The 57671-nt window shown below is 64.2% G+C and carries 51 protein-coding genes (1 of these 51 running past the window's edge); 15 read left to right on the forward strand and 36 right to left on the reverse strand.

The annotated features are described in order from the left end of the window. Nucleotides 1–176: 176 nt before the first annotated feature. The 3 genes from AWB82_RS09005 to AWB82_RS09015 all read right to left on the reverse strand — a co-directional run bounded on the left by AWB82_RS09005 (nt 177) and on the right by AWB82_RS09015 (nt 2323). Nucleotides 177–1481, reverse strand: a complete 1305-nt coding sequence (locus AWB82_RS09005; protein WP_086966791.1) for an RNA polymerase sigma factor — start codon at nt 1479–1481, stop codon at nt 177–179. Further along, nucleotides 1478–1876 (reverse strand): VOC family protein, encoded by a 399-nt coding sequence (locus AWB82_RS09010; RefSeq protein WP_086966792.1) that lies wholly within the window; start codon nt 1874–1876, stop codon nt 1478–1480. Before AWB82_RS09010 ends, AWB82_RS09005 begins: the two co-directional genes overlap by 4 nt. Before the next feature lie 93 nt (nt 1877–1969). Then, nucleotides 1970–2323, reverse strand: coding sequence for a YciI family protein (locus AWB82_RS09015; protein ID WP_086966793.1), 354 nt, complete (start codon nt 2321–2323; stop codon nt 1970–1972). Nucleotides 2324–2662: 339 nt separating this feature from the next. Between AWB82_RS09015 and AWB82_RS09020 the strand changes: the two genes are divergently transcribed. Continuing rightward, a complete protein-coding gene (locus AWB82_RS09020; protein WP_086966794.1) occupies nt 2663–3061 on the forward strand; it encodes a DUF2917 domain-containing protein in 399 nt (132 codons plus the stop codon). 12 nt (nt 3062–3073) lie between these two features. On the opposite strand, the gene AWB82_RS09025 is transcribed toward AWB82_RS09020, so the two are convergent. Together AWB82_RS09025 and AWB82_RS09030 are read right to left on the reverse strand one after the other, a co-directional pair. Further along, nucleotides 3074–4732 (reverse strand): tannase/feruloyl esterase family alpha/beta hydrolase, encoded by a 1659-nt coding sequence (locus AWB82_RS09025; RefSeq protein ID WP_086966795.1) that lies wholly within the window; start codon nt 4730–4732, stop codon nt 3074–3076. 113 nt (nt 4733–4845) lie between these two features. Next, entirely contained in the window at nt 4846–5706 is an 861-nt protein-coding gene (locus AWB82_RS09030; RefSeq protein WP_086966796.1) for a LysR family transcriptional regulator, read from the reverse strand. Nucleotides 5707–5790: 84 nt separating this feature from the next. On the opposite strand from AWB82_RS09030, the gene AWB82_RS09035 reads away from it, so the two are divergent. Together AWB82_RS09035 and AWB82_RS09040 are read left to right on the forward strand one after the other, a co-directional pair. Beyond that, nucleotides 5791–7254 carry a DHA2 family efflux MFS transporter permease subunit gene (locus tag AWB82_RS09035; RefSeq protein ID WP_268811021.1) on the forward strand — a complete coding sequence of 488 codons (1464 nt, stop codon included), beginning with the start codon at nt 5791–5793 and terminating at the stop codon, nt 7252–7254. A 54-nt stretch (nt 7255–7308) separates the two neighbouring features. After that, nucleotides 7309–8304 carry an aldo/keto reductase gene (locus AWB82_RS09040; RefSeq protein WP_086966798.1) on the forward strand — a complete coding sequence of 332 codons (996 nt, stop codon included), beginning with the start codon at nt 7309–7311 and terminating at the stop codon, nt 8302–8304. On the opposite strand, the gene rarD is transcribed toward AWB82_RS09040, so the two are convergent. Further along, nucleotides 8301–9182: an EamA family transporter RarD gene (gene rarD, locus AWB82_RS09045; RefSeq protein WP_086966799.1), complete on the reverse strand. Its 882-nt coding sequence runs from the start codon at nt 9180–9182 to the stop codon at nt 8301–8303. The two genes, AWB82_RS09040 and rarD, sit on opposite strands and share 4 nt — an antisense overlap. A 296-nt stretch (nt 9183–9478) precedes the next feature. Here rarD and AWB82_RS09050 point away from each other — a divergent pair, with 296 nt between their 5' ends. Next, entirely contained in the window at nt 9479–10534 is a 1056-nt protein-coding gene (locus AWB82_RS09050; RefSeq protein WP_086966800.1) for an AI-2E family transporter, read from the forward strand. 65 nt (nt 10535–10599) lie between these two features. Here AWB82_RS09050 and AWB82_RS09055 read toward each other — a convergent pair whose 3' ends face one another. From AWB82_RS09055 to AWB82_RS09105, 11 genes are all read right to left on the reverse strand, one after another. Beyond that, nucleotides 10600–12267 carry a SpoVR family protein gene (locus tag AWB82_RS09055; protein WP_086966801.1) on the reverse strand — a complete coding sequence of 556 codons (1668 nt, stop codon included), beginning with the start codon at nt 12265–12267 and terminating at the stop codon, nt 10600–10602. Further along, the gene (locus tag AWB82_RS09060) at nt 12264–13529 is read right to left on the reverse strand and encodes a YeaH/YhbH family protein (RefSeq protein WP_086966802.1); all 1266 of its coding nucleotides are present in this window, start codon (nt 13527–13529) and stop codon (nt 12264–12266) included. Before AWB82_RS09060 ends, AWB82_RS09055 begins: the two co-directional genes overlap by 4 nt. A gap of 199 nt (nt 13530–13728) precedes the next feature. After that, the gene (locus tag AWB82_RS09065) at nt 13729–15651 is read right to left on the reverse strand and encodes a PrkA family serine protein kinase (RefSeq protein ID WP_086966803.1); all 1923 of its coding nucleotides are present in this window, start codon (nt 15649–15651) and stop codon (nt 13729–13731) included. A gap of 408 nt (nt 15652–16059) precedes the next feature. Continuing rightward, on the reverse strand, nt 16060–16821 hold the full coding sequence (locus AWB82_RS09070) for a hydratase (protein WP_086966804.1): 762 nt from the start codon (nt 16819–16821) through the stop codon (nt 16060–16062). Nucleotides 16822–16947: 126 nt separating this feature from the next. After that, nucleotides 16948–18696, reverse strand: coding sequence for a methyl-accepting chemotaxis protein (locus AWB82_RS09075; protein ID WP_086966919.1), 1749 nt, complete (start codon nt 18694–18696; stop codon nt 16948–16950). Nucleotides 18697–18874: 178 nt separating this feature from the next. Further along, nucleotides 18875–19807: a ribokinase gene (gene rbsK, locus AWB82_RS09080; RefSeq protein ID WP_086966805.1), complete on the reverse strand. Its 933-nt coding sequence runs from the start codon at nt 19805–19807 to the stop codon at nt 18875–18877. A gap of 27 nt (nt 19808–19834) precedes the next feature. Next, the gene (locus AWB82_RS09085) at nt 19835–20857 is read right to left on the reverse strand and encodes a LacI family DNA-binding transcriptional regulator (RefSeq protein ID WP_086966806.1); all 1023 of its coding nucleotides are present in this window, start codon (nt 20855–20857) and stop codon (nt 19835–19837) included. A 230-nt stretch (nt 20858–21087) separates the two neighbouring features. Further along, a complete protein-coding gene (locus AWB82_RS09090) occupies nt 21088–22077 on the reverse strand; it encodes an ABC transporter permease (RefSeq protein ID WP_086966807.1) in 990 nt (329 codons plus the stop codon). Further along, nucleotides 22078–23667, reverse strand: a complete 1590-nt coding sequence (locus AWB82_RS09095; RefSeq protein ID WP_086966808.1) for a sugar ABC transporter ATP-binding protein — start codon at nt 23665–23667, stop codon at nt 22078–22080. Between the two features lie 233 nt (nt 23668–23900). Further along, entirely contained in the window at nt 23901–24863 is a 963-nt protein-coding gene (locus AWB82_RS09100) for a sugar ABC transporter substrate-binding protein (protein ID WP_086966920.1), read from the reverse strand. A gap of 279 nt (nt 24864–25142) precedes the next feature. Beyond that, nucleotides 25143–25424 (reverse strand): hypothetical protein, encoded by a 282-nt coding sequence (locus AWB82_RS09105; protein WP_086966809.1) that lies wholly within the window; start codon nt 25422–25424, stop codon nt 25143–25145. Between the two features lie 239 nt (nt 25425–25663). Between AWB82_RS09105 and AWB82_RS09110 the strand changes: the two genes are divergently transcribed. The 3 genes from AWB82_RS09110 to AWB82_RS09120 all read left to right on the forward strand — a co-directional run bounded on the left by AWB82_RS09110 (nt 25664) and on the right by AWB82_RS09120 (nt 27643). Continuing rightward, nucleotides 25664–25960 (forward strand): PsiF family protein, encoded by a 297-nt coding sequence (locus AWB82_RS09110; RefSeq protein WP_086966810.1) that lies wholly within the window; start codon nt 25664–25666, stop codon nt 25958–25960. Nucleotides 25961–26182: 222 nt separating this feature from the next. After that, entirely contained in the window at nt 26183–26653 is a 471-nt protein-coding gene (locus tag AWB82_RS09115) for a hypothetical protein (RefSeq protein ID WP_086966811.1), read from the forward strand. 399 nt (nt 26654–27052) lie between these two features. Then, nucleotides 27053–27643 (forward strand): BPSL1445 family SYLF domain-containing lipoprotein, encoded by a 591-nt coding sequence (locus AWB82_RS09120; RefSeq protein WP_086966921.1) that lies wholly within the window; start codon nt 27053–27055, stop codon nt 27641–27643. Nucleotides 27644–27742: 99 nt separating this feature from the next. Here the strand turns inward: AWB82_RS09120 and AWB82_RS09125 are convergent, their stop codons facing one another. From AWB82_RS09125 to mltG, 9 genes are all read right to left on the reverse strand, one after another. Further along, on the reverse strand, nt 27743–28813 hold the full coding sequence (locus tag AWB82_RS09125; RefSeq protein ID WP_086966812.1) for a glycosyltransferase family 4 protein: 1071 nt from the start codon (nt 28811–28813) through the stop codon (nt 27743–27745). Between the two features lie 280 nt (nt 28814–29093). Then, nucleotides 29094–30479 carry an alpha,alpha-trehalose-phosphate synthase (UDP-forming) gene (gene otsA / locus AWB82_RS09130; protein ID WP_086966813.1) on the reverse strand — a complete coding sequence of 462 codons (1386 nt, stop codon included), beginning with the start codon at nt 30477–30479 and terminating at the stop codon, nt 29094–29096. A gap of 83 nt (nt 30480–30562) precedes the next feature. Further along, complete coding sequence (locus tag AWB82_RS09135; protein WP_086966814.1) at nt 30563–31801, reverse strand: mechanosensitive ion channel family protein; 1239 nt, start codon at nt 31799–31801, stop codon at nt 30563–30565. Between the two features lie 201 nt (nt 31802–32002). Further along, nucleotides 32003–32359 carry a Rap1a/Tai family immunity protein gene (locus tag AWB82_RS09140; protein WP_008349679.1) on the reverse strand — a complete coding sequence of 119 codons (357 nt, stop codon included), beginning with the start codon at nt 32357–32359 and terminating at the stop codon, nt 32003–32005. A gap of 104 nt (nt 32360–32463) precedes the next feature. Next, the gene (locus tag AWB82_RS09145) at nt 32464–33252 is read right to left on the reverse strand and encodes an ankyrin repeat domain-containing protein (RefSeq protein WP_086966815.1); all 789 of its coding nucleotides are present in this window, start codon (nt 33250–33252) and stop codon (nt 32464–32466) included. A 68-nt stretch (nt 33253–33320) separates the two neighbouring features. Continuing rightward, the gene (locus tag AWB82_RS09150; protein WP_086966816.1) at nt 33321–34106 is read right to left on the reverse strand and encodes a TatD family hydrolase; all 786 of its coding nucleotides are present in this window, start codon (nt 34104–34106) and stop codon (nt 33321–33323) included. 42 nt (nt 34107–34148) lie between these two features. Next, on the reverse strand, nt 34149–35189 hold the full coding sequence (locus AWB82_RS09155; protein WP_086966817.1) for a DNA polymerase III subunit delta': 1041 nt from the start codon (nt 35187–35189) through the stop codon (nt 34149–34151). A gap of 20 nt (nt 35190–35209) precedes the next feature. Further along, complete coding sequence (gene tmk, locus AWB82_RS09160) at nt 35210–35830, reverse strand: dTMP kinase (RefSeq protein WP_086966818.1); 621 nt, start codon at nt 35828–35830, stop codon at nt 35210–35212. Further along, a complete protein-coding gene (gene mltG, locus AWB82_RS09165; RefSeq protein WP_086966819.1) occupies nt 35830–36840 on the reverse strand; it encodes an endolytic transglycosylase MltG in 1011 nt (336 codons plus the stop codon). Before mltG ends, tmk begins: the two co-directional genes overlap by 1 nt. A 104-nt stretch (nt 36841–36944) precedes the next feature. Here mltG and ygfZ point away from each other — a divergent pair, with 104 nt between their 5' ends. Continuing rightward, complete coding sequence (gene ygfZ / locus AWB82_RS09170; RefSeq protein WP_086966820.1) at nt 36945–37931, forward strand: CAF17-like 4Fe-4S cluster assembly/insertion protein YgfZ; 987 nt, start codon at nt 36945–36947, stop codon at nt 37929–37931. Nucleotides 37932–37941: 10 nt separating this feature from the next. Continuing rightward, nucleotides 37942–38763 carry an NRDE family protein gene (locus AWB82_RS09175; RefSeq protein WP_086966821.1) on the forward strand — a complete coding sequence of 274 codons (822 nt, stop codon included), beginning with the start codon at nt 37942–37944 and terminating at the stop codon, nt 38761–38763. Between the two features lie 7 nt (nt 38764–38770). On the opposite strand, the gene AWB82_RS09180 is transcribed toward AWB82_RS09175, so the two are convergent. The 9 genes from AWB82_RS09180 to AWB82_RS09220 all read right to left on the reverse strand — a co-directional run bounded on the left by AWB82_RS09180 (nt 38771) and on the right by AWB82_RS09220 (nt 48312). Further along, nucleotides 38771–39724, reverse strand: a complete 954-nt coding sequence (locus AWB82_RS09180; RefSeq protein WP_086966922.1) for an alpha/beta hydrolase — start codon at nt 39722–39724, stop codon at nt 38771–38773. Nucleotides 39725–39772: 48 nt separating this feature from the next. Further along, the gene (locus tag AWB82_RS09185; RefSeq protein WP_086966822.1) at nt 39773–40633 is read right to left on the reverse strand and encodes an SDR family oxidoreductase; all 861 of its coding nucleotides are present in this window, start codon (nt 40631–40633) and stop codon (nt 39773–39775) included. A 16-nt stretch (nt 40634–40649) separates the two neighbouring features. Beyond that, nucleotides 40650–41654 carry an NADP-dependent oxidoreductase gene (locus AWB82_RS09190; RefSeq protein WP_086966823.1) on the reverse strand — a complete coding sequence of 335 codons (1005 nt, stop codon included), beginning with the start codon at nt 41652–41654 and terminating at the stop codon, nt 40650–40652. 28 nt (nt 41655–41682) lie between these two features. Further along, nucleotides 41683–42165 (reverse strand): PaaI family thioesterase, encoded by a 483-nt coding sequence (locus AWB82_RS09195; RefSeq protein ID WP_086966824.1) that lies wholly within the window; start codon nt 42163–42165, stop codon nt 41683–41685. Nucleotides 42166–42170: 5 nt separating this feature from the next. Then, on the reverse strand, nt 42171–42473 hold the full coding sequence (locus tag AWB82_RS09200; protein WP_086966825.1) for a Dabb family protein: 303 nt from the start codon (nt 42471–42473) through the stop codon (nt 42171–42173). A gap of 92 nt (nt 42474–42565) precedes the next feature. Further along, nucleotides 42566–43744 carry an acetyl-CoA C-acyltransferase gene (locus tag AWB82_RS09205; RefSeq protein ID WP_086966826.1) on the reverse strand — a complete coding sequence of 393 codons (1179 nt, stop codon included), beginning with the start codon at nt 43742–43744 and terminating at the stop codon, nt 42566–42568. Further along, complete coding sequence (gene pncA / locus AWB82_RS09210; protein WP_086966923.1) at nt 43741–44382, reverse strand: bifunctional nicotinamidase/pyrazinamidase; 642 nt, start codon at nt 44380–44382, stop codon at nt 43741–43743. Before pncA ends, AWB82_RS09205 begins: the two co-directional genes overlap by 4 nt. Nucleotides 44383–44398: 16 nt before the next feature. After that, nucleotides 44399–46483 carry a 3-hydroxyacyl-CoA dehydrogenase NAD-binding domain-containing protein gene (locus AWB82_RS09215; RefSeq protein WP_086966827.1) on the reverse strand — a complete coding sequence of 695 codons (2085 nt, stop codon included), beginning with the start codon at nt 46481–46483 and terminating at the stop codon, nt 44399–44401. Nucleotides 46484–46653: 170 nt separating this feature from the next. Next, nucleotides 46654–48312: a 3-(methylthio)propionyl-CoA ligase gene (locus AWB82_RS09220; protein WP_086966828.1), complete on the reverse strand. Its 1659-nt coding sequence runs from the start codon at nt 48310–48312 to the stop codon at nt 46654–46656. A 105-nt stretch (nt 48313–48417) separates the two neighbouring features. On the opposite strand from AWB82_RS09220, the gene AWB82_RS09225 reads away from it, so the two are divergent. The 5 genes from AWB82_RS09225 to AWB82_RS09245 all read left to right on the forward strand — a co-directional run bounded on the left by AWB82_RS09225 (nt 48418) and on the right by AWB82_RS09245 (nt 52319). Further along, complete coding sequence (locus tag AWB82_RS09225) at nt 48418–50010, forward strand: protein adenylyltransferase SelO (RefSeq protein ID WP_086966829.1); 1593 nt, start codon at nt 48418–48420, stop codon at nt 50008–50010. 49 nt (nt 50011–50059) lie between these two features. Further along, on the forward strand, nt 50060–50476 hold the full coding sequence (gene msrB, locus AWB82_RS09230; protein WP_086966830.1) for a peptide-methionine (R)-S-oxide reductase MsrB: 417 nt from the start codon (nt 50060–50062) through the stop codon (nt 50474–50476). Nucleotides 50477–50608: 132 nt separating this feature from the next. Then, nucleotides 50609–51145, forward strand: a complete 537-nt coding sequence (locus AWB82_RS09235) for a septation protein A (RefSeq protein ID WP_086966831.1) — start codon at nt 50609–50611, stop codon at nt 51143–51145. Next, on the forward strand, nt 51142–51456 hold the full coding sequence (locus tag AWB82_RS09240; RefSeq protein WP_086966832.1) for a BolA family protein: 315 nt from the start codon (nt 51142–51144) through the stop codon (nt 51454–51456). The genes AWB82_RS09235 and AWB82_RS09240 overlap by 4 nt, the downstream gene beginning before the upstream one ends. Before the next feature lie 80 nt (nt 51457–51536). After that, nucleotides 51537–52319, forward strand: a complete 783-nt coding sequence (locus AWB82_RS09245; protein WP_086966833.1) for a peptidylprolyl isomerase — start codon at nt 51537–51539, stop codon at nt 52317–52319. Between the two features lie 169 nt (nt 52320–52488). Here AWB82_RS09245 and purL read toward each other — a convergent pair whose 3' ends face one another. Continuing rightward, entirely contained in the window at nt 52489–56526 is a 4038-nt protein-coding gene (purL, locus tag AWB82_RS09250; RefSeq protein WP_086966834.1) for a phosphoribosylformylglycinamidine synthase, read from the reverse strand. A gap of 480 nt (nt 56527–57006) precedes the next feature. Here purL and AWB82_RS09255 point away from each other — a divergent pair, with 480 nt between their 5' ends. Continuing rightward, on the forward strand, nt 57007–57671 hold the 5' portion of the coding sequence (locus tag AWB82_RS09255) for an FAD-dependent oxidoreductase (protein WP_086966924.1). The gene runs 628 nt beyond the window's last position; 665 of the gene's 1293 nt are visible here — the first part of the coding sequence; its start codon is at nt 57007–57009; its stop codon lies off the right edge, out of view.

Genomic DNA, 57671 nt, shown 5'->3' on the forward strand with positions numbered 1-57671 from the left:
CGCACTCAGTCCGATTGAATACCGGGAGAGTCTGGGGCTGACGACATAAACCAGTCCAAGAATTCCGCCGCACCCCCAAACCGGACATTACTAAAAAGCTCTGACACAGGAGATGTTGATAATTTATCTTATGTAAAATCGCAAACGCACCCCACGAAACGACAACCATCACCGCTTCAATCCATCTCACTCGCTCGCTCCAGCAAAAACGCCCGTTCCCGCCCATTCTTCGTCAGCGACGCCGCGCGCTCGAACTCCGCGCGCGCCTCGTCCTTTCGCCCGAGCCTCGCCAGCAGATCGGCCCGCACGCTTGGCAGCCAGTGATAGCTTCTAAGCGCGGGCATGTCCGCGAGCGTGTCGACGATCGGCAGCGCCGTTTCGGGCCCATACGCCATGCTCACCGCGACCGCGCGATTCAGTTCGACCACCGGCGTCGGCGCGGTCTGCATCAACGCGTCGTAGAGCGCGACAATCATTGGCCAGTCGGTGTCGGCGGCGCTCGGCGCGCGCGCATGGCACGCCGCGAGCGCCGCCTGCAACGCGTACACGCCGCGCGCACCGCCCAGCGCTTCGGATCGTTTCAGCGCCGCGAGCCCGCGCCGGATCAGCAGCGGGTCCCAGCGGCTGCGGTCCTGATCCGGCAAGAGGACCGGCCGGCCTTCCCGGTCGACGCGCGCCTTCGTTCTCGACGCCTGAATCTCCATCAGCGCGACGAGGCCGTGAACCTCGCTCTCATCCGGCGTCAGTTCCGCCAGGATGCGCCCGAGCCTCAGCGCGTCTTCGCATAACGCGGGACGCATCCAGTCGTCCCCCGCGGTCGCCGCGTAGCCTTCGTTGAAAATCAGATAGATCACTTCGAGCACCGAGCCGAGCCGCGCGGCGCGCGCGTCGGCTTTCGGCACTTCGAACGGCACGCGGGCCGCCGACAAGGTGCGCTTCGCCCGCACGATGCGCTGCGCGATCGTCGGCTCCGGCACGAGAAACGCGCGCGCGATCTCATCGGTCGTGAGGCCGCCGATCAGGCGCAACGTGAGCGCGGCGCGCGCATCGAGGGACAGCACCGGATGGCATGCCGTGAAAACGAGCCGCAGCAGATCGTCGCCGATGTCGTCCTCGCGCGCAGCATCGAGCGCATCGACGAAATCGGGTGTGATGTGCGCTTCCCGCGCGTCGAGATCGCGTCCGTATTCTTCGTGCTTGCGCGCGTGCAGCGCGTGCTGCCGCAGACGGTCGAGCGCCTTGTTCTTCGCTGTCGTCATGAGCCACGCTCCCGGCTTCTCGGGCACGCCCACGCCCGGTCGGCTCCAGTGTTCCAGCGCGGCGACGAACGCGTCCTGCGCCAGTTCCTCGGCGAGCGCGACATCGCGCACCACGCGCGCCACGCTCGCGATCACCTTCGCGGACTCGATGCGCCACACCGCGTCGATGGCGCGCCTGGCGGCATCGTCCGCTGTGCTTCGCCCGTTCGCGCGGCCGCTCACGCCGCTTCCGGATTCATGTGCACGAGCTCCCAGATATGGCCGTCGAGATCCTCGAAACCGTGGCCGTACATAAAGCCGTGATCCTGCGGTTCACGCGGCGCGCGTCCGCCCGCGGCGACGGCCTTCGCGACCAGCTCGTCGACTTCCGCCCTGCTCTCGCACGACAGGCACACGAGCGTTTCGGTGCTCGCGTGTGCATCGGCGATCGGTTTTTCGGTGAAGGTCTGAAAGAATTTTTCGACGAGCAGCATCGCGTAAATGTTTTCGCCGATGACGAGACACGCGGCGTCGTCGTTCGTGAACGCCGGATCGAAACTCAGGTCCAGCGCCTTGAAAAAGGTCATCGAGCGCTTGAGGTCGCGAACCGGAAGGTTCACGAAAATTTGTTTGTGCATGGCGGAAGTCTCCAGTCTGGATCGTGACGCGGGACGCGCGATCGCGGCCGTTACATGCACGACGATCCGAGCGCGCGAAAATCGACACGAATCTCACGAATAGCAGGGTCCGACTTTGCGGACTTCGATGGTGCACCACCGCGCCGCCGGACATTCGGCGGCGATCGCAACGGCTTCCCCGCGCGTTTCGCAGTCGATCAGAAAGAATCCGCCGATCATTTCCTTCGCTTCGGCGAACGGTCCGTCGATGACGCGGGCATCGCCGTTCGTTGCGTCGACGCGCGCCGCGTCCCTGAGCGACGTCAGCGATTCGACCGCGCGCAGCACGCCGCGCGCCTTGAGCTCTTCCGCGAATTCCCCCATCTGCCGATACGCCTCGCGCCCCTCCTCCTCCGTGCGCTGGCCGCGCTGTTCGACCGGTTCCACGACGAGTAGCAAATAAGCCACGACGAACCTCCGAAAGTTTTTTCGATGGCGTTCAAGTTAAACCGTCGCGCGGGCGTCGGCAAGGCCCGCTCCGTTCGGACCTTTTTGCATCGCATGTTTATCTCGATATTGACAAGCGTCGTCGCGCCACACGATACTGCGACACATGCACGCAGCCCTCACACTCTCCATCGCCGCGATTAAAAACCGTATGAACGCCATCCGTGGCGGGTCATCGGGACAGCGTGTGCGCTAGCGAGACAGGCAAGCAAACAGATTCCGAAGGCCCCGCCGCAAGACGGGGCCTTCTTGTTTTTGCGTGCAAGGTTCCGTCTTCGGCTCACATCATGGAGAGCAAAGATGGAAGAGGTATCGCAAGTTTTCGCGCGTCATGGCGTCGGTCACGGCGTGGCGTCGGGCCGCCTGAGCGCATCGGGCGCGCGCGTCGTGGTCTATGTCGAAGTGCATCCGCATCAGATGGTCTCGTGGCGGCTCGCGCGCGACGCCGAACTGCGTATCGGCGATGCGTCGGCGTCGTCAATCTGGCTGACGCGTCATCGCGATCCGTACGATTACTGGATGAAGCCCGGCGACGTCGTGCGCCTGTCGCGCGGCGAGCGCGTGTGGCTCACGTCCGAAAGCGATCAGCCGGTCGAAGTGTCGCTCACCTCGTATCGCGTTGCGAAGCGCGGGTTCGTGTCGCGCTGGCTCGCGAGGCACTGGCCGCGCATGGCCGGGCAACGCGCGAACGCGCTCTGAAAATGCGAATGCTCACGGCTCGACGCAGCGAAAGCTCGCCGCGACGTTGACGCTGCCCTTGCCCAGATAGCGCGGGTAGTTCGGATAACGGCATATCGGCCGCGTGCGTCCGTTGGTGGCGGGCGCGATGTCGCTGCCGACGAGCGTTTCCGGCGCGACGCCGTTGCTCACCCATTCGTCGAGCGCGCCGAGTTCGTCCCACGCGGGAATGAACACGCCGTTGCCGTGCTGAAATCCCGGCACCATGTAGAGCCGCATGAACGAATCGACGCGATCCCGGCCATAACGATCGATGAGTCCGCGATAGAACGCGATCGTCTGATTCGGGCTGATGACTTCGTCGGCGAGGCCGTGCATCGCGATGATCTTGCCGCCATGCGCGATGAACGCGGAGAAATCCGGGTTCATCGCGCCGACGGTGTACGCGAGCGTGATGAGGCGCTGCCTGAAGCGGCCGGGATCGTCGAGGTCGAACGTGAGCGAGCTGAACGCGAGATCGCGCGTGACGAAGTGGCGGATATACGCATCGCCTTGCGCGAACAGATAGCCGTTCGCGGCGAACGTCGGCGGGCTCAGAAGCGTCGGTGAATCGCCGAGACCGAGCATGCTGGAGAAGTCCACGCCCTGAAACACGTTGTAGCCCGGATAAGTATCGACGTCGTAGGCGAGCGGATACGGCAAGCTGACGCCGTCGCGCAGCGTCTCCAGCGTGTCGATCTGCGCGTCCGACAGGCAACTGTCGCGCAAGGAAGGCCGCTGTCCGCTCGTGCAACGCAGCGACGCGATGATCTGCGGCTCAAGCTTGCGGCACGCCTCGACATTGCTCACGATGCCGTCCGCCGCGCCGTCGAGCCGGTCGCAATCGTGAACGACGGTCTCGAACACGCGCCGCTGCTGCGCGAGGCCGACGAAGCCGCCCGGCTTCGCATACGACGCCTGCCCGAGCATCACGCCCATCAATCGCACGCCGGAAAAGTTGATGGCGGGCGCGTTGGCGATAACGCCGTCGTAGTCGTTCGGAAAGCGCTCAATCACCGTGAACCCCTCGCGGCCGCCGGTCGAGCCGCCCGCGAAGTAGGTTTTTTCGGGGGCGCGTCCGTAGCCCATCTGGATCAGCGTGAGCGCGACGTCGCGGGTTTTCTTCAGATGCCCGAAGCCGAAGTTGACGATCGCCTCGTCGTTGCCGGCGAAGTCCGCGCGCCCCGAATTGCCCACGTGCCCCGAATCGGAGCCGAAGGTCGCGTAGCCGCGCGCGAGCGGCGTCGAATCGGGTGCGAAGGACATCGGCTCCGTGCCGGACACGATGGTGCCGTTGTAGCCGCCGCCGCCCATCTGCAGCGCGCGGCCGTTCCAGCGGCTCGGCAGATTCACTTCGAAGCGGATGTCGGGCGTCGAGTCCTGCAGCGCCCTGATGAAGCCGGTGATGCGGCAGTATTCGCCGTTGCGGTTGTTGAGCGCGGCCGCCTTGACGACCGACGCCGAGACGATCGTCGCGCCGCGCGTCGGCAAGCCGATGATCGACGCGGGCACGGTTTTGCCTTCGAGATCGGCGCAGTGCTTCGTCAGGTAAGTCGCCGCGTGGGCGTTCGAGCATGCCGCGAGCGCGACCGCCACGAGCAGCGCGCGGATACGAGACAGATCGGAGGTAAGAAGGAGGAAGAACCGCAACACGTCTTTAAAGTGGCCGCTTCAAACGCCGCACAATATATAAGAACCGTTTTGAGATAGCCATTCGGGTCTGCCGGCCGTTGCAGCGGCACAACCGGCTTTCTGTCTTGCGCACGTCATTCGCCGTCCCATTCGCCGCGCAGGTCGCTGTGCTCCAGAAGCTGTAGCAAGGTTTCGGCCGGGCGGCTCAGATGTTTCGCGCCGAACGCAATGAACTCCACCTCGGGCAGCACGGGCAACTCCGCGCGATTCACCGGCGGCGCCAGTCCGCGCGCCGCCAGAAAATGCGAACGCACGGTCAGTCCGAGTCCGCCGCGCGCCGCCGCGATGCAGCCCGCGTGGCTGCTGCTCGTGCAGACCATCTGCCAGCTTGCGCCCGACATCGCGAGTGAATCGAGCACGACGCCGCGCGTGACGCTCGGTTCCGCAACGAGGATGAGCGGCAGCGGCTCGTTCGTCTCGACGACGGTTCCCGGCTTCGCGAGCCATTCGAGCCGGCCCGAGAAAAGCCGCGTGCCGCGCGCATCGCCGAGACGGCGCTTGCCGACCGCGAGATCCAGTTCGCCCGCATCGACCATCTGATAGAGCCGTCCCGTCATGCCGATGGTGATTTCCAGTTCGACATCGGGATGCGTGTCGCGAAACGCCGCGAGCACGCTCGGCAGTGGTCCGAGCGCGATATCGTCCGACGAGCCCAGCCGCACGCGTCCGCGCAGCCGCGGCGAACTGAATTGCGACTGCGCGTGAGTCATCGCTTCGAGAATCACGCGAGCGTGTACGAGCATGGCTTCGCCGTCGGCGGTGAGCGCGAGCGAATGCGTGTCGCGCACGAAAAGGCGTCGCCCAACGCTCTCCTCCAGCCGACGGATATGCTCGGAAACGCTCGATTGCCGGAGGCCGAGTTGCCGTCCTGCATCGGTGAAACTGTGCGACGCGGCCACCGTCGCGAACGTGGTCAGCCAGACTGGATTGAGCATGCGATATTGTCATCGCGAATACCGATGACAGTCAATGTGGTTAGCGGTCTTCCCGATGACCCGACAAGTCATTAAGATTTCACAATGCGCCGGCAAACCGGTTTCAAACCGCTTGCGGATGACTTTCGAACACGCGCGCGGCTCAAGGAAACACCCCTTCACATGACAAGACAGTCCTCGCACACGGCACTCCTCTGGATCGTCGCCGTGGGCTTTTTCATGCAGGCGCTCGACACGACGATCGTCAACACGGCGCTGCCTTCGATCGCGCGCAGCCTCGACGCCGCGCCACTCGCGATGCAGTCGATCGTGGTCGCCTACACGCTGACCATGGCGTTGTTCACGCCCGCCTCCGGCTGGCTCGCCGACCGCTTCGGCACGCGCCGCGTCTATCAGGTGTCGATTTCACTGTTCGTGATTGGCTCGCTCGCCTGCGCGAGCGCGCATTCGCTGAACCAGCTCGTACTCGCGCGCGTGCTGCAGGGCATCGGCGGCTCGATGCTGCTGCCGATCGGCCGGCTCGCCGTGCTGCGCGCCGTGTCGGGCGAAGCCTACGTTTCCGCGCTCGCGATGATTTCCGTCGCCGGCCAGGTCGGTCCGATTCTCGGCCCGACGCTCGGCGGCTGGTTCGTCGAGTCGTTCTCGTGGCACTGGATCTTCCTCATCAACGTGCCGATCGGCGCGGTCGGCCTCTACGCGGTGCAGCGCTTTCTGCCGAACGACACGAGGCACGACGCCCCGCCCTTCGACTTCGTCGGTTGCGGCTTGCTGTCGATGTGCATGGTGTCGTTCTCGCTCGCGCTCGATTCTCCGGTCGAGACGCATCGCGGCGCGGTGTCGGCGGCGCTCTTCGCGCTCGCGGCCGTGTCGGCGTTCGCCTATGTTCCGTACGCCCGCCACAAGCGCAATCCGCTCTTTCATCTCGCGCTCCTTCGCGAACCGAACTTCAGCGTCGGGCTGATCGGCAATCTGCTTTGCCGGATCGGATCGAGCGCCGTGCCGTTTCTGCTGCCACTTCTGATGCAGCTCGAACTCGGCTACAGCCCGCTTCACTCGGGCCTGATGATGCTGCCGATCGCCATCGCCGGCACGATCAGCAAGCGCTGGATCGCGCAACTCGTGAAGCGTTACGGCTACGACATGTTCCTGCTCGTGAACACGGCACTCGTCGGTGCGTCGATCGTCGCGTTCGCGCTGTTCTCGCCGACGCTGCCGCTCGCCATCGAAATCGCGATTCTCGCCGTGTTCGGCGCGTGCAACTCGATGCAGTTCGCCGCGATGAACAGCGTCACGCTCAAAGGCCTGTCGAGCAAGGACGCGGGTAGCGGCAACAGCCTCTTCTCGATGGTGCAGATGCTCGCGATCGGCCTGGGCGTGTCGATCGGCGGCTCGCTCGTGCAGTTGTTCCAGGGGCCGTTCTCCACCTCGACCGGTTTCAAGCTGAGCTTCGTGTGCATGGGCGTTGTTACCTTGTTGTCGGGCGTCGTATTCCGCTATCTCGATTCCGCCCCGCAAGGCGCCGCGCCCGTGCGCGCCGGCACTTCCTGAACGTTGGGGCTATCCTGTCAGCCCGATCGAATCGTTTTCTTCTGGAGCGCAATCGTGCAATACCGCAAATTCGGCAACACCGGTCTCACCGTTTCGCGTCTCACGCTCGGCACGATGACCTTCGGCCTGCAAACCGAGGAAGACGTGTCGCGCAGCATCATGGACCGGGCGGCGGACGCGGGCGTCAATTTCATCGACACGGCGAACGTCTACCCGCTCGGCAGCGGGCACGATCTCGCGGGCCGCACCGAGGAAATCGTCGGCCGCTGGCTCAAGGGCCGGCGCGACAACTACATTCTCGCGACCAAGGCCGTGCATGAAATGGGGCCGCTCGCGTGGCACAAGGGCGCATCGCGCAAACATCTGCTCGACGCGATCGACGCGTCGCTCAAACGGCTGAATACCGATTACGTCGATCTCTATCAGCTTCACAACGACGATCACGACACGCCGCTCGACGAGATGCTCGAAGCGCTCGACACCATCGTGCGGCAAGGCAAGGTGCGCTATATCGGCGTGTCGAATTTTCTGGCGTACCGGCTCGCGCGCGCACTCGGCCGCGCGGATGTGTTGCACGCCGCGCGCTTCGTGTCGGTGCAGCCGCGCTATAACCTGCTCTTTCGTCAGATCGAGCGCGAATTGCTGCCGCTCGCGACCGAAGAAGGACTCGCCGTCATTCCATACAATCCGCTCGCGGGCGGACTGTTGACGGGCAAGCACAGTTACGATGCCGGCCCGAGCGAGGGACGCTTCACCGGCGCGGTCGGCAAGGCGGGCGCGATGTACACGCAGCGCTACTGGCACGAGCGCGAGTTTCACACCATCGAGCAGATCAACGAGATCGTTGCGCCGACCGGACGCTCGCTCGCGAGCACCGCGCTCGCGTGGGTGCTGGCGAATCCCGCGGTGACTTCGGCGATCATCGGCGCGAGCCGGCCCGATCAGTTGAACGAGACGCTCGCGGCCGTCAACCAGCCGATCGATCCCGAAATCAAGGCGAAGCTCGACGAGGCGACGGCCGAGTACCGCTTCGGCGACGCGTTGCGCTAATTCTTAAGGCGCGAGCCGCGCGCGCGATACACGCCTTCGAGCGAGTAGATCGCGAGCGCGGCCCAGATCGCGCCGTAGCCGATCAACTGATCGTGCCCAAAGAATTCGTGATAGATCACGACGCCGATCAGCAATTGCAGCGACGGCGTGATGTACTGAATGAGCCCGAGCATCGATAGCGGAATGCGCCGCGCGCCCGCCGCGAAAAGCAGCAGCGGCACCGCGGTCACGGGCCCCGCGGCCGCGAGCAGCAGTTTCACGCCGAGCGAGCCATGCTCGAAACCGCTGCCGCCGTGCGAATTCAGGAAGAAGAGATACAAGAGCGCGACGGGACACAGCAGCATGGTTTCGAGCGTGAGCCCTTCGAGCGCGCCGAGCGACGCGGTCTTGCGCAAAAGCCCGTAGCCGCCGAAGGTCAGCGCGAGCGCGAGGCTGATCCACGGCGGCGCGCCGTTCACCCACGTCAGCCACGCGACGCCCGCCGCGGCGATCGTCACCGCGAGCCACTGCACGGGCCGCAGCCGCTCGTGCAGAAACGCCATGCCGAACAGCACGTTGACAAGCGGATTGATGAAGTAGCCGAGACTCGCCTCGACGATGCGCCCGTCGTTCACCGCCCAGATATAGATGCCCCAGTTCGCCGAGAGCAGCACGGCGCTCGCGGCGAAGCGCGCGAGCAGACGCTTGTCGCGCAGAACCGGGCCAAGCCATTTCCACTGACGACGCACGGTCATGACGATCAGCAAAAACGCCATCGACCACGCCATGCGATGCGCGAGCATTTCGACCGCGCCGATCGAATGCAAGGCCTTGAAGTAGATCGGAAAAAGGCCCCAGATGGCAAAGGCCGCGAATGCGTAGACGACGCCTGGATTCATTGTTCGATGCGTAGAGCGGATACGGCCCCGCACGAACGATCGGCTCGTTCGCTCGCGCCTGCTCGCCGTGTCGACGGAAAGCGATCCGCAAGGATTGGAAGCCGGATTTTAGTCGACGCGCGGGGTTCGGCTCCAGCGGCGCGCGCACGATTGCCCGATTGCTGCAATTTCGCAGCGAACCCTTGGACGAATTCTTGCTCGAACCCTGACCGCGACAGCCGTCCGAAGCACCGTGCCAGCAGCATGGCCCGCTTCGCGACGGCAATTCGTCCTTTCGCTTGTCTCACTGGTCGCTAATGAATAACCACACTGACCATCAGAGTTTTTTCCATATCCTGCTGTGCGCCGTGACGCTCGCGCTCGGGTGGGTGCTGCTGCCGTTTTTCGGCGCGATCTTCTGGGGCGCGATTCTCGCCATCCTGTTCCAGCCGATGCAGCGTTACCTCGCCGCGCGCTTCGGCAAGCGCCGCAATCTCGCCGCGCTGACGACGCTCGCCGCCGCGATCCTCATTGTCATCATTCCGGTGGCGATCGTCGCGGTGACGCTCGTGCAGGAAATCGCCCTCGTCTATGCGCGGATCAAGAGCGGCGAGCTGAATTTCGGGCTTTATTTTCAGCACGTCTTGCATGCGCTGCCGGCGTCGGCGCAGCAACTGCTCGGTCGTTACGGGCTCGACGACATCGGCGGCGTGCAGCGCAGGCTGATGGAAGGCGCGTCGCAGATCAGCCAGTTCGCCGCGACGCAGGCGCTGTCGATCGGGCAGAACACGTTTCAGTTCGTCGTCAGCTTCGGCGTGATGCTCTATCTCGTATTCTTTTTGCTGCGCGATGGCGGAGAGATCGGCCGGCGCATCCGCCGCGCGATTCCGCTCGATCCCGAACCGAAGCAGCATCTGATCGCGAAATTCACCACGGTGGTGCGCGCGACGGTCAAGGGGAACATCGCGGTTGCGGCCGTGCAGGGATTGCTGGGCGGGCTGATTTTCTGGATTCTCGGGATCGGCGGCTCGTTGCTGTGGGGCGTGCTGATGGCGTTTCTTTCGCTCTTGCCCGCAGTCGGCGCGGCGATCGTGTGGGTGCCCGCCGCGCTCTACTTCTTCATGACGGGGGAGATCGTCAAGGGCCTGATTCTCGTCGTGTTCTGCGTCGTGGTGATCGGGCTCGTCGATAACGTGCTGCGGCCGATTCTCGTCGGCAAGGATACGAAAATGCCCGACTGGGTCGTGCTCATTTCGACGCTCGGCGGAATGGCGCTCTTCGGCATCAACGGGTTCGTGATCGGGCCGCTGGTCGCGGCGCTGTTCATGGCGAGCTGGGATTTGTTCTCGCAGGACGAGGCGAGCAAGCGGTAGCCGTCAACGCGCACAAAAAACCGGCTCTGATTCAGAGCCGGTTTTCGTTTGAAGCATGAGCTTGGTCAGCGCGTATTCGGTGCCACATATCGGCATTCGAAGCGCTTCCTCACCGTCCCGTTCTCATCGACGCTTTCGACATAAACGTCGAATTGCCACAAGCGCGCCATGTGCTTGAGCACTTCGTCGCTGTCGTTCGCGAGATGGCGGTTGTCGGTCATGAAATGCCGCAGCGTAAGACTGCGGTCGCCGCGCGTGTTCACCGAATACACCTGAATATTCGGCTCGCGATGATGGATGTCGTACTGCCGCGACAGCGCCTGGCGCACATAGCGATATCCGCTGCCGTCGTGAATGGCCGACACTTCGAGCGCGTCACGCATGTCGTCGTCGAGAATCGAGAACAGACGCATCTCCCGAATCAGGTGCGGCGACAAATACTGCGCGATGAAGCTCTCGTCCTTGAAGTTGCGCATCGCGTAGTGCAAGGACTCCAGCCAGTCGCTGCCGGCGAGTTCCGGGAACCACTCGCGGTCCTCGTCCGTCGGGTTTTCGCAGATGCGGCGAATGTCGCTCATCATCGAAAAGCCGAGCGCGTACGGATTGATGCCGCTGTAATACGGCTTTGTCACCGGCGGCTGATACACGACGTTCGAATGCGAGTGCAGGAACTCCATCATGAAGCTGTCTTCGAGACGGCCTTCGTTGTAGAGCGTGTTCAGGAGCGTGTAGTGCCAGAACGTGGCCCAGCCTTCGTTCATGACCTGCGTTTGCCGCTGCGGATAAAAATACTGCCCGATCTTGCGCACGATACGGATAACTTCCCGCTCCCACGGTTCGAGCAACGGCGCATTTTTCTCCGCGAAGTACAGCAGATTCTCCTGCGGTTCCGGCGGATACCGGCTTTCGGTTTCCTCCGGCGAAGGATCTTTGCCCTTGGGCAGCGTGCGCCACAGTTCGTTGACCTGCGATTGCAGATACGCTTCGCGCTCGCGACGCATCGCCGCTTCCTTCGCGAGCGAGAGTTTTTGCGGCCGCTTGTACCGGTCGACGCCGTAATTCATCAGCGCGTGGCACGAATCGAGCAGTTCCTCGACGCGATCGAGGCCAAAGCGCTCCTCGCACTCCGCGATGTAATTCTTCGCGTAGACGAGGTAATCGATGATCGCGTGCGCGTCCGTCCAGAGCCGGAAGAGATAATTGCCCTTGAAAAACGAGTTGTGCCCGTAGGCCGCGTGAGCGATCACGAGCGCCTGCATCGTCATGGTGTTTTCTTCCATGAGATACGCGATGCAAGGATTCGAATTGATGACGATTTCGTACGCGAGGCCCATCTGCCCACGCCGATAGCCTTTCTCGGTCGCGAGAAAGTGCTTGCCGAACGACCAGTGCCGATAATTCACCGGCATGCCGACGGACGCGTAAGCGTCCATCATCTGCTCGGAACTGATGATTTCCAGTTGAATCGGATAGGTGTCGAGGCCGTAACGGTTCGCGACGCGTGAAATCTCGGCGTCGTATTCTTCGATGAGCTCGACGGTCCAGTCCGACGGGCACGGCAGCGGTCGCCGTTTCTCCGAAACATTCATTCTGCCTTCCTCGTGCGCCTCGTCTGCCTTCGCGGACGCCTTGCGTTGCTGGGCTTCTGGTTCGAGCTGGGAATCGGCACTACTATCGTCCGCGCCTTCCAGCGGGTACCCGCGCGTCTCTTCATGCGAATGCCGCTTCGTCATGCGGCCGCCTGCTGTTTCTCGAACAGCTCACGGAATACCGGATAGATGTCCGCGGCCGAATCGACTTTCTTCATCGCGAGTTCGGGCGCGCCCATCGCAAGCTGAGCATACTCCAGCCAGAGATTTTGCTCCTCCGGCGCAACTTGAATATAGGCAAAATACCGGACCTTCGGCAGGATGTCTTCCGCGAGCAGCTTGCGGCACTTCGGGGAATCGTCCGTCCAGTTGTCGCCGTCCGACGCCTGCGCGCCGTAAATGTTCCATTCACTCGGCGAATAGCGCTCGTCCATGATCTTCTTCATGAGTTCGAGCGCGCTCGACACCACCGTGCCGCCGCTTTCCGTCGAATGGAAGAACGTGTCTTCGTCGACTTCCTCGGCGCGCGTATGGTGCCGGATGAACACCACTTCGATCTTCTCGTAGTTCCGCTGCAGGAACAGGTACAAGAGAATGAAGAAGCGCTTGGACAGATCCTTGCGTTGCTCGTCCATCGAGCCGGAGACGTCCATCAGACAGAACATCACGGCCTTGCTCGAAGGCGTAGGCTGCTTCACGCGATTGATGTAGCGCAAATCGAACGGATCGATGAACGGAATGCGCGTGATCCGGCCCTGCATGATGACGATATCGGCTTCGAGCCGCGCGATGTCTTCCGGATCGGCGTTCTCGTCCTTCAACTGTTCGAGCTGACGCTCCATCTCGCGCAACTGCGAGGCGAGCGGCCAGCCGAGCGCGATGCGTCGTCCGAGCGCGCTGCGCAGCGATCTCACCACGTCGATGTTGTTCGGCGTGCCTTCGGCCGCCCAGCCCGCGCGCACGTTCTTCCAAGTTGGCACGGCGAGCAGTTGCGTTTTGACGAGGCGCGGCAGTTCGAGGTCGTCGAAGAAGTACTGCATGAATTCTTCGCGCGACAGTTCGAAAACGAAATCGTCCTGCCCTTCTCCCTCGTTGCTCGCGCTCTTGCCACCGCCGCCCGCGCCGCCGGGCGGACGCGGAATCTTGTCGCCGCGTATGTAGTCGGCGTTGCCCGGATGGACGAACTCGCGTTTGCCGCCCGGTCCGTGACGGAACGAGGGCTCGGAGATGTCCTTCTTGGGAATGGTGATGCTCTGGGTGCTTTGAATGTCTTTGATACTGCGATCGCGCACCGCGTCGGAAACCGCGCGGCGAATGAAACCCTTGACGCGTCGCAGGAAGCGCTCGCGATTGGCGATGCTCTTGTTCTTGCCGGCTAACCTGCGGTCGATGATTTGGTGCAGCACATCCAGTCTCCCGCGTTATTGGCGAGGGGCGAGGCGCTGCGCGAAGCTTCGACTGGCCGCAGCGTCTCTGTCTCGCAAACTGTCCACTGTGCGGTCCGGTTGCAATTCACGCGCCCGGGCCGCCCGGACATTCCTGACTATCGCTTTGCGCGGGACCGGAGCCGGACGCTTCGTGCGCCGGTTCCCGTCTTGCCTCACATCACGACGACTTGCGCACGCGCAGATACCAGTCGCACAGGAGCCGGACCTGCTTCGGCGTGTAGCCCTTCGCGACCATCCGATTAACGAAGTCCTCGTGCTTGCGTTGCTCTTCGGCCGATCCTTTCGCGTTGAACGAAATGACCGGGAGAAGTTCTTCGGTGTTGGAGAACATCTTCTTCTCGATCACCACGCGCAGCTTCTCGTAGCTGATCCACGCGGGATTCTTGCCGCCATTGGCCGCACGCGCGCGCAACACGAAGTTCACGATCTCGTTGCGGAAGTCCTTCGGGTTGCTGATGCCCGCGGGCTTCTCAATCTTCTCCAGTTCGGCGTTCAGCGCCGAGCGATCGAAGCTCTCGCCGGTGTCGTGATCGCGGAATTCCTGATCCTGAATCCAGAAGTCCGCATACGTCACATAGCGGTCGAAGATGTTCTGTCCATACTCCGAATACGACTCCAGATAAGCCGTCTGGATCTCCTTGCCGATGAACTCGGCGTAGCGCGAAGCCAGCACGTCCTTGATGAACGACAGATACTTCTGCTCCGTTTCCGGCGGGAACTGCTCGCGCTCGATCTGTTGTTCGAGCACGTACATGAGATGCACCGGGTTCGCCGCGACTTCGCTCGAATCGAAGTTGAACACGCGCGACAGGATCTTGAACGCGAAGCGCGTGGACACGCCCGTCATGCCTTCGTCGACACCCGCGTAATCGCGATACTCCTGGTACGACTTCGCCTTCGGGTCCGTGTCCTTCAGGTTCTCACCGTCGTAGACCTGCATCTTCGAAAAGAGGCTGGAGTTCTCCGGTTCGTGCAGACGCGTGAGCACGGCCATCTGCGCCATCATCTTGAGCGTGCCCGGTGCGCAAACCGCCTCGGCGAGGGACGAATTGCGCAGGAGCTTCTCGTAGATCTTGATCTCTTCGCCGTAGCGCAGGCAGTACGGCACCTTCACGACGAAGATACGGTCGAGCAGCGCTTCGTTGTTCTTGTTGTTGCGAAACGCCTTCCACTCCGACTCGTTCGAGTGCGCGAGGATCACGCCGTCGAAGGGAATCGCACCGAAGCCTTCCGTGCCCTTGAAGTTGCCTTCCTGGGTCGCGGTGAGCAGCGGGTGCAGCACCTTGATCGGTGCCTTGAACATTTCGACGAATTCCAGCAAGCCCTGATTGGCGAGGCACAGGCCGCCGGAATAGCTGTACGCGTCGGCGTCGTCCTGCGAATAGGTTTCGAGCTTGCGGATATCCACCTTGCCGACGAGCGACGAGATGTCCTGATTGTTCTCATCGCCCGGCTCGGTTTTCGCAATGCCGATCTGACGAAGAATGGAGGGATAACGGCGCACCACGCGGAACTTGCGAATGTCGCCGTTGTACTCGTGCAGGCGCTTCACGGCCCACGGCGAGAGGATGCTCTTGAGATAGCGGCGCGGAATGCCGTACTGCTCTTCGAGCACCGGACCGTCTTCGTCGTAATCGAAGACGCCGAGCGGTGATTCGTTGACGGGCGAGCCCTTGATCGAATAGAAGGGCACGCGTTCCATGAGTTGTTTCAGTCGTTCGGCGATCGACGACTTGCCGCCGCCCACGGGACCCAGCAGATACAGGATCTGCTTCTTTTCTTCCAGACCTTGTGCCGCGTGCCGGAAGTACGACACGACGTTCTCGATCACTTCCTCCATTCCGTAGAACTCGCGGAATGCCGGATACACCTTGATGACCTTGTTCGCAAACACACGCGATAAACGCGGATCGAGACGAGTGTCGACCATCTCCGGTTCCCCGATGGCCGTCAACATGCGTTCGCCCGCTGTTGCATATGTGGCAGGATCTTCTTTGCAGAGCGCGAGATACTCTTCGAGCGAGAATTCCTCCTCGCGAGTTTTTTCGAAGCGGGTCGCGAAACTGCTGTAGATATCCATGCTACCTCCTCGCCGAAGTCAGAAAGCTATGTCGTGCGCAACGCGCGTAATCGAAACGACATCGCTTGAAATCATCCTAAACCCTTTCGAATTTTTTTTCACGCACTTGCGTTGTTCATTTGCTTCGAAGAATTCCTAGGTTGGTGAGTTATTTTCGTTCACCTACAATCCTCATCCCAATGTCGCTATCCTCATGCTCGACATGGTCTTTGCCTGTTCGGTTCCCCGCGCTCTTTGCTACTTATCTACTGCTTCTGTCCGCCAATGCGACGTGCGCCTCACATGCGCGCGTTGATCATCGCCTGCTGCATGAATACGTGCGCGCGCGCTCATAAGATGCATAAGCCGATAACCTCGATGCGCGTGCGACATCATCAATAATCGTTCCCGATGAATCGCGTTCGCGCATCATGCGAGCACCAGTTCCAGTTCGCCGATGCGATCGATCGCGCCATGCAGCATCCCCGGTCCGTCGACGCGATATGCGCCCGTGTAGGAACCCGTGGTGATGGTCCAGAACGGCTCGACGGTCAAACCCATGCGCGAACAATGGTTGACGAGCCACGGCAGCAATTCGCGCGGATCGCCCGCGGGATTGCCGAGCGCGGCCGGCTCAATCGATACGCCGTCGAGCGTGAATTCCAGTCGCGGTGTGAGAAAGTCGAAGCCGGGCGCGACGACGTCGTAAGGTTCCATGCCCGACACGACGAGCGCGCCGTTATTCTGCGAATCGGCGAGTTGAGCCAGCGGATCGAGATTGGGCCATTGAGCGAAACGGCTGTCGACCACTTCGAGCGCGACCGCGACGCCGCCTATCGCATCGAGTACTTCCTCGCGTGTGTAAGGGTCGGGTCGCGCGGGCAGCGCATAGGCGAAGCGGAACGCGACTTCGAGTTCCACCAGCACGCGGAAAAACGATTGAAAAGTAAGGCGCGCGGGCGAAACGTGGACAAGCGAGACGTCGATGGGCGCGCCCGTGGCGAGCGCGTCGGGTGCGCGCGCCCCGATCTTCCAGGCGCCGATGCGCGCATCCGACTCTCTCAGCATCTCGTGCTGGATCGCGTAGGCGGTGGGCGCGTCGGCGGGAATGTCGGCGGACTCCAGCGTTTCGATCAGCTGATGCCGGCGGCGGGCGTCCGCGAGCTTCGCGGCGAGTGTCGATCCGGTCATGTCGATATCCTCGTGTGAGCGGTGATGCACCCCTCAGTGTACGGGTTAGCGGATCGACGTTGGTCGCGCGCGTGTGCATTCGCGCGCATTCGCGGACCGCGCGCGGCTACGCGCCGCGCGTCATGCTCAGAACGTCTCCCAGTCGCCGCCCGCGACCGCGGTCGCCGGCGCTTTCGGTGCGGGCGACGGCGCGGCTGCGGCGCGTTTGGCAGGCGCCGACGTCGTCGTGGCGGGCTTCGCGCTCACGCGCGTCGTTATCGTTGCACGCGATGCAATTTTCACCGGCTGCGTCGATGTAGCCGCACTGGCAGCGAGAGCAGCAAGCGGCGCGCCGCCGTCCGCCACCTGGAACACAGCCACCGCCTGCCGCAGTCGCGCGGCCTGGTCTTCGAGCGACTGCGCGGCCGCCGCCGCTTCCTCGACGAGCGCGGCGTTCTGTTGCGTCACTTCGTCCATCTGCGTGACGGCGCGCGACACCTGTTCGATGCCGCTCGACTGCTCCTCCGACGCCGCCGCGATCTCGCCCATGATGTCCGTCACGCGCTGCACCGCGCCGATGATCTCGTTCATCGTGCGGCCGGCTTCGTCGACGAGCGTGGTGCCCGTGCGCACGCGCGCCACCGACGTATCGATCAGCTCCTTGATTTCCTTCGCCGCCGCCGACGAGCGCTGCGCAAGGCTGCGCACCTCGCCCGCGACGACCGCGAAGCCGCGCCCTTCCTCGCCCGCGCGCGCCGCTTCGACGGCCGCGTTGAGCGCCAGAATGTTGGTCTGGAACGCAATGCCCTCGATGATCGAAATGATGTCCGCGATCTTCGACGAACTGCCGTCGATCTCGCGCATCGTGTCGACGACCTGCGTCACGACCGCGCTTCCCTTGCCGGCGATGGCCGACGCGTTCGCCGCGAGCGCGCTCGCCTGCCGCGCGTTGTCGGCGTTCTGGCGGACGGTGCCCGTCAGCTCTTCCATGCTCGACGCGGTTTCCTGCAGCGCCGATGCCTGTTCCTCGGTGCGCGACGAGAGATCCGTATTGCCCGCCGCGATCTGCTGCGTGGCGGACGCGATCGATTCGCTGCCCGAGCGCACCGTGCGCACGGTCGTCAGCAGGCTTGCGCGCATTTTGGCGAGACCTTCGAGCAACTGGCCCATTTCGTCGCGCGACGTGACGGCGACCTCGCGGCGCAGATCGCCCGCTGCGATGGCTTCGAAATGACCGAGCGCGGCTTCGAGGGGCCGCGCAATCGCGCGCCTGAGCGAAACCCACGCGAACACGGCCGCCGCCAGGCCGAGCGCGATCGCGCCGAGGCTCAGCGCGCGGAACCACTGGAAGCGGTTCTGGGTCTCTTCGTAGCTCTTATGGGACGCTTCGGTCAGATGCTTGCGCAGCGCGTCGTTCGCGTTGGCGAGTTCGTTGTACGTGACCTGCATCGCCTTGGCGTTCGCGATGATGCCGTCGTGATCGTTCGCCATGACCGCCGCGACGCCCTTGTCCACGATGCCCTGCAGCGCGAGGCGCTTGTCCTGCGCGGCGTCGGCGAGACGCCTTTCGCCCGGCGCTTGCGGCAGCGCCATGTATTCCTTCCAGTAGCCGTCCGCGCGCTCGCGCATCATGCGCGCGCGCTCGACCGTCGACGCCACTTCCGGCGTGCCGGCGAGCAGCGCCGCGCGATCGAACACGAGCCGTTCGCGTGCGGCATACATTTCCGCGTTGCCGACGGCGATCGCCGCAGGCATCTGCACCGAATAAGTGTCTTGAAATGCGCCGTTGGAGTGACTCATGCCGGTGAGCCCCAGCGCGCCGATCGCGATGAGCAGCGCACCCAGAAACGCCATCGAGATACCGAGGCGCGCCTTGATCGTCAAAGCATGTTTCATTGAGTTTTCCCTGATGCCGCTCGCAAGCGGGGTCGTCGTTTCGTGACTGTGCGCGCGCGCCATCGCGCGGCCGCTATCGATGTAAACGGCGCGAAAGAGTCGGCACTTGAGGAAATTATTTCGTATGAAAAGAAAACGGCGCGTCAGACGCGCCGTGTTTTCAACGATCGTTGAAAAGTTATGCTGAAATTTCGCTGCGGTGCGGAATCGATGGCTGCGCGCCCTCGCGCGTCACCGCGATGGCCGCCGCGCGCTGGCCGAACGCGATCGCGTCCATTGCCGCCGCGCCGCGCGCGAGTTCCGCCGCGAAGCCGCCGATGAACGTGTCGCCAGCGGCGGTCGTATCGACCGCTTCGACGCGCGGCGACGCCAGATGAACGCCGTCGTCGTGTGCGCCGTCGAGCAGCGCGAGCACGCCTTGCGCGCCGAGCGTGACGATCACGTTGCGCGCGCCCTTCGCCTTGAGCGCCTGCGCGGCACGGCGCGCGTCGTCCGGCGTGTCGATGGCGACGCCCGAGAGCGTCGCGGCTTCGAGTTCGTTCGGAATCAGATAGTCGACGAGCGGGAACCAGTCCGGCGGCAGCTTGCGCGCGGCGGGCGCGGGATTGAGGATCGTCGTGCGTTTCAGGCGCCGGCCAGCGGCGAGCGCGGCGCGCACGGCGTCGGCCGGCGTTTCGAGCTGGCACACGATGACATCCGCTTGCGCGATCAGCGCGTCCTGCGCCTCGATGCGCGCGGGCGTCACTTCGGCGTTGCTGCCCGCGACGATCACGATCGCGTTCTGGCTCGCGTCGTCGACGACGATGAGCGCGACGCCCGTCGGCGCGCTCGCACTGGTCGCGAGCGCCGTGCAGTCGATGCCTTCCGCTTCGAGGCTGCCTTTGAGCGTCGCGCCGTTCGAATCGTCGCCGACGCAGCCGATCATCGCGACGTGCGCGCCCAGGCGCGCCGCGGCGACTGCCTGATTGCCGCCCTTGCCGCCCGGCACCTGCGCGAACGCGTGGCCGGCGAGCGTTTCGCCCGGTCTCGGCAGGCGCGGCGCGCGCGTCACCAGATCCATGTTGAGGCTGCCGACCACGGTCACGCGGCCGGTTTTGGCACTTTCGCCCATCTCGTTTCCTTTACTGAACCGCCGTTGTTACGCCTTCGCACCGCGCGACTCGGGCACCACCGCGGTCGATTCGCGGAGCACGAGGCGCGGCGCCACCACGCGCCGGCGCGTCGTGCCGGCCAGCTTGCCGGTGATGCGGTCGATCAGCGTCTGCGCGGCCATTTCGCCCAGCGCGCGCACCGATTGTCCCACCGTCGACAAGGCCGGATAGGTGTAGCGCGACAACTCCACATCGTCGAAACCGATGATCGAACAATCCGTCGGCACGTTGATATGACGTTCCGCCGCCGCACGCAGCGCGCCGATGCCCATCATGTCGTTGCACGCGAAAATCGCCGTCGGCTTCATGTTGTCGAGCAATAGCGAGGCCGCGGCGTAACCGCCCGTCGCGGAGAAATCGCTCTGCTGGATCGCATTCGGCTCGATCTCGATGCCGCGCTCGGCCATCGCGCGGATGAAACCGTGCAGACGCATCGCGGAAACCGCCGTCGCAACCGGCCCGGTAATGCAGCCGATCTTCGAGTGCCCGAGTTGCAGCAGATGCCGCGTCGCGAGATACGCGCCCTTTTCGTGGTCGATCTGCACGAGGTCCGATTGCAGCCCCTCGATATTGCGATCGACGATCACGAGCGGCTCGCGTGCGCCCGCAAGACATTGCGCGAGCACCGAATCCTCGCCCGCCGATGCGATCACCAGCCCGTCGATGCGCTTTTCCTGCAGCACGCGCAAATAGCTGCGCTGCTTCGCCGGGTCGTCGTCGGAGTTGCAGAAGAACACGCAATAGCCGTTCTTCGCGCAGCCGTCCTCGACGCCGCGCGCAAGCTCGGCGAAATACGGGTTCGTCGCGTTCGGCACGAGCAGGCCGATGGTCGCCGTCGAGCGCGCCTTCAGCGAGCGCGCGACCGCCGACGGCACGTAGTCGAGCTCAAGGATCGCCCGCTCGACTTTCGCCCGCACGTCGGCCGATACCGGCCGCGAGTTGTTCACTACGTGGGATACCGTCGTAAACGACACCCCGGCAATGGCTGCCACGTCTTTGATCGTCGCCATACATCGTCCTTCGCTTCTCTTAGGTCTTGCTGCTTTTATTGGTCGTAAGGCGTCCGGCGCGACCAACTTTCATGCGCCGCTCACTTCCCCGCGCCCTGCCTGCTTCATTGTGTGCCGCCGTGGCGAATCCCCGTCCGCCGCTGCCTGCCTGATATCGCCTGCTATCGCCTGCTACCGCCGCCGGCCGCTTCTCCGCCCTGTGCGGAGCCACTGCCTGCGCCGTCCCTCGATCAAACCCGCTTTCTTCTGCTGCGGTATGTATCCAGCACCACCGCCACCACGATCACCGCGCCGGTAATGATGCGCTTGGTCGGCTCGTTCGCGCCGATCTGCGCCAGTCCCGCCGCCAGCACGGAGATGATCAACACGCCGAAAAACGTGCTGATGACCGAGCCGCGCCCGCCCATCAGACTCGTCCCGCCGATCACGACCGCCGCGATCACCTGCAGCTCCAGCCCCGCGCCGGCGTTCGGATCGGCCGCCTCCAGCCGCGAGATCTGAAACAGCGCCGCGAGCCCGGAGAGCGCGCCCATCAGCGCGAAAACGATGACCTTGTAAGGCCGCGGATTCACGCCCGCGAGACGCACGGCTTCCTCGTTCGTGCCGATTCCTACCAGATATCGGCCAAAAACCGTCCGGGTCAAGACCAGATGGGCAATTATCATGACCGCGACCGCCATCAGGAACGCGGGCGAGATGCCGAACGCGATCGGATTCGACAGAAAATCGAACGCATCGCCGATGTACGCCGTGCGCGAGTTCGTCATCTGATACGCGAGTCCGCGCGCGCCTTCGAGCACGCCGAGCGACACGATGAACGACGGAATCCGCCACGCCACGGTCACGAGGCCGGTCACGGCGCCCGTGAGCGCGGCGGCCGCGAGTCCGATCAGCGCGGCCGGAAACGCCGGCCAGTGCCATTTGAGCGCGGCCACGCTCACCACCGATGCCCCCAGCGCCAGCACCGAGCCGACCGAGAGATCAATGCTCGCGATGATGAGCACGAACGTCATGCCGACCGACATCACGACGAGATCCGGAATCTGGTTCGCGATCGTGCTGAACGTGTCGTACGTCAGAAAGTGCGGGCTCAGCACCGAAAAGAGCGCGATCATCGCGGCGAGCGCGCCCGCGAGACCGAGGTAATTCGAAAGCCCCAGGCGCGTGCCGACGCCTTTCGTGCTCTTCGGTGCGTCGGCGGGCAGGTTCGCTTCGCTCATTCAATGCTCCACGTTGTCTTCGGGCGCTTTCGCGTCCGGGACGATGGGTTCGTGCATGATCGCCTCGCGCTTCGCGTAACCCGAGAATGCCGCTGCGAGCAGCGCGTCCTGCGACCAGTTCGCGCGCTCGAACACGCCCGTCATGCGGCCCGCCGACATCACGCCGATGCGGTCGCAGATCAGCATCAGCTCGCGCAGATCGCTCGACACGACGACGAGCGCGCGTCCTTCGCGGGCGAGCGCGCCCATCAGCCCGTAGATGTCGAACTTGGCGCCGACGTCGATGCCGCGCGTCGGCTCGTCGAACAGCAGCACCGAGCAGTCGCGCGCGAGCCAGCGGCCGATCACGACCTTCTGCTGGTTGCCGCCCGACAACTCCGACACCGCCTGCGCCGGCCCCGACGTGCGGATGCGCATCGCGTCGATCTGCCGCTGCGCGAGCGCCGCTTCGCGGCGCGTGTCGACCACGCCGTGACGCGCGACCGCGTTCAAATTGCCCAGTGAAACGTTCGCGGCGATCGGCAAGGTAAGCAACAGGCCCTCGCCCTTGCGATCCTCCGTGATCAGCGCAATGCCTTCGGCGACCGCATCCGACGGCGATTGCACCGACACGCGCCGCAGCGCCTGCCCGTTGCGCGCGACCGACAGCGTGCCCGCGTCCGCGCGATCCGCGCCGTAGATGAGCCGCATGAGCTCGGTGCGGCCCGCGCCGATCAGCCCGCTCACGCCGAAAATCTCGCCCGCGCGCACTTCGAACGACACGTCGCGGACCGCGGGCAGCCGCGTCATGCCTTCCACTTTCAGCGCGACATCGCCGATCCGGCGCTCGCCCAGATCGATGCGCTCGCCGAGTTCGCGCCCGACCATCAGCGTGACTAGCCGGTCGCTCGTGAGTTCGTCCATCGGACCGACGTGTACGAGGCGTCCGTCGCGCAGCACGGCCGCGCGCTCGGCGATGCGCCGCAATTCTTCCAGCCGGTGCGAGATGTACACGAGCGCGACGCCGCGCGCCTTCAGCCGCTCGACCTGCTCGAACAGCAGATCGACTTCGCGCGCGGTGAGCATCGCGGTCGGCTCGTCGAGAATCAGCACGCGGCAATCGCCGATCAGATTGCGCGCGATCTCCACCATTTGCTGATGCCCGATGCCGAGACCGCCGACGAGCGTGTCCGGATCGATCGCGTCGAGCCCGACCTGCGCCATCGCGTGACGCGCATCTTCTGCGAGCCGCTTGCGATCGATCCAGCCGATGCTCTTGCGCGGCAAACGGTTCAGAAACAGATTCTCCGCCACCGACAAGGTCGGCAGCAGATTCAGCTCCTGCATGACCATGCGCACGCCGAGCGACTCGGCCTCCGAGCGGCTTTTCGGCGCGTAGGGCTGACCCGCGAGCGTCATCGTGCCGGCGGTCGGATCGGCGAGACCGCCGATGATCTTCGACAGCGTGCTCTTGCCCGCGCCGTTCTCGCCGGTCAGCGCGAGCACTTCGCCCGCGACGAGATCCAGCGACACGTCCGCCAGCACCGGCTCGACATAAGTCTTGCCGATGCCCGTCACCGTCAGCACGTTCGCATCGTTCGGTCCGGTCATGGGGCGCTTCAAGGCTCGCTGTGCATCCACGTGGTTGTCCCGCATGGCTTCGGAAAACGGCCCGCGCCTTTGTGGGCGCGGCTCGGAGCGAATTCCCAAGCCTCGCGCGGAAAGCGTGGCCGAAGTGCGCGGACCGTGCCCGCGCCGTCTGCCTTCCGCGCTCGTCAGTGTGTTATCGGCACGCCGGCCGCGAACTTGAGATTTCGGTTTCGCGCCGGCTTACTTCGTCACGATTACTTCGTCACGAGATCGACGGGCGTTTCCACGACCTGCGAAAGCTCCGACTGCTTCTTGTGGCCGGAAATCGCCTTCAGCGCCACGTCGATGCCGAACACCGCCTGCTTCGCCGCGTACTGATCGGCGGTCGCGAGCACGCGGCCGTCCTTGAGCATCGGCTTGATTGCGCCGATGTTGTCGAAGCCGACCACTTGCACCTTGCCCGCCTTGCCCGCCGCGCGAATCGCCGACACGGCGCCGATCGCCATGTTGTCGTTGTCGCACAGGAGCGCCTTCACGTTCGGATTGGCGTTCAGGATCTGCGAGGCGACCGCGTTGCCCTTGTCGATTTCCCATTCGCCCGATTGCAGCGCAACGACCTTCATGCCGGCCGCGTCCATCGCTTCCTTGAAGCCCGCACTGCGCGCCTGGGAGTTCGTGGTGGTCGTCACGCCTTCGATGATCGCGACTTCGTCGCCCTTCTTGAGACGCGGGGCGAGATAGTCCCCGACCTTTTTCGCGCCCTTCTTGTTGTCCGGTCCGACGAACGGCACATTCAGATTCTTCGACTTGAGCACGTCCGGATCGAGCCGGTTGTCGATGTTCACGACGATGATGCCCGCGTCCGCCGCCTTCTTGAGCACCGGCACGAGCGCCTTCGAATCCGCCGGCGCGATGATGAGCGCGTCGACCTTCGAGACGATCATCTGCTCGACGATGCGAATTTGCGCCGCCGTGTCGGTCTCGTCCTTGATGCCGTTGGTGATCAGGTCGAACTGGCCGGAGTTGTGCGCCTGATAATCCTTCGCGCCGTTTTCCATCGTCAGGAAGAACTCGTTGGCGAGCGACTTCATGACGAGCGCGACCTTGGGCTTGCCCGCGGCTTGCGCGAATGCGGACGACGAGGCGAACGGCAATGCGGAGCAAAAGGCGAGCGCGACGGCCGCTGTCAGGACGCGTCGGCGGATGTTTCGGTTCATGCGAATCTCCATGCTTTTTCTGATTTGTTGGTCTCGCGAGATGCTGCGAACACGAGCAACGCGTTGCGATCCGCGCCGGGCTTGTCGCGCGCCGAAGCCTTCGATCGCCCTTTCGCGCGCGGTTGAACGTTTGCTCGCCGTCGATTCTCGTTAAACAGACGCCGAAGGTCAATCGGGCTAACGTGTAGTGCTGCACATACGACAACGCCGTCGAACCCTTGCTCGGCGGCGTTTCTGGCTGCTCGTGGGCAACGTGTTGTTGCGTTCTTGTTGCGCGAGTCAGAGATCTTCGACCGACTGCCCTTCCACCTTGTTGTCGATGATGTCGCGCGCGTAATCGATACCGGCGCGCGTCGCGTCGATCGGACTGTCGAACGGTTCCTGCTCGGGCACGCCGAACATCTCCGAGCGGCCGCTCTCGCCGTGCGCGCTCTTCGCGATCGTCACGACGATGTCGAAGTGGCGCGGGCCGTCGTCCGGCTCGTCGCGTTCCTTCGCGCGCCGCAACGCCTGCACCTTTATTTCGAAGCCTTTGTAATGGTCGGACAGCGGCGTGGACATGAACCCTCTCCTTTTTCGTTGGACCTGCATCGCACGATCATACGTCGGCGTCACCGGTCGTGCGGATCGCCGGCGATGAAAGGTACTTGCAAGCATCATTCCCGCGGCCCGGGCGCTTCGCCTCCCGATTTCACCCTATCCCGCACACCGCTCATATTGTGTTTGCCATAATGCGCGGGCGACATGCGGATAAAGACACGCGCCGTCGAACAATAACCGTCACTCAAAGGGAGCGTCACATGACTATTCGAGCCACCGCCCTCATCGCCGTGCTGAGCCTGACGCTCGGCGCGAATGCAGCCTTCGCCGCCAATAGCCAGCAAAGCAAGATGACCGATTGCAATAAACAGGCGGGCGACAAGAAAGGCGACGACCGCAAGGCCTTCATGAAGAGCTGTCTGTCCGCCGCACCGGCCGCCGCATCCGCGCCGATGACGCAGCAGCAGAAGATGACGACATGCAATCAGCAGGCGGCCGACAAGAAGGGCGACGACCGCAAGACCTTCATGAAGAGCTGCCTCAGCAACAAGGGCTGATCGCACCGCGCCCACGTTCGTTCACGCCGCGCCGTTCGCGCGCGGCGACCCTTGCGAATTTACGCTGTCTACCGGCCGATATTGCACTGCACCCAAGCTTCTGATTCGCACCGTCGTCTTTTTCTCATAAGATGGCGCGAAGGCGGCCCCTCACGAATACAAGATAAACGCCATCGGCCGCCGCCGTTTCGAGCGAGGCGAAAGCCCGCATGGAGGCATTGGATGGCATGGAGACACAAGAACCGCTGGTTCCGGCGGTGGCTCGTGACGATCACGTTCTGGTTCGTGCCGGTGCTGATTATTGCGGTGAATGAAGCGCGCGAGGAGATGGCGTACAACAACGTCGATCTTCAGAAGGCGCTCGCCGCCTGGGAACTGACCGACGCGCAACGCGCGGCCGGCGCCACGGCGCGCTGCCACGGCGCGCCCGACGAAGCGCGCGCCGCCGGTTGCCCCGCCGATGTCCTCGCGACCAACGCGGCGAAGCATCAGGAAGCACTCGACGAATACGCGCATCGCAAGGCGACGCTTGCGGATTATCTCTGGCACGCGTTCGTCGGCTACTGGATCGTGCCCGCCGTGTCCCTGCTGGTATTCGGCATGTTGATCGGCGGTGTAAGGCGCGCACTGCGTCGCCCGGAGCGCGCGCCGTCATCGCATCCGGCCGAAGTAAAAACGACGACCCATCCGTGAGCGACGCGCGGGTACGGTCGTTGCTACTTCCTTCAGCGGTTTTCTCGTACGACCTTAAGGCGGCATCACGAAAATTCTGCTCGCCTTGGGCTACACTTCGGGCGAAAACTCCGTTTCCATTTCGGTTTGGTTCGAGCTTCGTCTAACCTTGTATGAGGCGGAGCGCGTCATCGAAAGTTTTATGTAATTCGACGTGTTGCTCGACAGTTATGGGGGACGGATTCGGAGTAAGCTAGGTGCGCATTGCTTACCCGAATGTTGCGAAGCCTGAAGACCCAGGCCTGACAAGGCTTTCGGCGCACGGGGCGGGGTTCGCATTTCAAGTTGCTGTGCTATAACTTTGCGTGCCTTACCCTCCCGCTCTATGGGGTTTCCTAAATTCCACGATGGAGAACAATGATGCAAAGACGAAACTTCATGCTCAAGTCGACCGCAGTTCTGGCGCTGGGAGGCCTCGCGCTTGCCGGCTGCACGGCCAACCGGAACGCCGGCACCGAAGCGGCCGCGGGCGCCCCCGATGAACGTCGTTCCATCGACGCAGATGTCGACAGCACGATTCAGCGTCTCTATTCCACCGTCGGCGGCTCGCGCGAGCTGGTCTCGAAAGCGCGCGGCGTTCTGGTGTTCCCGTCGGTGCTTCAGGCCGGCTTCATCGTCGGCGCGCAGTACGGCAAGGGCGCGCTGCGCGTAGGCGGCAGCAGTGTCGGTTACTACAGCACGACCTCCGGCTCGTTCGGCCTTCAGGCAGGCGCGCAATCGAAGGCGCTGATCTTCCTGTTCATGACGCAAGATGCGCTCGACAAATTCCGCAATTCCGACGGCTGGTCGGCGGGCGCGGACGCATCGGTGGCGCTGGTGAAGATGGGCGCGAACGGTGTGATCGACACGACCACCGCCACGAAACCTGTCGAAGCCATTGTGCTGACCAACGCCGGCCTGATGGCCGACGTGTCGCTGCAAGGCACGAAGGTGTCGCGCCTCAAGAACTGAGCGCATCGCGACTTCTCTCGCGGCACATGCAAAACCGCCGTGTGGTGCGACCTTCGGGGTCGCGCCGCACGGCGGTTTTTTGCTTGCCGGAGGATCGGATCAGCGCGTCGTCGCGCGATCGATCACCTTGAAGCGCGCGCGCTTTTGTGCGCGCACGACTGACTGATAGGCTTCGAGATATTGCCGCGCCATGCGGTGCGACGTGAAGCGCTCCTCGAAGCGCTGGCGCACGCGCTCGCGCGACAAGGTATGCAGGCGATTCACCGCGGCCACCGCCCCGATTTCGTCCTCGACGATGAAGCCCGAGACGCCCTCGTCCACCACTTCCGGCACCGAGCCCCGATTGAATGCGATGACCGGCGTGCCGCATGCCATCGCTTCGATCATCACGAGGCCGAACGGCTCCGGCCAGTCGATCGGGAACATGAGCGCATGTGCGCCCGACAGGAATTCCGCCTTCTGATTGTCGTTGATCTCGCCGACGTATTCGACATACGGCAACTTCAGCAGCGGCGCGATTTCGCGCTCGAAATACTCGTGATCGGCGAAGTCGACCTTGGCGGCGATCTTGATCGGCAGACCGCAACGGCCCGCGATGCGAATCGCCGTATCGACGCGTTTTTCCGGCGAGATGCGTCCGATGAACGCGAGATACTTCTGCTCCACCGGCTGCGGCACGTAAAGCGCTTCGGGCAGCCCGTGATAAACCGTGCTGACCCACTTCGCCTGCGGCAGCGGATGACGCTGCGCATCGGAGATCGAGATTACGGGCGCGGTGTTGAACGTGTCGAACACGGGCTGCTGCTCGGGAAGATCGAGGCGGCCGTGCATCGTCGTCACGAACGGCGTGTCCTGGCGCTTGAAGAGCGAGAACGAGTAATAGTCCATGTGAAAATGCAGGACGTCGAACTCTTCGGCGCGGCGGCGCACGAGTTCCATCAGCAACATGTGCGGCGCGATGCGATCGCGGATCGCCGGATCGAGCCGCAGCGCGCGCGGCCACACGGGTTCCAGGCTGGCGCTGGTTTGCGAATCGCCGGTTGCGAAGAGTGTCACGTCATGACCGAGTTCCACAAGCGCCTCGGTAAGGTACGACACGACGCGCTCGGTTCCACCGTAGAGCTTCGGCGGCACGGATTCGGTCAGCGGAGCAATCTGGGCAATTCTCATCGTTCTCGTCTCCATGCGGATATCGACTTGCGGCGGACTTCGCATGCCAGCGGCGGCGCGTCGAGTATGACAGCGAAGCGTAAGGGCGGCCAAGGAGGTTTGCCCTTACGCGTCAGCTCTCTCTTGCGCCCTCCGTCGATGCCTGTCGCGCGCCGGATATCGCCGGCACGATGAACGCATTATCGAGTGCGAACGCGCCCGTCGCGGCCGTCGCTTGCACTTTCATCGCTCTGTTACAGGGCCGAAACAATCGTTTCGCGAGACGGTTACAGCGAGACGGTTACGGCTTGGCGTCGCCGCGCAGATCCCTGAGGAAATCGTCGCGCCATACGCCGAGATTGTTCTTGCGCAGCGCGGTCATGTTGGTTTCGTGGCGCTCCTGGCGCTCGGCGAGCGGCATCGCGAGCGCCCGCCCGATCGCCTCGCTCGTGCCGACGATATCGTGCGGATTGACCATCACCGCGCCGGTCATTTCATCGGCCGCGCCGGCGAATTGCGAGAGCACGAGCACGCCCGGATCGCCGGGATTTTGCGCCGCGACGTATTCCTTCGCGACCAGGTTCATGCCGTCGCGCAGCGGCGTGACGAGACCGATCTGCGATTCGCGAAAGAGCGACATCAACTTCCAGCGGTCGTAGCGCTGGTTGAGATAGCGGATCGGCGTGTAATCGAGCCCGGAATAACGCCCGTTGATGCGCCCCGCTTCGTACTCCAGGTTCTGACGGATCTGCTGATAGGTTTCGACATCCGCGCGCGTGGGCGGCGCGATTTGCACGAGTGTGACGTTGCCGCGCCACTCGGGCGACTTCTCCAGAAAATGTTCGAACGCGCGAAAGCGCTCGACGAGTCCCTTCGAGTAATCGAGCCGGTCCACGCTCATGATGAGCTTGCGGCCTTCGAGGCTCTGCTTCAGATCCATCACGTCCTGACGCGCCTCGCCGCGCTCGGCCTGTTCGGCGATTTCATCGGGAAACACGCCGATCCGATAAACATTCGTCCGCAGCTTTCTGCCGAACGCTTCGACGTGGCCGTCGGGCGTCGCGGTGCCGTGCGCGTGCCGGATGATGTAATCGTGAAACGCGACGCGATCGCTTTCGGTCTGAAACCCGACGACGTCATAGCAGCACAGCGATTTCACCAGTTCCTCGTGCGGCGGAATGTTCAACAGAATCTGCGGCGACGGAAACGGAATATGCAAAAAGAAGCCGATGCGGTTCGTGATGCCCGCCGAGCGCAGCGCTTCGGCGAACGGGATCATGTGATAGTCGTGGACCCAGATGATGTCGTCGGGTTCGAGCAGCTTGATGAGCTTGTGCGCGAGCCACGCGTTCACGCGCCGGTAGCCCGCGTATTCTTCGCGCTCGTAGACGGCGAGATCGTTGCGATAGTGGAAGACGGGCCACAGCATCGCGTTCGAGAAGCCGCGGTAGTACTGGTCGTAGTCCTTCTTCGGCAGGCCGACGGTGGCGAAGGTCACTGCGCCGTCCTGTTCGAGCTTCGGCCCCTGATTCGCGACGGTTTCGCTCACGACGTCGCCGCTCCAGCCGAACCAGACGCCGCCGCTGTCCTTCAGCGCGCCGAAGACGCCGACGGCAAGGCCGCCCGCTGAGCCCTTGGTTTCGGTCGGCGTGGCGACCCGGTTCGATACGACGACGAGACGGCTCATAGAATTTCCCTTTCCTCTTCAGACGTTACTGTTTTCAGCATAAACCTGTAATTTTCGACCGGAAAACGCCGCGCGGGTTTCCGTCATGTCTTTTCGGCCGCACCCGGCGCCGTGGACGCCGCCGCGTGCGCCCTCGGATCGGGCCCGGTTTGCTCGCCGCGGCTCGCGACCGGATCGGCGGGCGTGTTCGCCGTGCTCGCCGCGTGCGCCGCGTCCGCTCTTTCGAGCGGCGGCGCGAAATCGACATGAGTGTCCTTGTCGGTCGACAAATCCGCCCGCGCGCGCGGCAGATAATGCGGATACGCCGCCTGCACGAAGTTCACGAGCCCTTCGCGCACGCGGCAACGCAAATCCCAGTTCAACGCCGAATCGAACGAACTGACGAGCACGCGGAGTTGCATGGCGCGATCGGTGGCGTCGGTGACTTGCAGCACCTGCACGCGGCCATCCCATTCCGGCGCGTGCGCGAGTATGCGCTCCAGCTCCTCGCGCAGCGGCGCGATCGGCATCCGGTAATCGACGTACAGAAACACCGTGCCGATGATCTGCGAACTGTTGCGCGTCCAGTTCGTGAACGGATTTTCGATGAACCACTGCAACGGCACGATGAGCCGCCGCTGATCCCAGATGCGGATCGACACATACGTGCCCGTGATTTCCTCGACGCGTCCCCACTCGCCCTGAATCACGACGACATCGTCGAGACGAATCGGCTGCGACAGCGCGATCTGCAAGCCCGCGATCAGATTGCCGAGCACCGGCCGCGCGGCGATACCGGCGACCAGTCCCGCGACGCCCGCCGAAGCCAGCAGGCTCGCGCCGATCTGCCGCACGCTCGGAAACGCCATCAGCGCCCCGCCGAAACCGATGATCACGATCACCACCATCACCGAGCGCGCGAGCACGCGCGCCTGCGTGTGGATGCGGCGGGCGTTCAGGTTGTCGTCGGTGTCGAGCGGATGCGCCTGCACGATCGCCTCGCCCACCGCGCCCGCCGAGCGCGCCGCGAGAAACGTGAGCGCGACGATGAGCGCGACGGTTTCGACATCGCGCAGCACGCCGATTAACGGCAGCGTATCGGGCGCCTCGAAAATCACGAAACCGATCCCGAGAATGATGAGCAGGATGAGCGCGGGCGTGTCGACGTAGCGCAGCACAACGCTCATCAGCGGATAAGGCCGCGCGAGGCGCACGAGGATGCGCGCGCCGACACGATGCGCGCCCACGGCGGCCGTCACCGCGATGACGAGCACGACGAGCGCGCCAGGCCAGGTGCCGAGCGGGCGTTCCGCGAGATCGAGGAAGTGGTCGAATGAGAGCATGAGCGTCGCGGGATCGGCCTCGATAAAGTGAAAGCGGCGAGGTGGATACGGCGGTCGCATCGCGCCGATGCGGGATGCTGCCGATTGCAGCGGATGCAGCGGATTGCAGCCGCGACGGTCGTCCGGGCGCGGCCGTCGCGTTCATCGCGTGAGCCGAGCAAGACGCCAGGACGCGCGGTGGCGTCGCGGGTCACGATGCGCTTAGCGTTCCGCCTTGCAGGGAAACGCCTTGCCGAGGCCGAGCGAGACCATCGTGGTCGCGTTGAAGTCGGCTTTATCGGGATTATTGGCGATGTACTTGCGCACCGCGTCCGTGAGTTGCTGCGGCTTCACGTCCGCCGGCAGGCAAAAGTACTGGCCGACCTGCGGCCCGGAGGTTCCGCCGATCGCCTCGATCGTGTTGTAGATGCCGTCCGCCGCGCCTTCGATATAGGCCGCGCAGGCAGTCCGCGAGTTGGGATCCGTTTTGGTGCAGAGCTTGTTCAGATCGTTGCCCGTAAACGCGAACGCACAGACGGGCGTCGCGAGAGCACAGGCGAGGACGAATTCCCGCAGCATGGTCTTCCTTTTATGTTGAGCGGCGGCTCGATTGGAGCAACGGGTTGAGGGCAACGCGCGGCCGCGCCTGACCGCGTTTGCCCCTGGACTCGAATGTCGCGCCGTTATTTTGCACCGTTTGAGCCGCTTTGCGCAGCGCCGCCGCCACCGCCCGCGCCACCGGCGGCACCTTGAGGCATCGAATCGAGGCGCGCCTGCAGACCTTCGGCGACGTCCTTTTCGTTGTACTTGCGGGCAAAATCCACTGCCGTCATGCCAAGCTGGTTCTTCACGCGCAGATCGGCGCCTTCGTCGAGCAGCAGCTTGCAGGTCGAAAGATGCCCGCCGCGCGCGGCCATCATGAGCGGCGTCGTGCCGTTGGGCGATCCCGCGTCGATATAGGCCGAATGATCGACCAGAATCTTCACGATATCGTCATGGCCGTTGGTCGCCGCGTAGTGCAGCGGCGTCCAGCCTTTCTTGGTCACTTCGGCGTCCTTGGCGATCAGCAGATTCACGAAGGTGGCGTCGCCGTTGAGCGCGGCGAGCATCATCGCGTTTTCGCCGGCGGGGTCGAGCTTTTCGAGATCGGTCTTCGGATTGTCGGCGAGCAACTGCCCGACCTTGTCGGACTTCTCGCGCGCGGCGATCACGATGATCGGCGTGCCGGTGTTGTCGACCGTGTTCGGGTCCGCGCCCTGCGCGAGCTGTTTCTTGACGGCCGATACGTCGTCGAACTTGACCGCCTTGATGAGCGAGTCCACGGAGGCGGCCCAGACCGGCTGAGCGATCGTGCAGGCCGCGAGCAGCGCGCCCGCGACGAGACCGCGCACGGCCGCGCCTTTACGTGTTTCGCGTGCATCGAGGGCGCGGGAAACGTTTGGCGCGCTCGCTGCGCACGGAGTGGAATTCATCGGGGAATTGTTCATAAGTGACCTTCGGATTGCCTTGAAACTGGTTTTTGCGCGCGGGCCGGCCGCTTTCAGACGGGCCGCGCGATCTTGAAGAGCCGGAAGAAGTTATCGGTGGTCGCCTGCGCCACGGTCTCTTCCGGCTGCTCGCGCAACTGCGCGATGAAACGTCCGACATAACTCACGTAAGCAGGTTCATTCGGCTTCCCGCGATACGGCACTGGCGCCAGGTACGGCGAATCGGTCTCGATGAGCAAGCGCTCGATCGGCACGCGCCGCGCGACGTCGTGCACCTCCGTCGCCTTCTTGAACGTGACGATGCCCGACAGCGAGATGTGAAAATTCTGCGCGAGCGCCCGTTGCGCGATCTCCCACGGCTCGGTGAAACAATGCATGACGCCGCCCGGCACGTCCGCGCGCTCTTCCTCCATGATGCGCAGCGTGTCGTCCGACGACGAACGCGTGTGGATGATGAGCGGCTTGCCCGTCCGATGCGCGGCGCGAATGTGCGTGCGAAAGCGCTCGCGCTGCCATTCCATCTCGGCGATGCTGCGCCCTTCCAGCCGATAGTAGTCGAGGCCGGTCTCGCCAATCGCGCAAACTTTCGGATGCGCCGCCAGCTCGACGAGTTCATCGACGCTCGGCTCCTGCGCGTCCTCATGATCCGGATGCACGCCGACGGACGCATAGACATTCTCGTACTGTTCGGCGATCGCGAGCACCGAAGGCAGCGTCTCCAGATCGACCGACACGCACAGCGCGTGCGTGACCGAATGCGCGCGCATCTTGTCGAGCACGTCGGGCAGACGGTCCGCCAGCCCTTCGAAGTTGATATGGCAGTGTGAATCGACGAACATCGGTGCTCCTTAATGCAATTCTTGCGTCGCGGCTAGATGTTTTCAGGCCGTATAGATTCCGCGATAGCCAATGAACAGTTCCTCGAACACGAGGCGCGCGTTCAGCGGATGATTTTCCACCGCGCGCTGCCGCGTGACGGTCTTCATGTAGCGCGCGAGCGCAGCCGGATCGGCGCTTTGCGCGCAACGGACGAGCGCCTTGGCCGCGCCGGGAAAATAACGCGGGCGGCTCGCCGTGCGCTGCGCGAGCAGATCGTAGAGCCAGCGCTGCAGCCAGCCGAGCACGAGCGGCACCGGCAGCTTCTGCAGGTTCTCGCCACATGCGAAGGCATCGCAGTTCGGGCCGGCGGCGAGTTGCGCGAGCGTGAAGTCGCGCAAGGCGCGGTTCTCGTCGTTCGCCAGCGCGAGCGCGGCAAGCGGCGCGCCGCCGGCCTGCGCGAGCACGGCCGCGGGATCGTCGACGCCTTGCGACGCGAGCCATGCGCCCGCTTCCTTCGACGGCGGCACGCTCATCGGCCATTGACGGCAGCGGCTGATGATCGTCGGCAAGAGCCGGTCGACGCGCGCCGACACCAGCAGGAAAACGACGCCCGACGGCGGTTCTTCGAGCGTCTTCAACAGTGCATTCGCCGCCGCCGCGTTGAGCGCCTCGGCCGGAAACAGCACGACGACGCGCAAGCCGCCCCGATGCGAGCCCACGCCGCAAAAATCCAGCAGCGCGCGCACCTGCTCGATCTTGATTTCCTTGCTGGGCGCGCGTGTCTTCTTGCCCTCGTCGCCGTCGGCTTTATCGGAGGGCGCATCGGCCGAGTCGCCGCTTCCGGCGGCCAGTCCCGCGAGGGCTTCGGGCAACACCGCGCGGTAATCGGGATGATTGCCTTGCGAAAACCACCGGCACGCCGGACACGTCCCGCACGGCTCGCCATTCGCGGCGGGCGTCTCGCACAACAGTCCCTGCGCGAGATGCTGGGCGAATTGCAGCTTGCCGATGCCCGCTTCTCCGTGCAGCAGCAGCGCATGCGGCCAGTGCGCGCGCAATTGCTGGAGACGCTTCCAGTCGTCGCTTTGCCAGGGATAGATCATCGATATATTCTTTCTTGAAATCAGAGACTTGCCACGACTTCTTCGAGCTTTTTGCGAATATCGCCGATGGTTCGCGTCGAATCGACGATGAAAAAGCGCTGCGGCGATTCCTCCGCGCGGCGCAGATATTCGGCGCGCGTGCGCTCGAAAAACGCCTCCGACTCGCTCTCGAACTTGTCCGGCGCGCGCGCGGCCGAGCGGCGCTCGCTCGCGGTTTCCGTCGGAATGTCGAAGAGCACGGTCAGATCGGGCTGGAAACCGCCCTGCACCCAGCGTTCGAGCCCTTCGAGCTTGTCGCGCGGCAGGCCGCGGCCGCCGCCCTGATACGCGAAAGTTGCGTCCGTGAAGCGGTCCGACAACACCCAGTCGCCGCGCGAAAGCGCCGGTTCGATCACTTGCGCCAGATGCTCGCGGCGCGCGGCGAACATGAGGAGCGCTTCGGTTTCGAGGTCCATCGGCTGATTCAGCAGGATGCCGCGCAGCGTTTCTCCGAGCGGCGTGCCGCCCGGTTCGCGGGTCATGACGACGCGATGCCCGCCCGGCTCGACTTTCGACTCCAGCCGCTCGCGAAACCAGTCCAGATGCGTGGTCTTGCCCGCGCCGTCGATGCCTTCGAACGTGATGAACTTGCCGCGCGCCATCATTGACCCCGGATGTATTTGTCGACGGCCTTGTTGTGGTCGCCGAGATTGTCGGAAAAGAAGCTGCTGCCGTCGCCGCGCGACACGAAATACAGCGCGTTGCTCGCGGCGGGATTGAGCGTGGCGTTCAATGCGGCCACGCCGGGCAGCGCGATCGGTGTCGGCGGCAGGCCCATGCGCGTGTAGGTATTGTACGGAGTGTCCGTCTGCAGGTCCTTTTTCCGGAGTTTTCCGCCGTAGGCCGGCCCGAGGCCGTAGATCACGCTGGGGTCCGTCTGCAACGGCATGCCGATGCGCAGCCGGTTCGCGAACACCGCGGCGACGAGCGGCCGGTCTGCCGCGCGCCCCGTCTCCTTCTCGACGATCGACGCCATGACGAGTGCCTCGTAAGGCGTTTTATAAGGCAGATTCGGCGCGCGCGCGGACCACGCTTCGGTAAGGCGCGCCTGCATCAGCCGGTACGCGCGCTTGTAGACGGCGAGATCGCTCGTGCCTTTGTCGAAGAGATAGGTGTCGGGGAAGAACAGGCCCTCGGCGGACGCCTTGTCGACTTCGGCCGCGCCGATCGCCCGCAGCAGGTCGGTGTCGGTCATGCCGACGGTGTCGTGCTGGAGCGCGGGATTGCTGTCGAGCTCGCCGCGCATTTTCTGGAGCGTCCAGCCCTCGATGACCGTCGCGACATATTCGTTGACGTCGCCGCGCGCGATCTTCGCCAGAACCTCGTAAGGCGTGATGCCGGTCTTGAACGCGTAATTGCCGGACTTCAGCTGGGCGGACAGGCCGAGCACGCGCGTCATCAGCACGAAGAGCTCGGGTTCCATCGGCACGCCGCCGCGATTCAACTGGGCGCTCACGCTGCGCAGGCTGCTGTGGGGCTTGATGGTGACGTCGAGTTCGGGCGTTGGCAATTCCATGGGCCGGTTGGCCCACCAGTACACACCGCCCGCGACGGCCGCCGCGAGCATGGCGGCGAGCACCGCTGCCACGACGCATTTCTTCAGAAAGGACATGCGAAACACGCTTGAGATAAGACCAATATAATAACTTGCCGCCTGCGTCAGAGCCGCATTCCCGGGCCTGCGCCTTACCGAAAGGATTGACAGCCCGTCGACTCATGAATTCCCAGACCATCGCTCCCGCCGCTTCAGACTTCGATTCCGTCAAGACCGCCGGCGCGTATATGCCGCTCACCCAGTTCGGCGTGATCGACGTCAAGGGTGAGGACGCCGCCACTTTCCTGCACACCCAGCTCACGAACGACGTCCAGCACCTCGACGCATCGACCGCGCGTCTCGCGGGTTACTGCTCGCCAAAAGGCCGGCTCATCGGCTCGTTTCTGATGTGGCGCACGGCCGACGCGGTGCGCCTGCTGATCGCGCACGACGTGCAGGCCGCCGTGCAGAAACGCCTCTCGATGTTCGTGCTGCGCGCGAAGGCGAAGCTCACCGACGCGACGCCCGACGTGGCGGCGGTCGGCTTCGCGGGCGACGTTCGCGCGGCGCTCTCCGGCATTTTCGATGCGCTGCCCGACGGCGTGCATGTCAAGGTCGAAGGCCCGCACGGTTCGCTGATCCGCGTGCCGGACGCGGCGCATCGATCGCGCTTCCTGTGGGTCGGCCCGAAAGCTGACGTCGAGGCGCAGCTCGCGAAACTCGACGCAAAATTGAAGCGCGTGCCCGAGCAGATGTGGGACTGGCTCGACATCCACGCGGGCGAGCCGCGCATCACGCACGCGACCGTCGAGCAGTTCGTCCCGCAGATGGTGAACTTCGACGTGCTCGGCGCGGTGAACTTCAGGAAGGGCTGCTATCCGGGGCAGGAAATCGTCGCGCGCAGTCAGTATCGCGGCACGATCAAGCGGCGCACGGCGCTCGCGCACGTCGATCATGCAACGCCCGGCGCCGAGCTCTTTCATTCGGCGGATCCCGGCCAGCCGTGCGGGCTCGTCGTCAACGCGGCGCCCGGCGAGCACGGCGGCGTGGATTGTCTCGTCGAGATCAAGCTCGCCGCGCTCGAATACGGCTCGGTGCACGTCGGTTCCGCCGATGGTCCCGCTCTCGCTTTCGTGCCGCTGCCCTACGCTTTTCCCGCCGACGCCTGAGGTCGAGCGCATGTGTCTGATCGTCTTCGACTGGCAGCCCGCGGCGTCGCAAAATAACGGCCGCGCGTTGCTGACGCTCTCGGCCAATCGCGACGAGTTCTTTCGCCGCGACGCTCAACCGATGCACTGGTGGCACGATGCGCCGGGCGTGCTCGCGGGCCGCGATCTGATGGGCGGCGGCACGTGGCTCGGCGTGTCGCGCGACGGGCGGTTCGCGGCGTTGACCAACTATCGCGCGCCGCTCGAAGTGCAGCCGGATGCGCCGACGCGCGGCGCGCTCGTGAGCGCTTTTCTCGCCGGCGAGCGCATGGCGCCGCTCGACTATCTGAGGGGCGTGGCGCGGGAAGGTCATCGGTATAACGGCTTCAATCTGCTTTGCGCGGACTTCACGCGGCGCGAGCTGGGCTGGTACGGCAATCGCGCCGATGCGCCGCCCGCCTTGCTCGATGCGGGCGTGCACGGCTTATCGAACAGCCTGTTGAATACGCCGTGGCCGAAGCTCGTCGCGCAGCGCGAGGCGCTGTGCGATCTGATTCACGCCGATGAACATCCGTCGCTCGACGTGCTCATCGAGACTTTGCGCGACCCGCGCATCGCGAACGACGAGCATCTGCCATCGACGGGGATTTCGATCGAACGGGAGCGCGTGCTGTCGGCCGCGTTTATCGAAACGGCCGATTACGGCACGCGCAGCACGACGGCCTTGCGGGTGAGCCCGGCGGCGCGCGGCCTGGCGCTTGCGATCAAGGAGCGTAGCGACGACGACGGCTCGCATCGCGTCGTCAGGCCGGGTGCGTTCGAGCAGGCGTTCGCGTTCGAAATCGAAGGCTGACGGGGAATCACTCGAACGCCGCGCGCAACGCCATCACCGCGTCCGCGTGTGCGGCCGCCACTTCCGGCACGAACCCGCCCATCTTGAAGAACTCGTGAATCATGCCTTCGTAGCGCATGAGCGTGACCGGCACGCGCGCGTCTTCGAGCTTCGCGGCAAAGGCAATGTCCTCGTCGTAAAGCGGATCGTGATCCGCCGCCGCGATCCACGCCGGCGCGACGCCGGTCAAATCCGGCACGCCGCGCGCCGCATCGAGCGGTGCGAAGCGCCAGTCGTCGCGGTCGCGATCGTCACGCAGATACTGCGCGAAAAACCACTGGATCGTTTCGCCGGAAAGCAGATAGCCGTCCGCGAGGCGCGCGTGCGATGCGCTCTGCTGCCACGCGCTCGTGCCCGGATAGATCAGCAGTTGCAACTTGAGATGAATGCCCGCATCGCGCGCCAGCAACGCGCACACGATCGCGAGCGTGCCACCGGCACTGTCGCCGCCGACCGCGAGGCGCTCGGCATCGATGCCGAGCGTTGCCGCCTCGCGCGCGAGCCATTGCAGCGCGTCGAAGGCATCGTTGGCCGCGACGGGAAATTTATGCTCGGGCGCGAGCCGATAATCGACCGATATGACCGCGCAGCCCGCGTCGTGCGCGAGCTTGCGGCACAGCGCGTCGTGCGTCGCCACGCTGCCGACCGTGAAGCCGCCGCCGTGCAGATACATGAGCGCTGGCGCGGGCTCGGCCCAGCTCGGCTCGACCGGCTGATACACGCGCACGCCGATCGTTTCGCCATCGCGCGCGGGGATGCGCAGATCTTCGACGCCGTGCATGGGCAACGGCGCGATATCGAGAATCTGCGCGCTCATCGCGTAGGCGGCGCGCGCCTGTTGCGGCGTGAGCGTGTGATACGGCGGTCGATTCGCGCGCGCGACCATCTCCAGAATTTGCGCGATCTTGGGATTGAGCGGCATCGGCGGAAGAAGCGTCAAAGGGACACGATGATGCCACGAACCGCGCCGTCAACGCGGACGTTTCAGCGACATCGGATCGGTCGGATTGCGTAGCTGCGCGATGTCGTCGAGGCGCAGTTGCACCGACGGCATGATGCCCGGATGCGTGATGACGTAAAAGCGCCCTTCGCGCACCGCATCGAACGTCAGCTCGGCGATGTCGCGCGCGGTTAGCTTGCCGCCCTCCACCGCGCGCGTGAGTTGCCGGGCCGCGAGCTTTTGCGAGGCGGTGTACGGCGCGTCGTTGGCGAGCGCGTCGGGCCGCGAGCGCTCGGCATCCGCGATGCCAGTAGGCACGAACGCGGGACACAGAAGCGACACGCCGATCGACGACGCGCCCGCGAGCCGCAAGTCGTGATGCAGCGTCTCGGTCAACGCGACGACCGCGTGCTTCGACGCGTTGTAGACGCCCATCGCGGGCGCGGCGAGCAGGCCCGCCACCGACGCCGTGTTGACGATATGCGCGGGCTCGTTTTGCGCCAGCATGATCGGCACGAACGCGCGCAGCCCGTTCGCGACGCCCATCACGTTCACGCCGAACACCCATTGCCAGTCGTTCGCGCTGTTCTCCCAGACGAAGCCGCCCGCGCCGACGCCCGCGTTGTTGAAGAGCATATGCACGCCGCCGTAGGTATCGAGCGATGCTTGCGCGAGCGCCTGCACCTGAACGGCGTCCGACACGTCGGTCGTGACGCCGATCGCGTCGCCGCCCGCCGCGCGCACGGCGTCCACCGTCGCGGCGAGTCCGGCGGTGTCGAGATCGGCGAGCACGAGCTTCATGCCGAGCGCCGCGCCCTTTTTCGCGAACTCGCAGCCGAATCCGCTGCCCGCGCCGGTGATGACGGCGACCTTGCCTTCGAAGCGATCCACGTGCGTGCCTTCGCGATTAAACGAGTTTCACGAGTTGTTTGCCGAAGTTCTTTCCGCGCAAAAGGCCCAGCAGCGCCTCGGGCGCATTTTCGAGTCCTTGCGCGATACTTTCGCGAAAATGCAGCTTCTTCGTCGCGACGCGCTCGCCGAGTTCCTTCAGCGCCTGCGGCCAGATATCCAGATGCTCGGAGACGATGAAACCCTGCAGCTTGAGCCGTTGCGTCAGGAGGAGCCGGGGCGCGTTCATCGGCGCGGGCTTGCCGTCGTAACCGGAGATCATTCCGCACAGCGCGATGCGCCCGAACGCGTTCATGCGCGCGAGCACGGCATTGAGCACTTCGCCGCCTACGTTCTCGAAGTAACCGTCTACGCCATCGGGCGTCGCGGCCTTCAGATCCTCGTAAAGATTGCCCGCCTTGTAATCGACGCAAGCATCGAAGCCGAGCGTCTCGACGACATAGCGGCACTTGTCCGCGCCGCCCGCGATGCCGACCGCGCGGCATCCCGCCGCCTTCGCCAGTTGCCCGACGACGCTGCCCACCGCGCCGCTCGCCGCCGACACGACGACCGTCTCGCCCGCCTTCGGCTCGATGATGCGATTCAGTCCGTACCAGGCCGTGATGCCCGGCATGCCGACCGCGCCGAGATACGCGGAGAGCGGCACGCGCGAGGCATCGACTTTGTTAAGTCCGTGGCCGTCTGAGGTGCCGTATTCCTGCCAGCCGAACATGCCGACGACGCTATCGCCCGCCTTGAACGCCGGATTGCGCGATTCGGTCACGACGCCCACGGTGCCGCCGATCATCACTTCGCCGAGCGGTTGCGGCGCGGCGTAAGACTTCGCGTCGTCCATGCGTCCGCGCATGTACGGATCGAGCGACAGATAGTGATTGCGCACGCGCACTTCGCCGTCCTGAAGCGGCGCGAGCGGCGTTTCGACGAGCTTGAAATTCGACACCGACGCCTCGCCTTGCGGGCGCGACACGAGCAAAATCTGACGGTTGATCTGTGCGTCTGCCATTGCGCATTCTCCTTCGTTCGAATGGGATTCAGGCGTCGCTCGGTCCCGGCGTCGCCTTCGGGTCGGAACGCATCTTCTGCCTGACGATGTCGCGCCCGACGGCGAGGCGCTTCATGTACTTGAACGTGCCGAGTGCCTTCGCGACGAAGTGGCCTTCGCTGTCGCGAATCTCGCCTTCGCAATAGGCCATGGTCGTCGAGCGATGCAATACGCGGCCGTAACCGCGCAATTCGCCGCGCCCCGGCTGCATGAAATTGACCTTCATCTCGACGGTGACGACGCCGATGCCATCGCCCGCGACACTGCGCGCGGCGAGCGCGAGCGATGCGTCGAGCAGGGTCATCGTGACGCCGCCGTGCGCGATGCCCCACGTGTTCATGTGCTCGTCGCGAAGCGGCAGCCGCACTTCGCTTTCGCCGTCCTGCGCCTTGAGAAGTTCGACGCCGAGCGAGTCGATGAACGGGCTTTCGAGGGCGACGTTGTTCGCCGGTTTATCGGAGGAAGAGGACATTGCGTTCACACTTCGTAGTCGACGCACTGCCGCTCTTCGCGGATAGCCGCGACGAAGTCCTTCAGCGCCTGATGCTTCGGATGCACTTGATACGCTTCGAGCGCGGACTTGTCGTCAAAGTCGGACACGAGCACGACGTCATACGTGCAGTCGAAGCCCGGTTGCGCGGTGCCCACTTCGAAATGCCCCTGGCCCTTCACGATGCTGCGGCAGGTTTCGAGCTTCGCCTTGAGCTTTTGCGCGTTTTCGGCGCGGCTCGCGCCCTCGGCGTTTTCCTTCAGCTTCCACATGACGATGTGACGTAGCACGGCGACTCCTGTTATCGAACGAGACCTGAAGCGTAGCAAAAATCGCCGTGCGCCGAACAACGCGCGATCGACGCCCACCCGACGCCCAACCGTCACACGATTTCGAAGAGCCCCGCCGCGCCCTGTCCGCCGCCGATGCACATCGTGACCACGACGAAGCGCGCGCCGCGCCGCTTGCCTTCGATGAGCGCGTGGCCCGTCAGACGCGCGCCCGACACGCCATACGGATGCCCGACCGCGATCGCGCCGCCGTTCACGTTCAGGCGCTCGTCGGGAATGCCCAGTTTGTCGCGGCAATAGAGCACCTGCACGGCGAACGCTTCGTTCAGTTCCCACAAGTCGATATCGTCGACGGACAAGCCCGCGCGCCGCAAAAGCTTCGGCACGGCGAACACCGGACCGATGCCCATCTCGTCGGGCTCGCAGCCCGCGACCGCGAAGCCGCGGAAAATGCCGAGCGGCGTGAGCCCCTGCTTTTCGGCGAGTGTCGCGCTCATCACGACGCACGCCGACGCGCCGTCCGAAAACTGGCTCGCGTTGCCCGCCGTGATGACGCCGCCGGGCAGCGCGGTGCGAATACCGGACACGCCTTCGAGCGTCGTGTCGGCGCGGATGCCTTCGTCGGCGGCGAGCGTCACCTCCTTCGTGAACATGCGTCCCGTCGCTTTGTCGGCGATGCCGGCGAGCACGGTAATCGGCACGATTTCATCGTCGAATTTGCCCGCGGCCTGCGCCGCCGCCGCGCGCTGCTGCGAGCGCACGCCGTATTCGTCCTGCCGTTGCTTCGATATCCCGTAGCGCTTCGCGACGTTCTCGGCGGTCTGCAGCATCGACCAGTAGATTTCGGGCTTGTGCCGGTTCAGCCAGCCCTCGGTCAGCATGTGGCGGTTCATCTCGTACTGCACGCACGAGATCGATTCGACGCCGCCCGCGACGAACACATCGCCCTCGCCCGCCATCACCCGCTGCGCGGCGAGCGCGATCGTCTGCAAGCCCGACGAGCAGAAACGGTTCACCGTCATGCCGGCCACGGAAACCGGCAAGCCGGCGCGCAACGCGATCTGCCGCGCGATGTTCATGCCCGTCGCGCCTTCCGGATTCGCGCAGCCCATGATGACGTCCTCGACGCGCGCCGGATCGACGCCCGCGCGCTCGACGACGGCCTTGGTCACGTGGCCGCCGAGCGTCGCGCCGTGCGTCATGTTGAGCGCGCCGCGCCACGATTTGGCGAGCGCGGTGCGCGCCGTCGATACGATGACTGCATCGGTCATGTCGTCTGCCTCGCGTTAAGAATTTCTTCGGAGCTCACGCGCCGTACGCCCGCGTCGCGCATGTCCTGCCAGGCTTTGTCCAGCGAGCCGTCGAGGTCGATCGCGCGGCACGCGTCTTCGATCACGGTCACGTCGAAGCCGGCCGCGCGCGCATCGAGCGCAGACCACGCAACGCAATAATCGGTGGCGAGTCCGGCGATCCAGACGCGCTTCGCGCCGACGTTGCGCAGATAGCCTTCGAGACCCGTCGGCGTCGCGCGATCCGCTTCGAGAAACGCCGAATAACTGTCGACGTGCGCGTGATGCCCCTTGCGAATCACGAGCCGCGCGTGCGGCACATGCAGATCGCGATGCAGCGCCGCGCCGTGCGTGTCCTGCACGCAATGCACCGGCCACAACACCTGTTCGCCATAAGGCAGCGTCATGGTCTCGAACGGCTCGCGGCCCGCGTGATTCGCGGCGAACGACACATGCGCGCGCGGATGCCAGTCCTGCGTCAGCACCACATGCGAGAACGCGCGCGAGAGCCGGTTGATCACCGGCACGACTTCGTCGCCCTGCGCGACGGCAAGCGCCCCGCCCGGCATGAAGTCGTATTGCACGTCCACGGCGAGAAAGACATCTTCAACGGGTTTCATCATGTCGATTCGATTGTCAGGCATTGAAGCGTCCATCGGCGGCCGCGAGTTCGGTCACACGCGCCGCTGGCCGCCACGCTTGCCCGTTCGGTTGCCGCGCGTATTTGCGCATCGCGCGTTCCACGTTGTAGAGGCCGATGGTGTCCGCATAGAGCATCGGGCCGCCGCGCCAGAGCGGAAAGCCGTAGCCAGCGAGATAAACCATGTCGATGTCCGATGCTTTCCCGGCGATGCCTTCTTCGAGAATCTTCGCGCCTTCGTTCACGAGCGAGAGCACGAGACGCTCGACGATTTCCTCATCGCCGATCATGCGCCGCTCGATGCCGCATTCGCCCGAATACGCGACGATCATGTCGTCGACCGCTTTCGACGGCGACGCATCGCGCTTGCCCGGCTGATAGTCGTACCAGCCCGCGCCGGTCTTCTGACCGAAACGGCCCATCTCGCACAGCCGGTCCGCGACGCGCGAATAGTGCAACTCCGGCTGTTCCCGGTAACGGCGCTTTCTGATCGCCCAGCCGATGTCGTTGCCCGCGAGATCACTCATGCGAAACGGTCCCATCGCGAAGCCGAAGCTCTCGATCGCGCGATCGATCTGCGCGGGCAGCGCGCCTTCCTCAAGCATGAAGAGCGCTTGACGGATGTACTGCTCGATCATCCGGTTGCCGATGAAGCCATCGCATACGCCCGACACCACCGCCGTCTTCCGGATTTTCTTCGCGAGCTGCATGACGGTTGCGAGCACGTCCTTGCCGGTCTTCTCGCCGCGCACGACTTCGAGCAGTTTCATCACGTTCGCGGGGCTGAAGAAGTGCATGCCGATCACGTCGTCCGGACGTTTCGTGAACGAGGCGATCTTGTCGAGATTCAGCGTCGATGTATTCGATGCGAGGATCGCGCCCGGCTTCGCGACTTCATCGAGCTGGCGAAACACTTGTTCCTTCACGCTCAACTCTTCGAACACGGCCTCGATGATCAGATCGGCCTGCGCCAGATCGGAATAGGAAAGCGTCGGCGCAATGAGCGCCATGCGCTCGTCGGCCTTCTCCTGCGTGAGCTTGCCCTTTTTCACCTGCGCTTCGTAGTTGCGCCGGATCGTCGCGAGGCCGCGATCGAGCGCGTCCTGCTTCGTTTCGAGCAGCACGACCGGCAGACCCGCATTGAGGAAGTTCATCGCGATGCCGCCGCCCATCGTGCCCGCGCCGATCACGCCGATGCGCTCGATTTTTCTCACAGGCGTATTCGACGGCACATCGGAGATCTTGGCCGCCGCTCGCTCGCCGAAAAACGCATGACGCAACGCGCGGCTCTCGGGCGTCTGCACGAGCGCGAGAAAGCATTCGCGCTCGAATGCGAGGCCGCGCTCGAACCCTTCCTTCACGCCTTTTTCGACCGCATCGATGCACTTGTGCGGCGCCGGGAAATGCTTCGCGACCGCGGCGACGCCGTTGCGCGCGAACTGAATGAAGCCTTCGGCGTTCGGATGCTCGATCTTGCGATCGCGCACCTTCGGATACGGACCGCCGCGATCGGCGGCCCGGTTTGCGAACGACAACGCGCGATCCAGCAGATCGCCCTCGGCGAGTTCGTCGAAGAGCGCGGTTTGCGCGAGCTTTTCCGACGGCACCGGCGCGCCCGACACGATCATGTTCAACGCCGTTTCCAGCCCGACGACGCGCGGCAGACGCTGCGTGCCGCCCGCGCCGGGCAAGAGGCCCAGCTTCACTTCCGGCAGCGCGATCTGCGCGCCGGGCGCGGCGATGCGGTAATGCGCGCCGAGCGCCAGTTCGAGACCACCGCCCATCGCGACCGCGTGAATCGCGGCGACCACGGGCTTCGCGCTCGCTTCGAGCGCCTTGATCACGGTCATGAGCGTCGGTTCCTGCGTGGCTTTCGGCGTGTTGAATTCGGTGATGTCCGCGCCGCCCGAAAACGCCTTGCCCGCGCCGATGAGGACGATGGCGCGCACGTCGGCGTCATCGTTCGCGCGCTCGATGCCTTCGACGATGCCGAGGCGCGTGGCGTGTCCCAGTCCGTTGACGGGCGGATTGTCGAGCGTAAGGACGGCAACGCCGCCGCGGATCGTGTAGTCCACTGCCATGAAGGTGTCTCCTGTCGACCGGATATCGGATCGATTGTGGGCGATCGGGGCAGAATACACAAAAAAGCACGATCGTTCAAACGAGACGAATACGCGATTCGGGAGCGGAAAATGCACGAAGCCCCGGCCGCGCGAAGGCGGACCGGGGCTTCGAGAAGCGTGCAAAGGCGCTAGACGGAATTCTCCGTGGCGTTCGGCAACACGTGATCGCGAAACTGCTCGCGCAGACGCACCTTTTGCAGTTTTCCGGTCGCGGTGTGCGGCAATTCATTGGCGAACACGACGTCGTCCGGAATCCACCACTTCGCGACCTTGCCCTCGAAATGCGCGAGCAATTCCTCGCGCGTGACGTTCGCCTCAGGTTTCAGCACCGCGACGATCAGCGGCCGCTCCGTCCATTTCGGATGCGCGCACGCAATGCACGCGGCCTCCGCCACTTGCGGATGCGACACCGCGATGTTCTCCAGATCGATCGAGCTGATCCATTCGCCGCCGGACTTGATCACGTCCTTGCTGCGATCGGTGATCTGCATGAATCCGTCCTGATCGATGGTCGCGACATCGCCCGTCGGGAACCAGCCGTCGACGAGCGGCGAGTCGTCCCGGCGAAAATAGCGGTCGATGACCCACGGACCGCGCACGTGCAGATCGCCGAAGGACTTGCCGTCCCACGGCAGCTCGCCACCGTCGTCGCCGACCACTTTCATGTCGACGCCGAAGAGCGTGTGGCCCTGTTTTTCCAGCGAGTGGCGCTGCTCGTCGAGCGGGCGCTGCTTCATCCTGAAAGTGAGACGCGACAAGGTGCCGAGCGGCGACATCTCCGTCATGCCCCACGCGTGGATCACCTGCACGCCGTACTCTTCCTCGAAAATGCGCAGCATCGCGGGCGGGCACGCGGAGCCGCCGATCACCGTGCGCTTCAAGGTCGAGAAACGCACGTTCTGCTGCTTCATGTACGTGAGCAGATTCATCCAGACGGTCGGCACGCCGGCCGAATATGTCACGCCTTCGGCTTCCATCAATTCATAGAGCGATTTGCCGTCGAGATCTTTGCCCGGAAAGACGAGCTTCGCCCCGACGAGCGGCGCGGCGTGCGGAATGCCCCACGCGTTGACGTGGAACATCGGCACGACGGGAAGGATCGCATCGCTCGACGACGCGCCCATCGCGTCGGGCAACGCCGCGCCATACGCATGCAGCACCGTCGAGCGATGCGAGTACAGCGCGCCCTTCGGATTGCCCGTCGTGCCCGACGTGTAGCAGAGAAACGAAGCCTGGCGCTCGTCGAGCAGCGGCCATTCGTAGTCGCCGTCGTGCTCACCGACGAGGCTCTCGTAGCTCATGACCGGCACGCTCATGTTCGACAGATGCTCCGCCACGCACGCGGCGTCGCCGAGCGCGATCCAGCCCTTTACGTTCGGGCATTGCGGCGCGATGAGTTCGACGAGCGGGCCGAAGGTCATGTCGAAGCAGACGTAGGAATCGTCCGCGTGATCGATGATGAACGCGACCTGATCCGGAAAGAGACGCGGGTTGATCGTATGGCACACCGCGCCCATGCCGCTGATGCCGTAATAGCATTCGAGATGTCTGTAGCCGTTCCACGCGAGCGTGCCGACGCGCTCGCCCTGTTCGACGCCGAGCGCCGTCAGCGCCTGCGCGAGCTGCTTCGCGCGTTTCTCGCAATCGCGGTAGGTGTAGCGGTGGATATCGCCTTCGATGCGCCGCGACACGATCTCGTTGTCGCCGAAGTGGCGTGAGGCATGAGACAGCAGGGACGACGCGAGCAGCGGTACTTCCATCATCTGGCCGTAGAGCGGCGACGTCATAGGCGAGGTCCTCGAATCTGGCGAATGCTGGTCGGATGGCCGGGCCACGCTCTGCAGGCCCGCGGGCGCGGAATTACAATATCGTTTAACTCAGAGGCGCTCAATATGTCGTTTTCCCCAAGCAATGCCGTGCGCGCATCGCGCGCCGATACGCCCGCCGACGCGCATTCCATGAGCGAAATCGCCAGCGCAGTCCGGGTTGGCGAGCCCGGCTCGTTCGCCGCGCTCGGCGCCGCTTTCCTCACTCGCCTTCCCGCCGCGCCGGTGCCCGACCCGTACCTCGTCGGCCTGTCGCGCGAGATGGCCGAATCGCTCGGTTTCGATCCGCAGGTCGCGACCGGCGCTGAAAAAGATGCCTTCGCCGCCTGGTTCGCCGGCAACCCGACGCGCGACTGGCCGGCCGATGCGCTGCCCTATGCCGCGGTTTATTCGGGGCATCAGTTCGGCGTCTGGGCGGGCCAACTTGGCGACGGCCGCGCGCTCACCCTGGGCGAAGTGGAACACGACGGCGCGCGCCTCGAAGTGCAACTGAAGGGCGCGGGCCGGACGCCTTACTCGCGCATGGGCGATGGCCGCGCGGTGCTGCGCTCGTCGATCCGCGAGTTTCTGTGCTCGGAGGCGATGCATCATCTGGGCATCCCGACGACGCGCGCGCTCGCCGTCATCGGCTCCGATCTGCCGGTGCGGCGCGAGACCATCGAAACGGCGGCGATCGTCACGCGCGTGTCGCCGAGTTTCGTGCGCTTCGGCCACTTCGAGCATTTCTATTCGAACGATCGCATCGACGAGTTGAAGACGCTCGCCGATCACGTCATCGACCGGTTCTATCCGCATTGCCGCGACGCCGACGATCCCTACCTCGCGCTGCTCGACGAAGCCGTGCGCTCCACCGCCGATCTGATGGCGCAGTGGCAAGGCGTCGGCTTCTGCCACGGCGTGATGAACACCGACAACATGTCGATCCTCGGCCTCACGATCGACTACGGTCCGTTCGGCTTCATGGACGCGTTCGACGCGCATCACGTGTGCAATCATTCGGATACGCAAGGGCGTTATTCGTATGGCCGCCAGCCGCAGGTCGCCTATTGGAACCTCTTCTGTCTCGCGCAGGCGCTCGTGCCGCTGTTCGGCGCGAACCTGCCCGAGGAAGGCCGCGCCGAGCGCGTGGTCGAAGAGGCGCAAAAGGTGATGGAGCACTACAAGGATCGTTTCGGGCCCGCGCTCGTCGCGACAATGCGCGCGAAGCTCGGCCTCGACATCGAGCGCGAAGGCGATGACAAGCTCGCCAACGGTCTCTTCGAAATCATGCATGCGAATCGCGCGGACTTCACGCTTACGTTCCGGAACCTGTCGAAGCTCTCGAAATCCGACGCGAGCCGCGACGCGCCCGTGCGCGATCTGTTTCTCGATCGCGCTGCCTTCGACGCGTGGGCCGCGCAGTATCGCGAGCGCCTCGCGCACGAGCTGCGCGACGACGCCGCGCGCGCGGCCGCGATGAATCGCGTGAATCCGAAATACGTGCTGCGCAATCATCTGGCGGAACATGCCATCCGGCGCGCGGCCGAAAAGGACTTTTCGGAAGTGGCGCGTTTGCTGGACGTGCTCCGGCATCCGTACGACGAACAGCCCGAATACGAAGCCTACGCCGGCCTGCCGCCCGACTGGGCGAGCGGCCTCGAAGTCAGTTGTTCTTCGTAGGATCGCCCTCACATACCAGGCCTTCCCGGCCCAATCAAAGGAACGACAGATGAGCAGAGACGACACCCCGGCGAGCCATCCGCTGCAAAAGGACGACGCCGCCTATCGCCGTGAACTCGACGACATGCAATATCAGGTCACGCGTCATGCCGCGACCGAGCGGCCGTTCACCGGCAAATACTGGGATCACAAGGAGCGCGGCATCTACGACTGCGTGTGCTGCGGCACGCCGCTATTCGAATCGGACACGAAATTCGACGCCGGCTGCGGCTGGCCCAGTTACTTCAAGCCGATCAACGGCGAAGTGATCCAGGAAAACACCGACCGCTCGCACGGCATGCTCCGTATCGAAGTCGTGTGCAAGAACTGCGGCGCGCATCTGGGTCACGTCTTCGAGGACGGCCCCGCGCCGACCGGCCTGCGGTATTGCATCAACTCGGCTGCGCTACAATTCGAACCCAAGTAAGCGCGAGCCCGGCATGGGCGCCCGGTGCGTCCGTGCATCCAGCCGTACCGACGCCCGCTTCGCTCGACCCGAGCGGGCGCTCTCGCCTCGCGCGCCTTGCATCCAACCGATGCCCATCACGTCCGCACGCCAATGAAATTTCTGTTCGATCTGTTTCCGATCATCCTTTTTTTCGTCGCTTTCAAGGTTTGGGGCATCTATACCGCCACGGCGGTCGCGATTGCGGCGACGCTCGTGCAGATCGCCTGGGTCGCGTTCCGGCATCGCAAGGTCGATCCGATGCTGTGGGTGAGCCTCGGCGTAGTGGTCGTATTCGGCGGCGCGACGCTCGTGCTGCACAACGACACCTTCATCAAATGGAAGCCGACGGCGCTCTACTGGCTTTTCGCGTTTGCGCTGATCGTTGCGCAGATCGGCTTTAAAAAGAATCTCATCGAAGCGATGATGGGCAAGCAGATCGTGTTGCCGCATCGCGTCTGGGGCCAGTTGAATGTCGCGTGGGCGGTGTTCTTCGCGCTGCTCGGTATCGTGAATCTTTTCGTCGCTTATAACTTCACCACGGACCAGTGGGTGAACTTCAAGCTCTTCGGCGCGACGGGCTGCCTCGTTCTGTTCATCGTCGCGCAAAGCTTCTGGCTCGCGAAATACATGAAGGAGGATGGGCAATGAGCGCATCGTTCGATTTTACGAACGCGTCGGCGGCGGACAAGATCGCGCATCTCGAAGCGCGCCTGAACGCCGCGTTGCAACCGCAGTCGGTGCATATCGACGACGACAGCGCGGCGCACGCGGGCCATGCTGGCGCGGCTGCCGGCAGTCACTATACGGTGACGATCGTGGCCGATTGCTTCGCGGGAAAGGCACGCGTGGCGCGGCATCGACTGGTGTATGATGCGCTGGCCGAGGAATTGCGGCGCGACGTGCACGCGCTCGCGATCCGGGCTTATACGCCGCAGGAGTTCGCAGAACAATTCGAATGAACACGCGCGGTTCACTCAGAAGCCTTGTCTGTTAAATCTCGCCTTTTGAAGGCGTCTGTTTGCTCAGTTAGGAACCTCCGATGACTTTGAAAAAAACCCGCGTCTGGGTGTTGCTGGCTGCATTCGCGGCCGCGCCCGCGTTTGCGCAAAACATCGCCGTCGTCAATGGCACGCCGATTCCCACGTCGCGCGCCGATGCGCTCGTGAAGCAGCTCGTTGCGCAGGGTCAGCAGGATTCGCCGCAACTTCAGCAGGCGGTGCGCGAGGAACTCATCAATCGCGAAATCCTGATGCAGGAAGCCGCGCGCGAAGGCATCGCGACGCGTCCCGACGTGAAGGCGCAGATCGCCGTCGCGCAGCAGACCGTCGTGCTGCGCGCGCTGATCGAAGAATTCGTGAAGAAGAACGCTCCGACCGATGCGGAGATCAAGGCGCGTTACGACCAGCTCGTCAAGCAGAACGGCGGCGGCAAGGAAGTGCATCTGCATCACATTCTCGTCGAGAACGAAGCGCAGGCGAAGGATCTGATCGCGAAGATCAAGGCCGGCGCGAGCTTCGAAGATCTCGCGAAGCAATATTCGAAGGACCCGGGATCGGGCAAGAACGGCGGCGATCTGGACTGGTCTTCGCCTTCGGCTTACGTGCCGGAATTCGGCGCGGCCGCGGAGAAGCTGAAGAAGGGTGAAATGACGTCCGAGCCGGTGAAGACGCAGTTCGGCTGGCACATCATCCGTATGGACGATTCGCGCGAGACCGCCCCGCCGCCGCTCGATCAGGTGAAGCCGCAGATCGCGCAGCAGATTCAGCAGGAAAAGCTGCAGGCGTTCGAGGAAGGCTTGCGCAACAAGGCTGTGATCAAGTAAGCGCGCTTGCTTGCTCGATGATCCACGACAAAGCCGCCTTCGGGCGGCTTTGTCGTTTCAGGCGGCATCGCTTTTCCGCCTTCGTAACGAGAGACACGCGAGACACACGCCCTAAAGCAAAACACCCCGAAGATTCAGCTTCGGGGTGTTTCGTTCGGGCGATGCGCGCTTAGCCGAGGAAGCGTCGCGCGTTCTGGAATACGCGCAGCCACGGGCTGCCGTCGGTGGTCCAGTCGTCGGGCGTCCAGCTCATCTGCACGTTGCGATGCACGCGCTCCATGTGCGGCATCAGCACACTGAAGCGGCCATCGGGCGTCGTCACCGACGTGATGCCCTGCGGCGAGCCGTTCGGGTTGAACGGATACTGCTCCGTCGCATTGCCGCGATGATCGATATAACGCATCGCGACGAGCGCCTTCGCCTGATCGCCCTGTTGCGAGAAGTCGGCGAAACCTTCGCCGTGCGCGACCGCCACCGGAATGCGCGAGCCTTCCATGCCGGCGAAGAAGATCGACGGCGAGCGCTGCACTTCGACGAGCGAGAAACGCGCCTCGAACTGCTCCGACTTGTTGCGCGTGAACTTCGGCCAGTTTTCCGCGCCGGGGATGATCGAAGCCAGGCTCGACATCATCTGACAGCCGTTGCAGATACCAAGCGCGAAGGTGTCGGGACGCGCGAAGAATCCGGCGAACATGTCGGCCAGCTTCGCATTGAAGCGGATCGTCTTCGCCCAGCCCTCGCCCGCGCCCAGCACGTCGCCGTAAGAGAAGCCGCCGCACGCGACCGCGCCCGCGAAATCGGCGAGCGTCGCGCGGCCTTCGAGCAGGTCGCTCATGTGGACGTCGTGCGCATCGAAGCCGGCGCGATCGAACGCGTAAGCCGTTTCCAGATGCGAGTTCACGCCCTGTTCGCGCAGGATCGCGACACGCGGACGATTGCTCGTCGCGACGAACGGCGCGGCGACGTCTTCGGCCGGATCGAAGCTCAGCACGGGTGTTATGCCCGGATCGGCGGCATCGAGCAGCGCGTCGTATTCCGCATCGGCGCAGGCCGGGTTGTCGCGCAGACGCGCGATGCGCCAGCTCACCTCGCTCCACGCGCGATGCAGCTCGACGCGCGGCGCATCGAAAATTTTCTTCGCGTCGCGATAAATCTCGATGGCGCCGTTCTGGTTCGGCTTGCCGATCACGTGCGAGCACGCCGACAAGCCATGCTCGCGCAGCGCGCCGAGCACCGCGTCGCGATCCGCCGCGCGCACCTGCACCACGGCGCCGAGCTCTTCCGAGAACAATGCGCGGATCGTGCGGTCGTCGCGGCGGCCGCTCGTTTGCTTGGCCCAGTCTTTCGCGTCGCCGTAATCGGATTCGTGTTCGGCGTCGAGCGTCAGCATGTCGATGTTCAGCGACACGCCCACGTGACCCGCGAACGCCATTTCGCAGACCGTCGCCCACAGGCCGCCGTCCGAGCGGTCGTGGTAGGCGAGCAGCTTGCCATCGGCATTGAGCGCCTGGATCGCGGTGAAAAAGCGCTTCAGGTCTTCGGGATCGTCCACGTCGGGCGTCGCGTCGCCGACTTGCTGCGTCACTTGCGCGAGAATGCTGCCGCCCATGCGGTTGCGGCCGCGCCCGAGATCGATCGCGATCAGCACCGTGTTCGTATCGTCGGCGAGCTGCGGTGTCAGATGACGGCGCACGTCCTCGACCGGCGCGAACGCCGAGATGATCAGCGAGACCGGCGACACGACTTCGCGCGCGCCGCCGCGAGCGTCCTGCCACTTGGTGCGCATCGACAGCGAGTCCTTGCCGACCGGAATGCTGATGCCGAGCGCCGGGCACAGTTCCATGCCGATCGCCTTCACGGTGTCGTAGAGCGCGGCGTCCTCGCCTGCGCTGCCGCACGCGGCCATCCAGTTCGCCGAGAGCTTCAACTTGCTCAACGATTCGATCGGCGCCGACGCGATGTTCGTCACCGCCTCGCCCACCGCCATGCGGCCGGACGCGGGCGCGTCGATGACGGCGAGCGGCGTGCGCTCGGCGATCGTCATCGCTTCGCCGCGAAAGCCCGCGTAGTCCATCGTCGTGACGGCGCAATCGGCGACAGGCACTTGCCACGGGCCGACGAACTGGTCGCGCGCGGTCGTGCCGCCGACAGACCGGTCGCCGATCGTGATGAGGAACGACTTGCTCGCGACGGTCGGATGCTTCAGCACATCGATCGCGACTTCGGCGAGCGACAGTCCGGTCACGTCGACCGGCGTGAATTGCGCGTGTTCGCGCGTCACGTCGCGATGCATCTTGGGCGGCTTGCCGAGCAGCACGTCCATCGGCATGTCGACGGGTGCCTGGCCTTCGTTTGCGTCGTCGATGAGCTTCAGTTGACGCTCTTCGGTCGCCACGCCAACGACCGCCACCGGGCAGCGTTCGCGCTCGCAGATGGCCTGGAACGCGGGCAGATCGGCCGGCGCGATCGCCAGCACGTAACGCTCTTGCGCCTCGTTCGACCAGATTTCACGTGGCGACAGGCCGCTCTCTTCGAGCTGAACCTTGCGCAGATCGAAGCGCGCGCCCTTGCCCGCGCCATCGACGAGTTCCGGGAACGCATTCGAAATGCCGCCCGCGCCGACGTCGTGAATCGACAGGATCGGATTGCGCTCGCCCAACTGCCAGCACGTGTTGATGACTTCCTGCGCGCGGCGCTGGATTTCCGGATTGCCGCGCTGGACCGAGTCGAAATCGAGCTGGGCGGTGTTCGCGCCGGTCGCCATCGAAGACGCCGCGCCGCCGCCCATGCCGATGCGCATGCCCGGGCCGCCGATCTGGATCAGCAGCGTGCCGCCCGGCAGATCGTGCTTGTGCGTGTGTTGATCCGAAATATTGCCGATGCCGCCCGCGATCATGATCGGCTTGTGATAACCGCGCACGCGGCCCGCGACGTTCTGCTCGTAGGCACGGAAATAGCCGCCGAGGTTCGGGCGGCCGAATTCGTTGTTGAACGCGGCGGCGCCGATCGGCCCGTCGATCATGATCTGCAACGGCGACGCGATGCGGTCCGGACGGCCATACGGCTCGTGCTTGTCGGACGGATTGCGCGAACTCGGCGGCACGGCGCAATCGCGATCGTTCTCCCACTTCTCGCGCGCGTCCGGCAAATCGAGGTTCGACACGGTGAAGCCCGCGAGACCGGCCTTCGGACGCGCACCGCGACCCGTCGCGCCTTCATCGCGGATTTCGCCGCCCGAGCCCGTCGCCGCGCCCGCGAACGGGGAAATCGCGGTCGGGTGATTATGCGTTTCGACCTTCATCAGCGTGTGGGTCATTTCCACATGACGCTGATACTGCTCGTCGGTTCCGCGCGGGAACCAGCGTTCGGCGACGCCGCCCCGCATGATCGACGAGTTGTCCGAATAAGCGACGATCGTGCCTTCGTGATTCAGCTTTTCCGTGTTGCGGATCATCTGGAACAGCGACATGTCCTGCTTTTCGCCGTCGATGGTCCATTCGCCGTTGAAGATCTTGTGGCGGCAGTGTTCGCTGTTGGCCTGCGCGAACATCATCAGTTCGACGTCGGTCGGATTGCGCTTCAGCGCTTCGAACGCGTTCACCAGATACTCGATTTCGTCTTCCGCGAGCGCGAGGCCGAGTTCGGCGTTCGCGGCTTCGAGCGCTTTGCGGCCCGTGCCGATGATGTCGACAGTCTGCAAGGGCTTGGCCGGCAGTTCATCGAAGAGATGCAGCGCCGCGTCGCGCGATGGCGCGACGCTTTCCGTCATGCGGTCATGCAGCGCATCGGCGACGGCCGCGCGCGCTTCGTCCGACAGCGCCTTCTTGCCGCCGAGAAAGCCGCTTTTCATGATGACCGAGTACTCGACGCCGCGCTCGATGCGACGCACTTTCTCAAGCCCGCAGTGACGCGCGATGTCGGTCGCCTTGCTCGCCCACGGCGAGACGGTGCCGAAGCGCGGCACGACCATGAATGTCTCGACATGGCCGCGTTCCTTCGATTCCGCGAACGGCGCGCCGTAATGCATCAGCGCGGCGATGCGGCTGTTGTCATCGTCGGTGAGCGGCTCGGACGCGTTGACGAAATGCAGGAACTGGCCGCGCACGCCGACGATATTCGCGTCGATGCGGGCAAGCGTTTCGAGAAGGCGGGTCTGACGGAAATCGGAGAGGGCCGAAGCGCCGGGGAAACACGAGAAGTGGGCCATTGTGACGGTGCGTCGATGACGTCTGTGTGCCGCTCGCGCGACGCTCGATCGCATTTTTTGCAAATCAGGAAAATTCGCAAATTCGGATTCGAGCACGCTAAACGGCGTGAGGCGAAAGGAAGACCGCGATTATAACCCGGAAGCGTCTCGAAATCGGCCGGGGCGGTCAGTGCGCGCACCGCGCGGCGGCGCGCGCGCGGCACGAACTGCATCGTCGCGCATCCCGAAATTGCCGCGGGCTGCGCCGGCCATTCGGGATGGGGCGTGCCGTTGCGCGCGTGAGCGCTCGGCTCGCCGTCCCCCGCAAACGATTTTGGCGCTATCATGGCGCGCTTTCTTCGGGTATGGCGCGCACCGAATCGCGCCGCCGACCTGTCGTTTTACCGTCAACGCGCGCGGAATCACGAAAATGCCGGGCGCTTGCGCCCGGACATCACGCCGCGCCGCACTGGAATCTCGCGCCTTCGGGCACAAAAAATCATGGATGTCATCGTCATCGGCGGAGGAATCGCCGGCATCGCCACCGCCTATCAGTTGCATGCGGCCGGTCATCGCGTGTGCGTGGTCGAGCGTCACGCGACCGTCGCGCAAGGGGCGACCTACGGCCAGGGCGGCGCGCTGCTGCCCTCGCCGCTCGACGTCTGGTTCGGGCCGACCTTCATGGCGTCCAGCCGCTCGAAGCAGAGCGGCATGATGGTCAAGACCGGCTTCGACTCGGCCGCGCGTGACTTCCTCAAGCGGCTCGCGTCGCTGCGCGATCCCGAGGCGTTCGTCGCCCAATACGCGCATCTGCAACCGCTCGTCGATATGTCGCGACGCGTGCTCGCGGACATCGAAAGCCGGCTGGAGCTCGATTTCGAACAGCGCCGTGGCGTGCTGCACGTGTTCCGCCAGCCGCGCGAGCTCGAAGACGCGCAGCCGGCCATCGATCTGCTCAAGGGTTGCGGCGTTCCATATCGACAACTGACGCCCGAGGAATGCGTCGCTATCGAGCCTTCCGTGCCGGATTTCCCCGAATTCGCGGGCGGCGTGCTGTTGCCCGAAGAGCGCACCGCGAACTGTCCGCTCTTCACCAAGCAATTGAAGCAGGTGCTCGAAGACGAAGGCGTGCAGTTCCGCATGCATCGCTCGGTGACGTCGCTGCG

This window comes from Caballeronia glebae (assembly GCF_001545035.1).
Taxonomy (GTDB): Bacteria; Pseudomonadota; Gammaproteobacteria; order Burkholderiales; family Burkholderiaceae; genus Caballeronia; species Caballeronia glebae.

Coding starts and splice junctions, on each gene's coding strand:
- AWB82_RS09010 (WP_086966792.1), bottom strand. CDS start 1,876: ATGCACAAACAAATTTTCGTGAACCTTCCGGTTCGCGACCTCAAGCGC.
- AWB82_RS09020 (WP_086966794.1), top strand. CDS start 2,663: ATGGAAGAGGTATCGCAAGTTTTCGCGCGTCATGGCGTCGGTCACGGC.
- AWB82_RS09030 (WP_086966796.1), bottom strand. CDS start 5,706: ATGCTCAATCCAGTCTGGCTGACCACGTTCGCGACGGTGGCCGCGTCG.
- AWB82_RS09035 (WP_268811021.1), top strand. CDS start 5,791: ATGCGCCGGCAAACCGGTTTCAAACCGCTTGCGGATGACTTTCGAACA.
- rarD (WP_086966799.1), bottom strand. CDS start 9,182: ATGAATCCAGGCGTCGTCTACGCATTCGCGGCCTTTGCCATCTGGGGC.
- AWB82_RS09050 (WP_086966800.1), top strand. CDS start 9,479: ATGAATAACCACACTGACCATCAGAGTTTTTTCCATATCCTGCTGTGC.
- AWB82_RS09055 (WP_086966801.1), bottom strand. CDS start 12,267: ATGACGAAGCGGCATTCGCATGAAGAGACGCGCGGGTACCCGCTGGAA.
- AWB82_RS09065 (WP_086966803.1), bottom strand. CDS start 15,651: ATGGATATCTACAGCAGTTTCGCGACCCGCTTCGAAAAAACTCGCGAG.
- AWB82_RS09070 (WP_086966804.1), bottom strand. CDS start 16,821: ATGACCGGATCGACACTCGCCGCGAAGCTCGCGGACGCCCGCCGCCGG.
- AWB82_RS09075 (WP_086966919.1), bottom strand. CDS start 18,696: ATGAAACATGCTTTGACGATCAAGGCGCGCCTCGGTATCTCGATGGCG.
- rbsK (WP_086966805.1), bottom strand. CDS start 19,807: ATGGGCGAAAGTGCCAAAACCGGCCGCGTGACCGTGGTCGGCAGCCTC.
- AWB82_RS09085 (WP_086966806.1), bottom strand. CDS start 20,857: ATGGCGACGATCAAAGACGTGGCAGCCATTGCCGGGGTGTCGTTTACG.
- AWB82_RS09090 (WP_086966807.1), bottom strand. CDS start 22,077: ATGAGCGAAGCGAACCTGCCCGCCGACGCACCGAAGAGCACGAAAGGC.
- AWB82_RS09095 (WP_086966808.1), bottom strand. CDS start 23,667: ATGACCGGACCGAACGATGCGAACGTGCTGACGGTGACGGGCATCGGC.
- AWB82_RS09100 (WP_086966920.1), bottom strand. CDS start 24,863: ATGAACCGAAACATCCGCCGACGCGTCCTGACAGCGGCCGTCGCGCTC.
- AWB82_RS09105 (WP_086966809.1), bottom strand. CDS start 25,424: ATGTCCACGCCGCTGTCCGACCATTACAAAGGCTTCGAAATAAAGGTG.
- AWB82_RS09110 (WP_086966810.1), top strand. CDS start 25,664: ATGACTATTCGAGCCACCGCCCTCATCGCCGTGCTGAGCCTGACGCTC.
- AWB82_RS09115 (WP_086966811.1), top strand. CDS start 26,183: ATGGCATGGAGACACAAGAACCGCTGGTTCCGGCGGTGGCTCGTGACG.
- AWB82_RS09120 (WP_086966921.1), top strand. CDS start 27,053: ATGCAAAGACGAAACTTCATGCTCAAGTCGACCGCAGTTCTGGCGCTG.
- AWB82_RS09125 (WP_086966812.1), bottom strand. CDS start 28,813: ATGAGAATTGCCCAGATTGCTCCGCTGACCGAATCCGTGCCGCCGAAG.
- otsA (WP_086966813.1), bottom strand. CDS start 30,479: ATGAGCCGTCTCGTCGTCGTATCGAACCGGGTCGCCACGCCGACCGAA.
- AWB82_RS09135 (WP_086966814.1), bottom strand. CDS start 31,801: ATGCTCTCATTCGACCACTTCCTCGATCTCGCGGAACGCCCGCTCGGC.
- AWB82_RS09140 (WP_008349679.1), bottom strand. CDS start 32,359: ATGCTGCGGGAATTCGTCCTCGCCTGTGCTCTCGCGACGCCCGTCTGT.
- AWB82_RS09145 (WP_086966815.1), bottom strand. CDS start 33,252: ATGAATTCCACTCCGTGCGCAGCGAGCGCGCCAAACGTTTCCCGCGCC.
- AWB82_RS09150 (WP_086966816.1), bottom strand. CDS start 34,106: ATGTTCGTCGATTCACACTGCCATATCAACTTCGAAGGGCTGGCGGAC.
- AWB82_RS09155 (WP_086966817.1), bottom strand. CDS start 35,189: ATGATCTATCCCTGGCAAAGCGACGACTGGAAGCGTCTCCAGCAATTG.
- tmk (WP_086966818.1), bottom strand. CDS start 35,830: ATGGCGCGCGGCAAGTTCATCACGTTCGAAGGCATCGACGGCGCGGGC.
- mltG (WP_086966819.1), bottom strand. CDS start 36,840: ATGTCCTTTCTGAAGAAATGCGTCGTGGCAGCGGTGCTCGCCGCCATG.
- ygfZ (WP_086966820.1), top strand. CDS start 36,945: ATGAATTCCCAGACCATCGCTCCCGCCGCTTCAGACTTCGATTCCGTC.
- AWB82_RS09175 (WP_086966821.1), top strand. CDS start 37,942: ATGTGTCTGATCGTCTTCGACTGGCAGCCCGCGGCGTCGCAAAATAAC.
- AWB82_RS09180 (WP_086966922.1), bottom strand. CDS start 39,724: ATGCCGCTCAATCCCAAGATCGCGCAAATTCTGGAGATGGTCGCGCGC.
- AWB82_RS09190 (WP_086966823.1), bottom strand. CDS start 41,654: ATGGCAGACGCACAGATCAACCGTCAGATTTTGCTCGTGTCGCGCCCG.
- AWB82_RS09195 (WP_086966824.1), bottom strand. CDS start 42,165: ATGTCCTCTTCCTCCGATAAACCGGCGAACAACGTCGCCCTCGAAAGC.
- AWB82_RS09205 (WP_086966826.1), bottom strand. CDS start 43,744: ATGACCGATGCAGTCATCGTATCGACGGCGCGCACCGCGCTCGCCAAA.
- pncA (WP_086966923.1), bottom strand. CDS start 44,382: ATGAAACCCGTTGAAGATGTCTTTCTCGCCGTGGACGTGCAATACGAC.
- AWB82_RS09215 (WP_086966827.1), bottom strand. CDS start 46,483: ATGGCAGTGGACTACACGATCCGCGGCGGCGTTGCCGTCCTTACGCTC.
- AWB82_RS09220 (WP_086966828.1), bottom strand. CDS start 48,312: ATGACGTCGCCGCTCTACGGCCAGATGATGGAAGTACCGCTGCTCGCG.
- AWB82_RS09225 (WP_086966829.1), top strand. CDS start 48,418: ATGTCGTTTTCCCCAAGCAATGCCGTGCGCGCATCGCGCGCCGATACG.
- msrB (WP_086966830.1), top strand. CDS start 50,060: ATGAGCAGAGACGACACCCCGGCGAGCCATCCGCTGCAAAAGGACGAC.
- AWB82_RS09235 (WP_086966831.1), top strand. CDS start 50,609: ATGAAATTTCTGTTCGATCTGTTTCCGATCATCCTTTTTTTCGTCGCT.
- AWB82_RS09240 (WP_086966832.1), top strand. CDS start 51,142: ATGAGCGCATCGTTCGATTTTACGAACGCGTCGGCGGCGGACAAGATC.
- AWB82_RS09245 (WP_086966833.1), top strand. CDS start 51,537: ATGACTTTGAAAAAAACCCGCGTCTGGGTGTTGCTGGCTGCATTCGCG.
- purL (WP_086966834.1), bottom strand. CDS start 56,526: ATGGCCCACTTCTCGTGTTTCCCCGGCGCTTCGGCCCTCTCCGATTTC.